Source organism: Arthrospiribacter ruber, from assembly GCF_019343195.1.
Taxonomy (GTDB): domain Bacteria; phylum Bacteroidota; class Bacteroidia; order Cytophagales; family Cyclobacteriaceae; genus Arthrospiribacter; species Arthrospiribacter ruber.
The window spans coordinates 288356-346026 of sequence record NZ_RPHB01000001.1 but is presented as its reverse complement, the minus strand read 5'-3'; the positions used below and the strand labels follow the sequence as shown (position 1 = coordinate 346026).

Sequence of the window (57671 nt, the reverse complement as noted above, 5' to 3'; positions counted from 1 at the left end):
CAAGCCTAGACCTGCAATTACTAAGGGCAAAAGAATAGGTGCAATTCCACCAAAATTATCCGCAGAGACGATTTCTCTACCCAATACCATGGAAGCCAAAATGGTAGCCACATAGGATCCGAAAAGATCGGCACCCATTCCGGCTACATCTCCTACATTATCACCTACATTATCTGCTATGGTTGCAGGATTCCTTACATCATCCTCAGGTATTCCTGCCTCTACTTTACCGACCAAGTCAGCGCCAACATCCGCAGCTTTGGTATAAATACCACCACCAACACGGGCAAAAAGGGCTATGGATTCAGCTCCAAGGGAAAAACCTGCCAAAACCTCCAAGGCTGTCTCCATGGCGGCTCCATTTACATCGCCCCCGGTAGAAATCACGAACATGTTATAAAAAACAATAAACAAAGACCCCATACCCAAGACTGCCAAGCCTGCTACTCCAAGCCCCATCACGGAACCTCCTGTAAAGGATACTTTAAGCGCTTGTTTCAAACTTGTTTTGGCAGCCTGTGTGGTCCGGACATTGGCCTTGGTAGCAATATTCATCCCCATATATCCTGCGAATGCAGAAAGCACCGCCCCGATGATAAAGGAAATTGCAATCACAGGACTGGAAGTCTCTACTAAAGTTCCTGACCAACCGAGTATGATGGCTGCGATGACAACAAAATAACCGAGTATTTTCCACTCCGCCTTTAAAAATGCCATAGCTCCTTTGGCAATGTGTTCCGCCAACTCAGCCATGGTGCTGTCACCTGCATCTTGCTTGGTTACCCAAGCAGATTTGATTGCCATTACGATCAATCCGATAATCCCCAATAAGGGCACCAAATAAATAAACATTTGTTCCATAAAGCTTTTTTTGAGTTTACTGTCAATTTTTCATTCTGACAAATATATTACTATTCACTATCCATGCAATCAAAACAGATAAAAGTCATTCATTTTTGATATCAGAAGATTATTTGGTTTTTAAATGGCTAAAAAATGGGCTGAAATATCCTTTTATAAAAAAAACCGAGACTGTAGGGCTTGCTGAAAAAGTCTCAGGTATGCCATCTTCTTCATTGGGCTCACTCGAAGTATAAGCATACATCTTCATTCGCCCGCTTTGAATCTGGTATGCCTGAGACTAGCCTTAAAATTTCGAATTTTGAAATTTTAAGGAGCACGGAAATCAAGTTATATCATTGAATAAGCGTGCACCTGCTTAAAAAGAAAATACTTGACAAACGGGGTATTCATCAAAATTTAAAGCATTTATTTTCCAGTTGGCGTTTTTCAGCACGCCCGACTGTAAAGATGCCTCTGTTTTTCTGGATTGACCCGATTTAGAGAATATTCAAGAACCAAAGACGGTCTCGCCATCCCTATTTTCAGCCTTCAAAAGCTGTCCAGTGTTTTTGTCCACATACAAAAACCCGCCATTTCTATAAGGACCATGTCCAGGACTTGGAGAAAGAACAAAGTTTAGGAGCAAATGTCCATCTCCGTAATCTTTGTGCATAATCTGGATTTTATAGGCTTCTCTCTCCCCCACTTTTACCATCTCAGTCGCTTCCAATTGAAATTCAGCTTTTACCGGATAGACATTCTGCTTGCGGATCATCTGATTCCCCCCTTCAAATCCGGAACTCGCCGAAGTGGACTGCGTAAGTTTATAATCCTGAAAATCCAATTGAAATTGTTTGCCGATTTCATACTGAATGCTTCCCACAATCTGTAAAAAAGCTGCCATATCTGGGAGTTCACCAAATTGACTGGTCTTTAGGTTTTGCTTGCCCTGTTCTTCATTCTCAACGGTTAACTCCAATTCTCCGGAATTTCTTTTTAGCATCATGTCCGCAAAGCGCATTTGCACAAAATAAGGTCTGGAAATCACTTTATACCCGTCTTTTAATTCCGCCTGGATATAAACGGGTTCCATTCTATGCCTAGAATCCTTTTGGCAATTCGCTTCTGCCACCTCCATCAAACGATCTTGGATTTCATTGGCATCCAATACTGAAACATCACCGGCATCTAAACCATATTCGGATGCCACTTCGGCATAATAGCGCATAAATTCCAGTTCCTCTTCTTCACTTTGGGGTTCGTTTGAACCGAATTTTTCCTGCACTTTTTTCATTGTTTTTTCGAAAATCGTATTGCAGTCCAGCCCCTTATTCTCTTCTTCCTCTTCCATAGGTTTGATACTGGACAAAAGTGAACTACCCTCTGATTTTTCAGAAAATATGAATGTACCGGACTGGTGTACCAAGTTGATTTCAGGAATACTTTTTTGTTTGTAAAACTTCAGCGCATTAGGATATTCCTCATCTAAGGAGGCTTCTTCATACTGATAGTGGAAACCATCTTTTTCAGCTATCCGCGCATCAATACGGTATGCCCCTACAAAATCGTATTTATTGAAAGTTTCACCTGCATGATCATAAGGCCCCTTTACATTGACTTTGCTAATTGGCTCAAAATCATTGATCAAGATCTCACCTATTGCAAAATCAAAAAAAGTACTGGCCTGAACCTTCTTGATGTCTTCAAAATCAAAAACATACAAATCAAAGTCTACCTCTCCGTCTTCCATGCTGTGAAATACCACAAACCTGTTACCCATGGATCCTAGCCGATAGACTCCTGCTTTACCATCAAAAGGCCTTATTGAAAAATTACCTATAGATTCATCCTCAAATTCCGCATGAAGCCCCTGATCAGTATTGCTTTCTTGATCAAATTCTTCCAAGTATTTGACAGACCCCTTAAGTTCTCCTTTTGAAGTCAGAAAGTTTACAAACGAAACTTCATTTTGAGCAGGCTCTTTGATTTCTCTAAAGCTTACCTTTTTAAGTTGCCCGCTTACATGGCTTAAGCCATCTCTTTTGGGTTTAATATTCAAATCAATCTCCCAAAAATCATCTATGCCCTTTTTAATAGATATTTTCCTCTCGTAACCCACACCTGAATGCCCAAAATCCCGCTCAATCTCCATACAGTCTATACTTTGGGTTCCAAAGTTTACATTTCTCAAAAAAAACTCGCCCTCAATCGTGCCGGCATCAGCATCCACAAAATTGGAAACCTCCAATGAAATGTAATTCTCCTGATCTATTCCCTCTTCAATAAATGTAGGGATGGTCAAAGCCACGAGGTCTCCCCTTTTTTCCAGAATTGCTTTTTCAAAATAAAAGACCCTCGACTGACCACTATTTTGAACTTCTAATTTATTTGGCCACTCCGGATTACCATAGACGAGCTTTTGGGGACAATCCTTGGCATTGCCTTGAAAAATGATCAAAAATGCAAAAATCAGGTGTAAACAGTGTTTCATTTGTAATTTATTTAATTTTTTGAAAATCAAAGGTTTTTGAACCATTCTTCATATTTATCTCCCAGTACTGGTAAAGGCTTCATTTCTCCATTAATAGCCGCCAATAGCCCGATTATCCACATGTAGATCATCAGGAAGAATCCTACTATTGCCAGCAACCAACCCACAAAAGGTACCCAGCTGACAAAACTCAGTGCCAATCCAGTCACAAATAGCCCCAACATCTGCCTGATATGGAATTGGGCAAAGGGATACTTTTTATCCATGTTCAAAATAAAGGCCGCAATCAGGCCAATGACAGTAAGGTAAGCAATAACTCCTATCTGCTTACCTTCCACTTCGGGGTTTGAGGTCATCATATTTTATTGAGGTTAAATTTTATGTATAGCTTGTTTCAAAATTCTTTCTTCTAAGGGTATCCCAACTACATTTCACCTAACAACCTAAAAATAATATTTCAGATTAATAGGATCAACTGAGAATTAACCACCAAATAATGAGCATTGTAACCTTTCTACTTAGTATAGATTTCAGATGGTTTCTGTTTCAAAATCTAACTTAATGATTTGTAAAATTCAAAACTCTTCGCAGGTCATCCCTTCAGAATAATCCGACTTATAGCCTTACCCATTTACATTATACATCCAATGTTGTCAATTTTCCATTTTGAATTCCATCAGTAAATCTGGAAATTGAAAGCTCTTTCGACCTGATTCAAAAACCTACTCAATTTAAAATGAAGCTGATTTTATCGCCTATTAAGGCTATTTGGACTATTTTCACTTTATGTATTTTCTTTTCTGATTGTTTTGCAGATATCCGGCTTCCAAAATTGGTGAGTACAGGCATGGTGCTCCAAAGAGACCATCCCATTAAGATTTGGGGATGGGCAAGTCCCGAAGAAAGCATACAGGTGGAGTTCAAAAACAAATCCTATAATACCCAGGCGGACAAAAACGGAGATTGGTTTTTGACCTTAGAACCTCAGTCAAAAGGTGGGCCTTATCAGATGTACCTTAAAGGAGACAATGAAATCACTCTTGAAGATATCCTAATAGGTGACATTTGGCTGGCATCTGGACAGTCCAATATGGAGATCAACATGCAGAGGGTTAGCCCACTTTATCCCGAAGACATAGCAACGGCTGATTTCCCACAGATACGGTATTTCGAGGTTCCAAAGCATTACAATTTTAAAGAAGCTCAGAAAGATTTGCCCTCTGGAACCTGGAGGACTATTAATACTGACAATATTCTTCAAATCCCTGCGGTTTCCTTTTTCTTTGCCCGTAACCTGCATCAAACCTTAGATGTCCCCATTGGTATCGTCAATGCAAGTCTGGGAGGCTCTCCTGCAGAAGCATGGATTTCAGGAGAGGCCATCAAAAAATTCCCTGATCATTACCAAGAATGGATTAGGTTTCAAGATGATAAGCTTATCACTCAGATCGAAAAAAAAGACGCAGAAAATTCACAGGAATGGTATGCGCTGCTTAACAGATCGGACAAAGCCTTGCATTCCGATCTAAAATGGACATCTCCTGACCTGGATGATGCTGATTGGAAAGAAATGGAAGTTCCCCGATTTTGGAAAGGAACAGATTTGGAAAATCTAAGTGGCTCGGTATGGTTTAGAAAAAGCATAGAACTGGACGAAAAGTGGCTGGGAAAAACCATTAAACTTGACCTTGGAAGAATCATTGATGCTGATTCTGTATTCATCAATGGCACCTTGGTTGGAAGTACAAGCTATCAGTATCCTCCACGCCGATACGAAATTCCAGTAGGCTTATTGAAGACAGGTAAAAACACCATCGCCATAAGGGTGATCAGCAATACCGGTGAAGGTGGGTTTGTGCCGGATAAGCCTTATTCCATCAATATGGGCGAACATAGCATCCCACTTTCTGGCAAATGGAAGTATAAGATTGGAGCAGAAATACCGCCTCTTCCAGCGCAAACTTTTGTCCGTTGGAAGCCAGTTGGGCTTTTCAATGCCATGATCTCTCCCTTGCTACCATTCAAATTCAAGGGTGTGATCTGGTATCAGGGTGAATCCAACACAGCCCGTCCAGAGGAGTATCCGGACTTTTTCAAAGGCCTTATCCAAGATTGGAGAAAATACTTTTCAGAAGAAAATCTCCCCTTTATCTACGCCCAACTCCCTAATTACATGGAACCAGATGAAGAACCTAAGGAAAGCCAATGGGCAGAACTCCGGGAAGCTCAGGCATTTGCCCTAAGTCTTCCTAATACCGGGATGGCGGTCACCATTGATTTGGGTGAGTGGAATGACATACATCCGCTTAACAAAAAGGACGTAGCAGACCGCCTTGCACTACAGGCCAGAAAAGTCGCATACCAAGAAGGGGGAATAAAGGCTGATGGCCCAGTTTTGAGGTCTTTCGAATTAGAAAAAAACCGCGTCATCCTTCACTTTGATCACGTGGAGCAAGGATGGCAACTTTCTCATGGTGAAAATCCCAATAATTTTGCCATTGCCGGAGAAGATGGACAGTATAAATGGGCGAATGCAGAGTTAAAAAAAAACAAAATTATTGTCTTCCACGAGGATATTCCCCAGCCTAAATTTCTACGTTTCGCTTGGGCAGATAACCCTGCTGACTTTAATCTTTTCAATGCCGCTGGATTACCGACAGCACCATTTAGGATTAAGATACCTTAGCCCACAGCCATTCATATGAAATTTATTGCAACCTAATTTAATAACAGCAGTTTGAAAGTAATATGAACTTTTGAACCGCTTGGATTAATTTGAGACTTTGACTTTATAAAATATGAGCACCTTAAAACCTGAATTTCTTTTTGAAAAAATATCCTCAGACATGGACTTTTTGAAAAAATGTTTCCAAAAAGTACTTTCTGACCTTGGAGAGCAGCAATTGGCAGATATACTGGACAATGCTTTGGACAATGAAAGTATCCTGAAAATGGGTACTGATCTGGAAGAGAAACACATTCAGGTACTCAGTATTTACTTGCAGTTAATGAATCTGGTAGAAGAAAATGCCGCCGTACAGTTCCGGAGAAAATTAGAAGAAGAATATGGCATGGAAGCCATCAGAGGGTCTTGGAGCGAAACCTTCTCAAGACAAAAGAAATTGGGATTGACCGAAAGTCAAATACTTCATGTTATTCGTGAAATCAAACTGTCTCCGGTACTGACAGCACACCCTACCGAAGCAAAACGAATATCAATCATAGAATTGCACCGCGATCTTTACCTACAACTGGTAAAGCTGGAAAACAGCTCTTTTACTCCTAAAGAAAGATTGCAGATAGAAAATGAAATTATAGGACTTTTAGAACGATGGTGGAGGTCCGGTGAAGTGTATCTCGAAAAGCCAACTGTCAAAACAGAACGCTTCAATGTGATGCATTACTTTACCAAAGTCTTCCCACAAATATTGGAAAGAAGTGACCGCCAACTCTATCAAAGCTGGATAAACGCAGGCTTTGACCCTAATTCAATGAAGGATCCGGAAGCTTATCCTGCCCTTGAATTTGGATCCTGGGTAGGTGGAGATAGAGATGGACATCCTTATGTAAGCGCTGAGCTTACGGGAGAAACACTATTCGCACATAGGTCCGCTGCCTTGGAAATGATCAAAAGCAAGATAATTGAACTAGGTTCAAAGCTTAGTTTTTCTGAAATAAGAAATCCTGTGCCTGATTCTTTAAGAAATAAAATCCAGGTAATGGCAGAGGAATTGGGCCAAAATGGTGTAAAGGCTCTGGAAAGAAATCCTCTGGAACCTTGGCGCCAATACATCAACCTAATCATGCTGAAGCTAGAATCTGCCCAGGAAACGGAAGCCGACCTGATAGCATACCAAGCGAAAGAACTACAAGGGGACTTAGCATTCTTAAGAAGCAGCTTGGAGGAAATCGGCGCATCCAAAATCTCCAAACAGCTCCTGTTTCCTGTTGAAAGGCTACTACAATGTTTTGGGTTCCATCTCGTCAAATTGGATATCAGGCAAAACTCAGAATTCCATGACAAGGCTATGGAGCAGATATTATTGAAAGCTTTTCCGGACAAGAGGCCTTACCGCCAATGGACTGAGGAAGAGAAGCTGGATTTTATAAACGAAGAATTGAAAAGTAACAGGCCATTCGCAATAGGAGGAGAAAGATTTGGAGAAGAAGCCGATAAAGTGCTGGATTGCTATAGAGCTGTAAAGTCCCACACAGACAGATTTGGACCTGAAGGTGTTGGGGTGTTTATCGTTTCAATGACCAGAAGCCTGAGGGATCTGCTTACAGTATTCCTCTTGATGCGGGAAGCAGGATTGGACAGAAAAGTTTTTCAGGTAGTCCCACTTTTTGAAACAATTGATGACTTGCAAAACTCCGCTGAAATAATGGACGAGTACCTCTCCCACCCTGCTTATCCGACTTCAAGTGTTCAGGAAATCATGTTAGGCTATTCAGACAGCAACAAAGACGGGGGCATTATCGCAAGCAGGTACAACATATATCGCACAGAGCAAAAACTTTCTGAAGTTGCACAAAAACATAGCATAAAATTCAAGTATTTTCATGGAATTGGTGGTACTATCAGCCGCGGTGGTGGCAAATACCATAGATTTTTGGAAAGCATGCCTCCTGGAAGCCTCAGTGGACAGATGAAGCTTACCGTTCAGGGAGAAACTATAGCCCAGCAATTTGCAAACCTTCTCAACGGAACCTATAATATGGAGATGCTGCTTTCTGGCATGCACCTGCAAACTGCTTATTCACTATATCCGGAATATGCCAACGGAGACTATCCATTGGATGCCTTAAAACTGCTCTCGGATTATTCTTTGGAGTTTTATAGAAAGCTTATCGAACATCCGTCTTTCATTGATTTTTATGGACAGGCTACTCCTATCGATGTGTTGGAGTTGAGCAAAATAGGTTCAAGGCCATCCCGACGTACAGGTACGCGTTCATTGTCAGATCTTAGGGCTATCCCTTGGGTATTCAGCTGGAGCCAATCCAGGTTCAACATCACCGGTTGGTATGGAATAGGATATGCATTTCAAAAGATCAGAAATGATCATTCAGACATTTATACCAAACTGAAATCCCATGTAGATTCATGGCCCCTTCTCCGTTATATTATGATTCAAGTGGAAACCAACCTGATGAATGCAGATCCTAACCTTATGGACACTTATTCGGCATTGGTAGAAGACAAAAAGGTCAGAAAAGAACTAATAGATATCATAAAAGAAGAATTTGACAGAAGTCTGAATCAAGTTCAAGACATGTTCAGCAGGCCACGGGAAGTGCGCAGGACCAGTCAGCTGGACAACATGAAAAGAAGAGGAAATGCCTTGCAGGCCCTTCATTTCTTACAGTTATATGAGCTTCAGGAATGGCGGAAAATTAAGGATGCAGATCAGGAGAAATCTGAAAAGATGGTAAAGAGACTTCTTGAAATCACCACAGCTTTGGCCAATGGGCTTAAGAATACGGGATGATGGGAAGGAGGAAACTTGTCCAACTGGTCATCATGGCGAGGATGATAAAAAGTTTAATTGTGGAATTGATGAATTGATTAACTGAGGAATTGATTAACTGAGGAACTGTGTAACTGTTTAACTGAGATTTTAAAATTTTGCATTTACAAAAAGGGAATGACAGTTGGTGTACGTCATCCTGAGAATTTAAAATTTTGCATTTACAGATAATCAAATGACAAAATTACGCGTCATGCTGAGCGGAGCTTGCGGAGTCGAAGCATCTCCTAAACAATGGGAGACTCTTCCTTCGTCAGAGTGACGTTTCGCCCCGATCGATGTCAATGGTAACGCAGTGAGGCATCTGATATTATCCAAAAGCGAAGCTTTATCTGTGTAGATCTGTGCCATCTGTGGTTATTTTTAATTGTTAACGGGGGGTACCAATTTTCGCCGTGCTTTAGCCGGCGGTCTGGTCCATGGGGATCAGTTCCCCTTAGACTTTTGTCGAAAATCTGCAAGGTCAGCAAAATCTCCAGAAGAATTCAGAACTCCTATTTTTTTGGAAATGTAGGATAAGGAACAAATTCATTCTCCTCCCCCACAATTTTATCAAACTCCTGAGCTTTCCATTTCCTCTTTGCTTCGGCAATTAGCGCCTTATCCGATGCAACAAAATTCCAATCTATAAAACGCTCTTCCGGAAAAGGATCGCCTCCAAAAATATAAACCGTACTGTTCTCCTGAATGGTAAACTCACATAAATGGCTTTCCTTCGTTACCAACATCTGCTTTGGACCATATACATTGCCAACACTCTCCACTCCCCCTTCCAGAATATACAGACCTGATTCCCCATACAGGTGATCTCCGATCTTCAATTCCTGTTTAGATTGGCTTTTGATTTCCAACATATACAATTTGCTATACACAGGCACTGCGGATTTTTTTCCAAAAGCCTCACCAGCTACCAACTTAAATTTCACCCCATTTTCTTCCCATGAAGGCAATTTATCTGCTGTAATATGAAAAAAACTGGGATCCATTTGCTCCAAATCTTTAGGAAGTGCCACCCAAATCTGCAAACCATGCATCAAAAGCGCAGAATCACGCAGGTAATCAGGAGTTCTTTCGCTGTGGACTATCCCCTTCCCTGCCGTCATCCAATTGACCGCGCCGGGGGTAATCTCCACTTCATTTCCCAAGGTATCACGGTGCATGATATTTCCCTCAAAAAGAAAGGTCAGGGTAGAAAGCCCGATATGAGGGTGGGGAAGAATATCAAAATTGCTCCTCTCATTCAGTTTTACAGGCCCCATGTGATCAATATAAATAAAAGGCCCCACCATTCGCTTTTGTCGGAAGGGCAGCAATCTGCCTACCAAAAACTTGCCTATATCGGCTGCACGTTCTTCGATAATTAAATTGATATTTGACATAAACTGGTGAAAAATTCTTTTTAAGACTGATTAAATGTGTTTTAAAAAGCTACATTGATGAAGTAGCCTTCTCTAATATACTTTGACTTTGCCCTTCATCCAAGGTTTATTTCCAAATCCAAACCACTTTTTCAACATTCCTCACCAAAAGCACCTATCAAAGTAATTAGGTTGGGGACTATTTTGATAACATCTTATCCAGCTAGCCTTTCACGATTTCTATTTCCTTTTTCAAAAACTTGGAGAGCGTATCAGAAAACCTCTTCGCTTCCCAAAGCTCCAGGTCCATATTGCCGTCACCAAAAATGCGGATGGTAAGTTTTTCACCTTCGGGAAGACAATAGACATTTTCAACCCACTGGTTTTTGGTTTTGTCCAAGGCTACCGCAATCCTCAATATACCTGAAAGCCCTTTTACCATTCTTCTTTTTTTAGGATCAAGCCGGTTAAATGCTTTGTGCTTCTTTTTGGGACCGGACTTTCTATGGTACCTTGCCAAGTTGGCCAATACCAAAATTTCTGCATTGTTGTACCCTCTGAGACCACCTTGCATGATCAGGTATTTGGAATGCTTGTGGTAATCCTGAAAATTCACAAAAGTACCTACATCATAAATCAAGCATGACTGATATAGCAGGTCCCTAGCCAATTCATCCAGGCCATGTAAATCCTTTAGTTGATCGAAAAACTGTAAGGCTAATCGCGCCACCTGCCTCTTTTCTTCAATATCAGTTTTGTACCGCTTGGCAAGTAAAAGACTGCTTCTTTCTCTCAGGCTCTTTCCTTCTACAATTTCCTCAAGCTGCTGACCGTATTTTTCTACGTAGTCAATGATCAGTCCTTCCCTCAAAGAAGCATCTGACAAAGTCAATTCCTTCACTTCTGCAAGCTTTAGGAGTTCTATCAGCAGTATGCCTCCCAAATGAATGGCATCCACCCTGTTTTCGCTAATACCCTTGACCTCGGTTCTATTTTCAGGCGCTGATTCAAGAAGCTTTTCTGTAATTTTCTCCAGGTCCTTTACTTTTACCACCTCAGCATTGATCGAATTGATGATGTTTTTATCATGGAGTAAAAGTGCTGCCTCCCCTAAAGTCCGGATACTGCCTGAGGTACCTATAACTTTGGTAAAACCAACGGCTTTGGCTTCTGACAGGATTTTCATTGCAATACTTTTTACATGTTGCTTCAGGTCCTCCTTTTCTTCTTCACTAAGGGGCCCCTGATGTCCTACCCTGTCCAACAGCCTGAGCACCCCGAGTTTCATTGAACTTTTAAAGAGTACTTTCTCCTTATTGCCTACCACAGCTTCTGTACTGCCTCCACCTATATCGATGACCATGGCATTGGCATCTTTGAGGTCTATGGCTTTGCGGACTGCCAAAAAAATAAGTCTCGACTCTTCCTTTCCGGAAATCATCTGAGGGGATAAGCCAACTTCCTCAATCAACCTATCCAGAAACTCACGTCCATTTTTTGCTTCACGGGTGGCGGATGTAGCAGCAGTAATGATGTCCTCTACCCCGTACTCATCTGCCAATTGCACATATCTTTTGATGGTTTCGATACCACGATGGAATGCCTTCTCACTCAGCATTTTATTGGCAAATACCCCAACCCCTAGTTTAACCATTTCCTTTTCCTGCACCAAGACCTCAAAGGAGTGGGCAGAGATCACTTTGACAATGATCATGTGGATGGAATTGGTACCTATGTCTATGGCTGCTAAATTCATAAAGGTTATTTTTAGGTTTTGGAATCAATATCGTGTAGTTTAGTTTAACTTTTCCAAAGTTCAGATTTTTACCGAGTGCCTGGTTTTACTTTTTATCCAACTTTGAAAAAGTTTAGACTCAGCTAATAGCCTTACCTAAACAACATTGGCACAGGAATGATAGAGTAAGATAAACTGATTTTTTCTTTTTTGCGAAAAAGAATAGACTTTTTAAGCCAACAAGAAAAATTAAAAAACTCGGGTCATTACAGAAAAATTAAGGAAAAAAAACCAGCCCTGAGGGCTGGCATATCTTTATCTTCTTTTCATATTGGGCATCATACTGCCCAGGGCTTTCTGTGCCCCGCCCATTTTATTCATTTGTTTCATGAGCTTTCGCATGTCAGCAAACTGCTTCATCAGGTTGTTGACCTCCTGAATGGTACGCCCACTTCCTGTAGCGATTCTTTTTCTCCTGCTTCCATCTATGACATCAGGATTTTCACGCTCCATAGGAGTCATACTTCGGATGATGGCTTCTATTGGTTTGAAAGAATCATCGTCAATGTCCAGCCCTTTCATAGCTTTACCCATACCAGGGATCATTCCCATCAGGTCTTTGATATTTCCCATTTTTTTGATCTGCTCTAGTTGGGAAAGGAAATCATCAAAATTAAATTGGTTTTTGCGTATTTTGGCATTGATACGCTTGGCTTCATCTTCATCAAAAGTCTGCTGCGCACGCTCTACGAGGGAAATCACATCACCCATACCCAAAATCCTCTGGGCCATACGATCCGGATGGAACACATCAATGTTTTCCATCTTTTCTCCGGTAGAGATAAACTTGATCGGCTTATTGACTACGTGACGGATAGATATGGCAGCACCACCTCTGGTATCACCATCCAACTTCGTCAATACCACTCCATCAAAATTCAGACGCTCATCAAAAGTCTTGGCTGTATTCACCGCATCCTGACCGGTCATGGAATCCACCACAAACAAAGTCTCGGAAGGATTAAGTGCTTTTTTCAGCGCTTCAATTTCCTGCATCATCTGCTCATCTACAGCAAGACGACCTGCGGTATCTACTATGACTATCTTTTTGCCAGTTTTCTTGGCATGTGCCAAAGCATTGTTGGCAATCTCAAGCGCATTTTTATTTTCAGGCTCTGCATATACCTCTACTCCGATTTGCTCACCCAACACTTTAAGCTGATCAATCGCCGCAGGCCTGTATATATCACAGGCTGCCAACAAGACCTGTTTGCCTTGTTTTTTAAGCAGGTTGGCAAACTTACCCGTAAAAGTGGTCTTACCCGATCCCTGAAGACCTGATATCAAAACAACAGCTGGATCACCGGAAAGCTTTACATCCACTTTGGATCCTCCCATCAATTTGGTCAGCTCTTCCTGGGTGATTTTGACCAACAACTGCCCCGGGGAAACCGCAATCAATACGTCTCTTCCCAAGGCTTCTTCTTTGATGGTATCTGTAACTTCCTTCGCTACCTTATAGTTGACGTCAGCATCTATCAAAGCCCTTCGGATTTCTTTGACAGTGGTAGCGACGTTGATTTCTGTTATTTTACCTGTACCCTTAAGGGTCTTAAAAGCTCTATCTAACTTAAAACTAAGATTATCAAACATGCCTATTTTTTATTTACCGCAAAAATAGGGAATTATTTCGTTTATGTTAAATACCTTATTGGAGATATGGAATATTCATGTAACCTAAAAACAAATTGGATTTAAACCTACTTCTTAAAACACTTGTAAATCCCATTCAACTTTACGAATATTAAATTTTATAAGACATCGCTTTTAACATGAAAACCCTTGCGACCCAAGTTGCACTTTTTCTTAAAAACAGACCAGACCGAAGGAATTTCAAAATTCTCTTGAAGTTTCTACTTGTACTCATAGGCTTAATGTTTGTTTTTTCCTTCATTTTCCAATTTCTAATGGAAAATGAAGGGCAACCATACAGTTTTATTACAGGTATGTATTGGACGCTGACCGTGATGTCCACATTGGGTTTTGGTGACATCACGTTTGAAAGTGATGCGGGAAGGATTTTTTCTATGCTGGTGCTGCTTTCAGGAATGCTCTTCTTATTGGTACTTTTTCCATTCACTTTTATCAACTTTTTTTATTCTCCTTGGATGAAAGCACAGGAACAGGCCAGAGTGCCTAGGGAATTACCGGAAGACACCAAAGACCATGTCCTGCTGACCCGGTTTGGCCCTGTCACAGAAGCATTGATCAAAAAATTAAAAAGATACAATTACAAATATTGGGTAATCGTATCCACCTTGGCAGAAGGTCTTGAATTAAGAGAAATGGGAATCAAGGTTCTTCTAGGGGACTTGGGAGATCCTGAAACATACCGAAAAGGAAGAGTAAAAACTGCTGCCTTAGTAGCCAGCACCGAATCCGATGTACTCAATACCAATGTTGCATTCACCGTCCGCGGAATCAACAAAGACGTCCCGATCATAGCCACATGCAGTGCCTCCGCCTCACTGGATATCCTTAGTCTTGCGGGGTGCAACAATGTACTCCAATTAGGAGAAGACATGGGCAAAATCCTATCCAGAAGGGCCAATGGTGGTGATGCCAATGCCCATCTGATCGGTAGGTTCGGAGAACTCATCATCGCTGAAGCAAGTGTCACAGGTTGTAGTTTGGTCAATAAGACCCTGAGAGAAACCCAATTGAGGCAAAATATAGGTGTCAGCGTAGTGGGGGTTTGGGAAAGGGGAAAATTTATGCCTGCCAATCCCGATATCATGATCAACGACAGCACTGTTCTGGTGCTAGCGGGATCACCCCGACAGATAGACAAGTACAATAAGACCTACCAACTCAAATACAATCATTCTGCCCCTATCATAATTCTGGGAGGAGGTAGGGTGGGCAGGGCCACAGGCAGGGCTCTGGCAGCAAGAAACCTGGATTACAGAATCGTGGAAAAAGATCCTGAACGGGTGAAAAATATGGCCAAAACGATAGTTGGAGATGCAGCTGATCTGGAGATTCTCAAAGAAGCTGGAATCATGGACTCTCCTTGTGTCATCATAACTACACATGACGATGATGTCAATGTTTACCTGACCATATACTGCCGGTCTCTGAGGCCAGATATTCAGATCATCACACGAACTACCTTGGAAAGAAACCTCGCTTCCATACACAGAGCTGGAGCAGATTTCGTCATGTCATACGCATCTATGGGAGCCAATGCTATCCTAAACCTCCTGAGAAGAAATGATGTGCTGATGGTCGCTGAGGGCTTGGACCTTATCCGGGTCAAAGTGCCCGAAGAACTCATAGGAGATAGCATTTCAGAATCTGAAATCAGAAAAGATACCGGCTGCACCATCATCGCTGTCAAAAAAGAAGGGGAAATGATGATCAACCCAGAGCCGGATCTTCAATTGGATAAAGATGATGAAATCATTCTCATAGGTACTGTAGAAGCAGAAAATGAATTTTTCAGGCTCTATCCTTCAGAAAAAAAGTAAAAATAAAAACACGCTTGACTCCAGTTCAATTCACAGACATTTCTCCTACTCTGTTAAAATTACATGATTATCCGCTTACTTACAAGTAGAACCTAAATAGTGGAACAAACCTGTGATTTATAGCCAATATCAATGAATATCCAATATCTATTAGTATCGGATTTAAATAGGCCCTTATTTAAATTGGTTAGTTGTATAATTGCGGATATACATGTAATATTATATTAAGCTCCTTATTACTTTACAAGGATTACCAGCTGCAAATACATCTTCAGGGATATCCTTTGTCACCACTGCCCCGGCACCGATCACTGACCTTGATCCAATACTCACTCCAGGGCAGATAATCGCCCCTCCGCCTATCCAAACATCATCTCCTATGGTAATGGCCTTGGCAGATTCCAGCAAGCTACCCCTTGTTCCGGCATCCATTGGATGTGTAGCAGTATAAATCTGTACATTTGGACCACATAAAACCCTGTCCCCCAATTTTACAGGCATGACATCCAACACTACGCAATTAAAATTGAAAAAAACATCATCCCCGGCTTCAATATTATATCCGTAATCACAATAAAATGGCGGCTCTATATAAAAATTCTTTCCAACCTTGCCCATCAGATCATGGAGCAACTCCTTTCTCTTCTCTCCTTCTACAGGTTGGCTTTCATTAAAGGCCTTTAGAATTATTCTGGCCTGCAACCTTTCACTGGCCAATTGCTCATCAGAAGCCATGTACAACTCCCCTGAAAGCATTTTTTCCTTCTCTGTTTTCATCTTTTATCTTTTTGCTCAATATGGTCAAAAATCCCAAAAGATTTTCAACTTTAAGTCAAAACTCATCCGTCTTTGATATACACTTCCACTTTAAGGAACTTTAGCATGGCAAACACTGTCATTTTGTCTGTATTTTCTTAATTTCGCATCTCGAATTCAATAGTCAATGGAAAACATCATCAAAGACATAGATATTATTGCCCCCGAAGAGGCGCAGGCCTGTGATTTTAAAACTACCCAGGAAGAGAACACGGGGAAATCCAAAAAGCTTTACATAGAATCTTATGGATGCCAGATGAACTTCTCCGACTCGGAGATTGTGGCTTCCATCATGAAGGAAAATGGCTTTGACACCACTTCGGACTTCGAGCAGGCAGATGTAATCTTTCTCAATACTTGCTCGATCAGAGAAAAAGCAGAACAGACAGTCAGAAAAAGACTTTCGCAGTTCAATACCATAAAAAAGAACAAACCCGAGATGACCATTGGTGTCCTGGGATGCATGGCTGAAAGGCTAAAGGACAAATTACTGGAAGAGGAAAAAATAGTAGACGTGGTGGTCGGTCCTGATGCCTACAGGGACCTTCCCAACCTTGTCGCTGCCGCCGAAGATGGTAGCAAAGGAGTCAACACATTTCTTTCCCGTGAAGAAACCTATGCAGACATCTCGCCTGTCAGACTCAATTCCAATGGAGTAAGTGCATTTATTTCTATCATGAGAGGCTGTGATAACATGTGCTCTTTTTGCGTGGTACCTTTTACCAGAGGTAGAGAAAGAAGCAGAGATCCTCATTCTATAGTAAATGAGGCCAAAGAACTATTCCAAAAAGGATACAAAGAAGTCACGCTCTTGGGACAAAATGTAGACTCCTACAAATGGTCACCAGAAGAAAACAACAAAGCCCGACTCAATAAAAAAGAAGAGGAAGTATCCGCAGTGGTAAATTTTGCCAACCTTTTGGAAATGGTCGCCAAAGTTTCGCCGCAGCTTAGGATAAGGTTTTCCACTTCACACCCCAAGGACATCACTGATGAGGTCCTTTATACCATGAAAAAGTACGATAACATCTGCAAGTATATCCACCTCCCTGTGCAAAGTGGCAACTCAAGGGTACTGGAAATGATGAACCGTACCTACGACAGAGATTGGTACTTAGATCGGGTCAGGGCAATCAGGGAAATACTGGGCGATGAATGCGGAATTTCCTCGGACATGATCGCAGGATTCTGCACCGAAACAGAAGAAGAGCATCAGGACACCTTGTCTATCATGGACATCGTCAAATATGACTTCTCCTATATGTTCTTTTATTCTGAAAGACCCGGTACTTTGGCTGCCAAAAAATATGCAGACGACATTCCTCTTGAGGTTAAAAAAAGAAGACTGGCCGAAATCATAGAAAAACAATCAGCCCTTTCTTTGGAAAGAAATAAATTGGATGTGGGCAAAATTCAGGAAATCCTTATCGAAGGCACTTCCAAGCGCTCAGAGGAACAGCTTAAAGGAAGAAATTCCGCCAACAAAGTGGTTATCATCCCCAATAATGGCTTAAAAGCCGGGGATTATGCCATGGTAAGAATTACTGACTGCTCTCCAGCCACACTTTTTGGTGAAATAGTATCCTAAACTACATGAACATGTTTTCTGCATCCGAAATACAAAGCATCAAGCAAAGGTTTGGCATCATCGGAAACAGCCCTTTGCTCAACCATGCCATTTCTGTGGCCATGCAGGCCGCACCTACAGAAATGACCGTGCTGATTACCGGTGAAAGCGGAAGTGGAAAAGAATCATTTTCCAAGATCATCCATTCCCTAAGTACCAGAAAGCACGGTAAGTTTATAGCGATCAACTGCGGAGCAATTCCGGAAGGGACAATAGATTCGGAATTGTTTGGGCACGAAAAAGGATCCTTCACAGGTGCACACGAAGCGAGAAAAGGATACTTTGAGGTTACTGATGGAGGATCTATATTCCTGGATGAAATCGGGGAAATGCCCCTAGGTACCCAAGCCAGGCTGTTGCGGGTATTGGAAAACGGAGAATTCATAAAAGTCGGTTCATCCAAAGTCCAAAAGACCAATGTAAGGGTTATCGCCGCCACCAATGTGAACCTGATCCGTGCCGTAGAAAAAGGCAAATTTAGGGAAGATCTATATTACAGGTTAAACACAGTGCCGATTTTTGTTCCTCCACTACGTGAAAGAGGAGAAGATATGGTCTTACTTTTCAGGAAATTCACCTCGGATTTTTCTGAAAAATATGGGGTAAAACCTATCTCATTGGACGAAGACGCCAGAAAACTGCTGATGCGTTTTCCTTTCCCCGGAAATATCCGTCAACTGAAAAACATAGCAGAGCAGATCTCCCTTCTGGAACAAGAGCGGGACATCGATGCCGCTACCCTTACCCGCTATCTTCCTACAGACCAAAACAGGCTTCCGGCTATTTCTGCGGGAAGTGGAAATACAGCTGATCAGGCAGATTTTTCTGAAAGAGAAATCCTGTACAAAGTCCTTTTTGATATGAAAAAGGATATGAACGAACTCAAAAAACTGGTTTTGGAGTCCTACCAATCCGGTGGTCTTAACTCCACTATCATCAACAAGCATCAGGATCTATTTGAGGACATAGAAAGCCCGGTTTCCTTTGAAGATAAAAATCATCAGGAAACGCATTCCTCCAACTTACCCTTGGTTTTGGATTCTAAAGGCAACAGTGAGACATCAGAAGACTATGATGACGATAATATCGAAGACATCATTCACGAAGAAGATGACAATTCTCTTTCCTTGGAAAAAAAAGAAAAAGAAATGATCATCAGAGCACTTCGCAAGCATAACAACAAAAGAAAATATGCTGCCAGTGATCTCGGAATCTCTGAAAGGACGTTATATAGAAAAATCAAACAGTATGACATTGATTAAACAAATCCTGAGGACCTGCTTCTGCCTTTTGGCAGGCCTGAGTCTATATGCCTGTTCAGTCAGCTACAGCTTCACAGGAACCAATATCAACTATGATATTATCAAAACATTTTCTGTAGAAAACTTCTTCAATGATTCGGGTGGAGGTCCGGCCAACATGGAGCAGCTTTTTACAGAATCCCTCAAAGATTTTTACCAAAGAAACACCCAGCTCGAACTGGTACGGTCCAACGGTGACCTTCAGTTCTCCGGGGCAATCAACAGGTACACCATAGCGCCCCAGGCAACTGTCTCCACTCAGGATCCCAACCTACCCGACAGAGCAGGTCAGATGAGGTTGACTATTGGTGTGGAAGTCGAGTATGTGAATACGGTGGAAGAGGAATACAGTCTCAAAAGAACATTTTCCTTCTTCCAGGATTATGACCCCAGAACTACTTCCATTCTTCAGGTGGAAGGTCAGCTGATTGAAGAAATATTTGAGAGTATCATTCAGGATATCTTTACCGCTACTGTGGCCAACTGGTAAAATTTTGTAAATTGAAGCCCCATTAACCTTTCGAAAGTGAATCCACTGCAGCTCTTAGAGTCCATACAGAGAATTGAACAGCCTTCTAAGGAAGACCTGGTCAAAATCATTAAGCTTCATAAGGCTTTCCCTTACTTTCAGATCCCAAAAGTATTGCTTGCCAGATATGAACATGAAAAATCCTCCGGTGACTCCGACATGCTCCATCATGCCGCCATAGTGAGTCCTGACAGGATTTGGTTGAAAAACCTTGTTGAAAACAAAGAATCCATAAATGAAATCATACGCCAGTTCAACCCGGGCCTACAAAAAGCAATAGAGGAAAAAGGTCCTCAGAACCCTGACAATCTGATAGACGATCTGGATGAAAACCTTATCCCAAGTCCAAGCAAAAAAACCAAACCCGGGGAACGAACCCTGCTCCTCAAAAAGCTGGGAGAGGACCTTGGGCAGGCCAAAAGCATTGAAAACACAAGCATCAGTGATAAAAAGGAAAAACCTGGTCAGGAACCGGCAGAACCGAAAACTGAAATAGAAAAGGACTCTCTTGTCACAGTAGACAAAAAAGAAGAGCCTCTGTCTGCTGAGGCCTCTGAAGTCAAAAAGCCCCTTGTAAAAAAGAAAAGAAAAGGCAAAGGAGATGAGCTCATCGAATCCATCAAAAGAAGGGATAAAGTAGAAATTCAGGATGAGAAAAAGAAAGAGCAGATTGATATCATCAAAGCTTTCAGCAAAAGAGAAATCAAACTCGCCACCCTTAAGGAAATGGAAAGCCAATCCAAACAGGATGACCTGAGTGAAAAAAGCACCAAACTCAATCCGGCCCTTATCACAGAATCCTACGCCAACTTACTGGTAAAGCAGGGCAAAAAACAAAAAGCCAAGGAAATTTATAAGAAATTGATGGTGAAGTTTCCAGATAAAAGCACTTATTTTGCAGACCTTATCAAAGAATTAGAAGAAAATAAATCATAATATGTTTACCTTACTTATCAGCGTAATAATCATCCTAGCAGTCCTTTTGGTATTGGTCATTCTTGCCCAGGATTCAAAAGGTGGTGTAGGTGCCGCTTTTGGCGGAAGTGCTTCCCAAATAATGGGGGTCACTAAAACAGGAAATATCCTTGAAAAATCTACTTGGGTTTTATCCATTGCCATTTTGGTCCTTTCCCTTAGCTCTGCTGCTTTCTACAGCACAAGCACAGGAGATGATTTCAGATCTCCCAATGTGGAAAATGCCAGAAGACAGGTAGTATCTCCTTCATTTGGTGAAGGCGAAGGTCTACTTCCTTCCAACACAGAAGAACAACAAAATGTGGAAACTCCAATTGATGTCACTGAAGAAGACGGATCAGAAGATTAATCCACATTTATCGTATTAAACAAAAAAGACCTGGCTAAGCCAGGTCTTTTTTGTTTGCCTGAAAATTTAGAAGATCTGTTAGACGTAAGTCCGGACATCTTTCATGCCGACCAGGTAGGATAGTCTTTATTGCGCCCCCAACCGAGGCTACCGACTATCACCCACTCATCCTTCATCCTTCATCCTTCCTCCTTCCTCCTTCATCCTTCATCCTTCCTTTCACTTCATTATTCGATATTCAGTGTTCGATATTCGATATCCAAAAACGTCTAATACCAAAAAACCGCCCAACACACCATATTCTGCCCGACTCCGCCCGGATGACTCGGTCGGACGGGAATCGTCAATCGTAATTCCTCTCCGGCCCCTGTTAGTGTCTTCACTAACAGCTCTCTCTTACCCGCCAAAAGTCGGTTAATGCTTAACCTTTAACCCTTAATCACTTCACTCTTCACTATCCACTACTCACTTTTTTCCTCCCACAGATAAAGCTTCGCTTTTGGAGGATAACAGATGTTTCACTTCGTCAACATGACAAGGCAAAGCCTTCTTCTCTCTTGCCCGTCAATAATCATTATACCCTATCACTTAACCTAGACACCAAGCCTTCAACTTACTCCGCTCTTCGGAATTTGCAATTTCGAAACCAGATAAACAGGATTTGCAATCCAAATCAACAAAAGGAGAGAAGCAACACAAGCCCCAGGCCTGTAGGGCCTGACTGTGCCAGCCTAGGGTGTAGCCCTAGGATTTGGGTTCGGTGTTGGGTTTCGTAAGGTCTGAAGGACCGCCCTAAAAAAGATCGGCCCTTCAGGCCTAGCGGTTGGTGGGTCTGCGTTTAAATCCCAGACTTCCGTGAACTCCAGTCTGGGCTATCACAGAACAGCCTTTCAGGCTTAATATGCCTTCATATAATTCTGACCTGCTTCATTATTCGATATTCAGTGTTCGATATTCGATATTCAAAAACGTCTAATACCCAAAAACCGCCCAACACACCATATTCTGCCCGACTCCGCCCGGATGACTCGGTCGGACGGGAATCGTAAATCGTAATTCCTCTCCGGCCCCTGTTAGTGTCTCCACTAACAGGCCTCATCCTTCCTCCATCATCCTTCATCCTTTTCATTTTACCCTTAACAACCTCTCCTCATCAGTTAATCAATTACACGATTAAACTTCTACTCACTATTCACTGATCACTATTAACTCTTTCCTCCCGCAGATCAAGCATCCTTCGAAAAGAAGGGTTGGATTCGTTCAATATCCATAAATTTCCACCAATTTCAATTTATATCCCTTCATCTATCCCAATTTGCCCAACTCTCAGAACCTCCGCTAAAGCTTCGGTTTCAACTTTATTTCTATCATATTTCTATTGTATTTCAACTGTATATCTACCAATCTACACATATAAAGCTTTGATTTAAAAAGAAGGGATGGACTAATGCAATATCCACGAATATCCACCAGTATCCTTTAATATCCACTCAATATTTCAACCTTATTTCTTTAATATTTCTACAGTATTTCCACCATATTTCAACTATATCTTTGTAATAAACTCAATCCACCACCTTTAACAACAACCTCTTGGATATGGGAAGGAAGCTTTCTTGAACCGGAATCTGCTGCAGACTGTGTATCCGGTAAGTGGCAGGATTCGGCAGCTCTTTATAGGACTTGATCAGGTCAAGCTTGATCTGCTCAAAGGTCTGGGTTAAACTCCGCCTCACCTTATCCACCAACTGCATCATTATGCCTTTAAAAGTATCTACACTGCTTTGAAACAGGTTGACTTTGTAACGGTACACATAGATGTCATTTGATTTTTCAAAAGACAACAAAGCATATCCCTCTTTTTGGTAAAGTGGTGAAAGCCCGACCGGCTCTATGGACATGTCTTTTTCCAAAAACTCATAAATTTCCTTCCCTTCCTCAATGGCCTTTTTTAATTGAGGCATGGAATACTGCACAATTTCTTCCAGCTGATTCATCAGTTCATCATCCACGATAAGCGGCTTATATTTCAACTTCATTTTATCCAAATCCGGGCCTTGAAGCAATTTTGGAAAAGACGACTTAAGCTGATCCTTGTGTTCTGAGAAATTTTTCAATTTGGAATAATGCCGGATAAGTTCGGCAAGGGGTGGATATAGTTTGACCTCCTGAAACTGTGATTCCACATGTTGTAAGTAAGCAAGAAGGAGGTATTTTTTGTATTCAAAATCAATCCATCCTTCAGTGATCCAGTTGTCTGACAGTGTTTTCATAAGTACTCATTTTGTCAAAAATTTACTAAAAACTGACAAAAGAAAAAATAGTTCTTGAAATTTTGACAGGTTCGGGGCACAGCCGAAATCCCAAATGACATTTGCCCGTCGAAAAATTGCGCCTTTATGTCAGTTTGTACCCCTCTCCTGCCTTTGGCATAAGAAATGATAAAAGGCCATTGTAAGATTTTGTAACTAACCTTTAAAAGTTAATAATTATGTCAAAAGTAAACATCCAACCTCTTGCAGACAGGGTTCTGGTAGAACCGGCTGCAGCTGAAGAGAAAACCGCTTCTGGTCTTTACATTCCAGACACTGCCAAAGAAAAACCACAAAAAGGAACCGTGGTAGCAGTTGGCAACGGCAAAAAAGATGAACCATTGACTGTAAAAGTAGGTGACACGGTTCTTTACGGCAAGTATGCCGGTACTGAGCTTTCTGTAGAAGGTCATGACTACCTCATCATGAGAGAGGCTGACATTTTCGCAATCCTTTAATCATCTATTCAAACATTCAATAACCTAAAAAAACAAAAAAAATGGCTAAAGAATTATTTTTCGATACCAACGCAAGAGACAGACTGAAAAAAGGTGTAGATGCTCTTGCTGATGCAGTAAAAGTGACCCTAGGTCCTAAAGGTAGAAACGTCATCATTGACAAAAAATTCGGCGCTCCTACCATCACCAAAGATGGTGTATCTGTAGCGAAAGAAATCGAATTGGAAGAAGCAATCGAAAACATGGGTGCTCAGTTGGTGAAGGAAGTAGCTTCCAAAACTGCTGACAATGCAGGTGACGGTACTACTACTGCTACTGTGCTTACCCAAGCGATCTTCAACGCTGGAATCAAAAACGTGGCTGCCGGCGCCAACCCAATGGACCTCAAAAGGGGGATTGACAAAGCGGTACAGGCTGTAGTGGCTGAACTTAGAAAAAACTCCAAAGAGATTTCTACTTCCAAGGAAATCCAGCAGGTGGCTACTGTATCTGCCAACAATGACGAGGAAATCGGTAAAATGATCGCCGATGCCATGGACAAAGTAGGTAAAGACGGTGTCATTACTGTTGAAGAGGCAAAAGGTACAGAAACCGAAGTAAGAACTGTAGAAGGTATGCAGTTTGACAGAGGTTACCTTTCTCCATACTTTGTGACCAACACTGAGAAAATGGAAGCTGAACTGGAGAGACCTTACATCTTGATCTACGACAAGAAGATCTCTTCCATGAAAGAATTGCTTCCAGTATTGGAGCCTGTGGCACAATCAGGAAGACCATTGTTGATCATTGCTGAAGATGTAGATGGTGAAGCATTGGCTACTTTGGTAGTGAACAAAATCAGAGGTGCGCTGAAAGTTGCTGCTGTAAAGGCTCCAGGTTTCGGTGACAGAAGAAAAGCCATGTTGGAAGACATCGCGATCTTGACCGGTGGTACTGTGATTTCTGAAGAAAGAGGTTACAAATTGGAAAATGCCACTGTTGAGTACTTGGGTACTGCCGAAAAAGTCAACATCGACAAAGACAACACTACTGTTGTGAATGGAGCAGGTGACTCTAGCGCCATTCAGTCCAGAATCAATGAAATCAAAGCTCAGATCGAGAAGACTACTTCCGATTATGACAAGGAAAAACTTCAGGAGAGATTGGCTAAGCTTTCCGGTGGAGTAGCTATCCTTTACATCGGCGCGGCCACTGAAGTAGAGATGAAAGAGAAAAAAGACAGAGTGGATGATGCCCTTCACGCTACAAGAGCTGCTGTGCAGGAAGGTGTAGTAGTAGGTGGTGGAGTTGCCTTGGTCAGAACTTCCTCTGCTTTGGATTCCCTAAAAGGTGAAAACGAAGATCAGGATACAGGTATCAATATCATCAGAATTGCAATTGAATCTCCATTGAGAACAATTGTGGAAAATGCAGGTGGTGAAGGTTCTGTGATCATCAACAAAATCAAAGAAAATTCAGGAAACTACGGTTACAATGCGAGAACAGATCAGTACGAAGATCTTTTCGAAGCTGGTGTAATCGATCCTACCAAAGTGACCAGATTGGCTTTGGAAAATGCAGCATCCATTGCAGCACTTCTATTGACTACCGAGTGTGTGGTAGCTGACGTAAAAGAAGATGCTCCGTCCATGCCTCCAATGGGTGGCGGCGGAATGGGCGGTATGATGTAATTCCATCCGTTCAGCATACAGAAAGGGAAGCACGGTTGTGCTTCCCTTTTTTATTAGGGCTTGCTGAAAAAGTCTCAGGTATGCCAGATTCTAAGCGGGCGAATGAAGATGTATGCTTATACTTCGAGTGAGCCCAATGAAGAAGATGGTATGCCTGAGGCTAGCCTTAAAATTTCGATTTTTAAAATATTAAGGAGCACAGAAATCAAGCTATAACATTGAATAAGCGTGCACCTGCTTAAAAAGAAAATACCTGACAAACGGGGTATTCATCAAAATTTAAAGCATTTATTCTTCAGTTGGCGTTTTTCAGCACGCCCTATTTAAGCAATTCAAATACAAAGCATTATATAAATCTGAATCCAATTTAAAATTCAAAATAAAACAAAAGGAATGGATATTATCAGGATCATTTTTATATTTGACTGCTTGTAATTTTAAGAGTACGGAAAAGTCCCAATCCAGTCCTTCATGCAATTGTACAAATCAATTATTTTGGTAGATGATGATCCTATCAACAACCTTATCAATAAGAGATTGATTACCAAATTATCCATCTCTGAAAAAGTCGAAGAATTTTTAGAAGCTGAAAAAGCGCTTCAAAAACTTAAAACAATGGATCCAGGTGAAACTACCCTTATCCTTTTGGACATCAATATGCCGGTGATGAACGGCTGGGATTTCCTCAATGTATACCTGAAAGAATTCCCGGATAGAAATGACCGGATTTTTGTCCTTTCCTCCTCCATAGACTTGCAGGACAGACAAAAAGCCATGCAATATAAGGTTGTCAAAGGCTTTGTAGAAAAGCCTCTGACCCCTGAAAAGATGAAAAACCTCGTATAATGGAAGCCAATGATCATATAGAACCTCAACTAAGTCTGGAACTATATGCCTATAATGAAAATACGCTTGAAAAGCATCACATTACCTCCTTTCTACAACTCCATCCTTTTATCGCTTCTCCATACAAGTTCTGGCTGAATGTAATCGGCATTAAAAATGAACCTTTACTCAGCGGTATTGCTGAAATATTTGAAATTCATTCCCTTGCCATAGAAGATATCAGAAACAATCAACAAAGACCAAAACTGGAGGAATTTGACAACTTGGTCCTGCTGATTTCTAAAATGCTGTATACCAAGGGAAATATTTCCGAAATCCAGACAGAACAGGTCAGTATGGTAATCGGAAAAAATTTCCTGATTACTTTTCAGGAAAATGAATTCGATCTCTTTGATGGCATCCGAACACGTCTTGAAAACCCGCTTGGAAAAATGAGGAAACTGGGACCGGATTATCTAGCTTACACACTTTTCGATGCTATCATAGACGAGTACTATGTTTTACTGGAGAAGTTGTACGACAAGACAGAACAATTGGAAGACCTTGTAATGGCCAACCACCATAAATCCCTGCTTTCCCAAATCTATCGGCATAGAAAATCCATGCAAGAAATTAAGAAAGTAGTATGGCCTACGCGGGAAATCCTTTCTTCTTGGAAGAAGTCCGAAAGCACTTTTTTAAAGAAGAAAACCCAGCCATTTGTCAACAACATTTATGAGCACAGTGTAGAAATCATTGAAAACCTGGAAATGCAAAGAGAATCCATCACCACACTAGTGGAGATTTATATGACCAATATAAGTCTTAGACAAAATGAAGTGATGAAGACCCTTACCATCATTGCCACTATTTTTATACCCCTTACTTTTATAGCAGGTGTCTATGGCATGAATTTCGAATATATGCCTGAGCTTGAATGGAAATATGCCTACCTGGGCATCTGGATTTTCTTTGTGTTGACCACTGCCGGAATGGTGTATTATTTCAAGAAAAAGAAATGGTTTTGATTAAGGCTGGGCCATCAGTTCTGCAATAAGCTTGGCATTCAGCTGTGATATAATTTCCTTTTTATTCTCCCTTTTTTTACCTGATGCAACTTTCCATGCTTCCATAAGTTCTGGATGGCCATGAAGCAATTCCTTCATGTACAGATCGTCTAACATCCTGACCAGCCCACTCCTGGAATCCAACAAGTAAGTATTGGTTCTCATAGAAGCCAAAGCTCCAATCATTCCAAAAGCCACACCGGCCATGGGATCGGTGATTTGATCTTCAAAAAGTAAAAGGGGACCAACCAGTTGCGACTTTACAAAATAATTACCGTAGGAATAATGGGAAGCATTGAGATAAAATGACTCCCCGTCGGAAAAACCATACAGCCCCTTAATTCCCTTTTTAGTATTGCTGTCTTTCACTTGATAGCGGGGAAAGTTCCCCTTCATATTTTGTCCTTTGATTTGGAAATCACCCGAAACATGAGAAATATTAGTCCAATCAGCAAAGGTTTGGTAGGTGCTTTTTCTCATGTAGGGCTGAAAATCCAAAATGGCAAAGTTTGAAATATCCAGCAAAATCGCCACTGGCTCATTATTCGATTCCGAAAATTGGTTGATGCAATCTTTCAGCGCATAAAAAAGATTTTCCCCATGCTTTCCGGTTACATCTATGCCGGTAACCTCCCTTTTTGATTCAAATTTTCCAAGGGAGTATATTGTTCCTTTATCTTCTAATAAAAATTCTACTCCAACTTCTGCATACCCAATCTCTTTGGCTGCTAAAGTCCTTTCTGAAACCTGGAAATGATCAATTTTCAGAATCAGGTCAGACACCTCTGTGTAAGTGCTGACATTTTGCTGAAGAAAATTCAACAAATAAACATCCATTGCACCGGGCAAAACAGCATAGGTGGGCATATTGCTCATTCCCTTTTTCACAGTTCCAATACTGCCTTTCACCGGTCGGTTGTCGACAACCTCTACAAGGTTAAAACGCTGACCTTTTATTGAAATCCCATGATTGGGAATTTCCACAACGTGTGGATGTTTATTTTGTGCCAATAGCCCCGTAGAAAAGGCCAGAAGTAGTCCTAAGATGATAGTGTTTTTCATGAAGTTTTAAATTATTGGGCGAAATATCTGTAAAAAGTAATTCATTAAAACTATTTCTTAAATATTTATTTTTTAAGGAATTTTTAACCATAAAAACCATTTATTTTAAAATTAAAAACTAGAATAAAATTAAATAACAAATTTTATTTTATAAACATGAAAATCATCAACAAGAATTTCTCTCCACTCAATTATTCCTTACTTAAAATGGTTTTTCAGTAACATATCTCTTATTTTTATGCCAAATATTCAATTAACAAACCCATATTTTGAAAAATTGTGTAATCAAAATAGGCTCCAATGTCCTTATTCATGAAAATGGACAACCCAACCTCCAAAGAATGGAAAGCCTCAGCCGACAGGTGGCTTCCTTGTTCAGGGATGGTTCAAAAATCATTTTGATTTCTTCAGGTGCAGTAGCATTTGGCAAAGGGGAACAGGCCTTGCCTGAAAAGCTCGACCCTGTATTAAAAAAACAGATTTGGGCAGCTACCGGACAAGTGGAACTGATCAAAACATACAAAGATTTTTTTGGGAAACTAGGAATTCCTGTAGCTCAGATTTTGGTTACCAAAGAGGACTTTCGAGACAGGAAGCATTTCCTCAATATGAAAAACTGCATTCAGGGATTGCTACGTCAAGGCATTCTACCTATCATCAATGAAAATGATACCGTCGCCATCTCCGAACTCATGTTTACCGACAATGACGAGCTGGCCTCCCTGACCGCAGCCATGATCAATGCCGATAGCCTAATCTTATTGACCAATGTAGATGGTGTATATGATGGACCACCTTCCCATCCCGATGCTAAACTGATTCCAGTGATACATTCCGCCAATTTTGAGAATGAAATCCAAATCAGTCCAGTTAAATCTTCTTTTGGGAGAGGAGGCATGCTTACCAAACTCAACATGGCCAAAAAATCCGCTGACTTGGGCATCAGGGTGTTGATTGCCAATGGAACCAAAGAGAACATCCTCGCTGAACTAGCATCAGGAACCGCAAAACACACGGTCTTCGAGCCTCTGGCCAAGAAACAGAGTCCCAAAAAGTGGCTGGCTCATGGAGAGCAGTATTTCAAAGGAGAAATTACCGTAAATGCGGGTGCCAAAGAAGCATTGTTTTCCGAAAAAATCACTTCTATTTTACCCGTCGGAATTACAAGTACCACCGGTAGTTTTTCCAAAGGGGACATTATCAGCGTTTTGGATCAGGAAGGGCAAAGACTTGGCCTTGGCAGGGCAGAGTACAGCGACCTGCACCTCAAAGAAAGACTGGGAATGAAAAACCAAAAACCATTTATTCACTACGACTACCTTTACTTATTTTAGCATGTCTGATTTCCTTACTGTGTTCCAACAAGTCAAAAAAAGCTCCACATCACTGGCATTGCTCGATGAGGAAATTACCTCAAAAATCCTCAATGATCTGATACAGCTTATTGAAGCTAAAACCCAGACCATTCTTGAAGCCAATCAAAAAGACCTGGATAAAATGGACAAATCAGACCCCAGGTATGACAGGCTTTTACTTTCTGAAAAAAGGCTTCAGGCAATTATTTCAGAAATCTTACAGGTGCAGGAGCTACCCTCCCCCCTTCATAAAGTTTTAGAGGAAAGGACTTTAGAAAATGGACTGTATTTGACCAAACAGACTGTACCATTAGGAGTGCTGGGAATAATCTATGAAGCGAGACCAAATGTTACTTTTGATGTGTTCTGCCTTGCATTGAAGTCCGGAAATGGGCTCGTGCTAAAAGGTGGGTCAGATGCACATCACTCCAATCTCGCCATCATGGAATTGATCCACAAGGCATTGGAAAAAAACGGGTTATACAAAGAATCCTTTCAGCTTTTACCTCCGGACAGAAATGCTACCAAAGCCCTATTGGAAGCTGTGGGCTGGGTGGATATCATCATTCCCCGCGGTAGTCAGGGTTTGATTGACTTTGTAAGGGAAAATGCCAAAGTGCCGGTCATTGAAACCGGTGCCGGTATTGTTCACACCTATGTAGACGCTTCTGCTGATTTGGAAAAGGCAAAAAATATCGTATTCAATGCCAAAACAAGAAGACCCAGTGTTTGCAATTCTTTGGACTGTTTGATCATTCATCAGGACAGGTTAAAAGACCTCCCAGCCATTATCGAAAAACTTATTGGGGCACAAGTAGAAATCTTTGCCGACGAAAAATCTTACGGGTTTATCCAAGATCTAGAAAATATTCAACCTGCTACCGAAGCACATTTTGGCACTGAGTTCCTTTCTTTGAAAATGGCCATCAAAACTGTCAAAGGATTGGATGAGGCCCTTGAGCACATTTCCCGTTTTTCTTCCAAACACTCGGAGGCCATCATCGCAGAAGACCCGGAAATTCTGGAATCATTCCTGAACCGCGTAGATGCGGCAGCGGTCTATGCGAATGCCTCAACCGCTTTTACGGATGGCAATCAGTTTGGACTTGGTGCAGAGATTGGCATTTCTACCCAAAAACTCCATGCAAGAGGCCCTATGGCCCTTTCTGAACTATGTTCTTACAAATGGGTAATCAAAGGAAACGGGCAGATAAGGGATTAAAAAGTAAGCCCAAAGGACATATATGGCCAGGGAATGACATAGATCCCGCTAATACCACCCAAAGTCACGTATGGAGATAATCCTACTCGAAAATTAAACCCTCCATCGATGGGCTGTCTTCTGTATCCTATGTTCAGCAAAGGGGCCTGCATTAAGCCAAATCTTGAACTGGGCTCAAAATCTTCCAAACTGACTTCCATGTTGGGGTTGTGTTGGAATGTCTCTACATAAGCAAGGGACAATCCAGCTCCAACTTCCAAGTATTTGCCATTATTACCAACAAGCCAGTTGGCCAATAGAGGAATGCTCAAAAACCTATCGCTGCTCCACTGAAAATAACCTAACCCGGCCCTGACTCCGAAACCTTGAGGATTGTCGCTAAATCTTCGGTCATAATTAAGTGACATCAACCCTCCAGAACCTAAACCCTCAGCAAAAAGCGTATTTTTCCTAAAAGTTTCCTGAGCTTTGATTTCATAGCTGATTCCCATGAGAACCAATACGCTGCACAAAAAGACTGCATTTTTCATAGAGTAGGTTTATTTGCTACTAAATATACCAACTATATTATTATTATTTGCACTTATCTACTTTATTATTCATCAATAAAAAGTGACAACCATATTTAAGCAAGTTCACCCTTTAACTCTTAACTAATCACTCCTCACTCTACACTACACACTCTTCACTAAACACTCCTCACTTTTTTCTCCCGCAGATTACGGTGATTTCCGCAGATGTTCGGCTAAAGCCAAAGGAGGACTGTTCCCCATGGGCCAGACCGCCGGCTAAAGCGCGGCGGAAATTGGTACCCACCATTATCAATAAAAATAACCACAGATAATACAGATCTACACAGATAAAGCTTCGCTTTTGGATAATATCAGATGTTTCACTTTGTTCAACATGACAAGGAGAAGCCTTCCTCTCTTTTACCCATCAATAATCACTTGATTTAGAAGACCAAGCCTTCAACTTCGGTCAACCAATATTTCTATGTATCCCGAATCGTTTCACTCTCGGGATCTCCGTTGCACTTCGATTTCGCGAAGCATATTTCTACCATATCTCTATCCATTCTCCCGCAGATCACGCTAATATCGCAGATAAAGCTTCGCTTTTGCAGGATGTGACATGATCAAAAAATAATATCCATAAATATCTATTAGTATCCATGAATATCTCCTAGTATCCCATTTACTTTATTTAGAAAACCAAGCCTTCAATTTAGTCTAATCCATATTTCAATATATGTCGCGTAGCATATTTCAACCTTATCTCAATTATATATCACCCAACATCAGTTAATCAATTAACCAATTCCACAATTAAACCTTTTCTCCGCAAATAAAACTCAGCCTTTGAATAAAAATAAAGATCGGCCCTTCAAGCCTCGTGAATATGCGGGAATTCTTCATCCCAGACTTCCATAAATTCCAGTCTGGGCTATCACAGGACAGCCTTTCAGGCTTAAATATGCCCCAAATAATTCTGACTTACTTCATAATTCGATATTCAATGTTCGATATTCGATATTCAAAAACGTCTAAGACCAAAAATCCGCCCAACACACCATATTCTGCCCGACAATCGTAAATCGTCAATCGTAATTCCTTTCCCATCCCTGTTTTTGGCGAAAACCTAAATCCACCATTGACCATCCCTCGGCCAAAAACAAAAACGCCATCACACATCAAACCCCGGGTTTCACCCAGGGCTATTCATAGTTCGATCACTGCGTGATCATACGCACCATTCATGGTTTAATCTTTAGTTTTAGCTGAACAGGAGTTGATAGAATTCGATCTCGCGCTTAAGCTTTAACCCTTAACAAGCTCCCTGTTATCAGCTAATCAATTCAACAATTACACAATTAAACCTTTACCCATGCAGATAAAGCTGGATGTTTCACGTTGTTCAACATGACAAGGCAAAGCCTTCTTCTCTCTTGCCCGTCAATAATCATTATACCTAATCACTTAAATTAGAAATCCATGCCTTCAACTTAGTCAAACCCATATTTCAATATATGTCGCGTAGCATATTTCTACCATATATCACTCTTCACTAATTACTATTCAAATTTTTCCTCCCGCAGATCACGCTGATATCGCAGATTTTTGGATAATATCTAGGAATAATATCTATGAATATCTACCAGTATCCATCAATATCCCAATCCCTTAACTTAGAAAACCAAGCCTTCAACTTAGTCAAACCTATATTTCAATAAATTTCGCGAAGCATATTTCTACTATATATCACCCAACATCAATTAATCAGTTCAACAATTCAACGGTTAATCAATTCAACAGCTCAACCAATTATACAACCTTTGGTAGACTTAAGCACTTGTTAACAATTCCCTAAAGTTTAATTTACATCAAATAGCGTATTTCAACTTACCTTTTCAGGGTGAATTCACAGTTTAGGTTTTTTCCAAAAGGTGAGCAGAAAAAAAAAGCTTTGATCAGCGGGATCATCTTTTACAATGAAAATAAGATATTCATAAAAACGATAACAAAATGAAAAGACGGGACTTCTTTAAAAATGGATTATTGACTACCATGGGCTTGGGAATCATGGGTTCCAGACCAGTACTCGCCAAACCTTCAATGTACAAGGGAGAACAGGCCAAAAACATCATTTTCTTGGTTTCTGATGGCATGAGTTCCGGCACCCTCAATATGGCAGACATCCTGATGCGCCATAAAATGGGCAAAACTTCCAACTGGATCTCCCTGTATGAATCCAATACCGTAAAAAGATCCCTCATGGATACAGCTTCAGCCAACTCCTTTGTTACAGACTCCGCTGCCGCCGGTTCGGCCTGGGGAGGAGGACATCGGGTCAACAACGGCGCTTTGAACATCAGTCCAAGTGGTCAGGAACATGAACCCATACTTCAGAAGTTCAAGGCTCAGGGAAAAGCCGTTGGATGCGTCACTTCTGTTCAGATTACCCATGCCACACCCGCTTCATTTTGTGTCAACCAGACCAGCAGAAGTGCCATGCCTGCCATCGCTGAAGACTACCTAAAATTGAAATTCGATGTCATGATGGGTGGTGGAAGAGAATTTTTCGATCCCAATAGAAGAACGGACAAAAGAGACTTGTTCACTGAATTCTCCAAAAATGGCTTTCATGTGGCCAACAACAAAGAAGAAATGTCCAAAGCCGATGGAAGCAAACCCTTACTGGGTGTATTTACCGAAGACGGACTTCCTTATGCAATTGACAGAGAGAATGATGCAAACCTCAAAAAAACAGTGCCTTCTCTCGCTGAAATGACTGGAAAATGCATTGAAGTACTCAGTAAAAATCCAAATGGTTTTGTCATGCAGGTCGAAGGTGGGAAAGTGGATTGGGCAGCACACGGCAACGATGCCACTGCACTGCTTTACGATCAGGTAGACTTCGATGAAGCTGTGGGAGTGGCCATGGATTTTGCATTAAAAGACAAAAATACCCTGGTCATCATTACCACGGATCATGGAAATTCAAACCCCGGGCTTTTCAATCCCGGACCCAAAAACATCAAGTTTGAGAGCCTTTACGAGGCGAAAGCCTCCAATCAACACATTCTAAATGCCATTACCCCAGAAAACAGCACTTCACAGGTGATAGACATGATCAACCACCAACTGAACGTAGCATTGGAAAAAGAAGAGGCTGAAAACCTGCTGAAAAGTTTTCAGGTTGGTGCAGACGGACTTTATAACCCCGGAAATCTGCCCTTTGCTTACTTTGCTGAAATTCTATCCCGTCACAATGGAGTCAGCTTTGCCCACACCAACCACTCGGGTGATTATGTGGAACTGGCCACTTATGGACCAGGAAGTGAAAAACTCCCGGGTTTTGTCAAAAATTATGAACTGCATAATTTTATGCTGGAAGCAGCAGGAGTGGAAAGGAAGTGGTAGTTTGAAGGGGCTTTATTAGCCCTGACTGTAAGTAAAAAAAAATTGACTTCCATAGGGTCGGAGGGTGTAAGGCTATTGTAAAGTTTGAAACCATGGGCTGTTTCCTTGGATATTGAGAAGGTTGACCCTTTTAGGGTCGGCTTCTTATCAAATTTGGAGATAGCAATGGAGCGAATATTACCATTGATTCATGGCTGAAATTGGATCCACTTCAAACAAAATATCTATACAAAGCATTTTTCTTTCAAAATCCTTAAATTAATACTTTTAGGAAGTTTTGGGAGGAAAAGCTATGCATGGGTCAATACAACAAAAAATAATCCGGACTACCTGTCTTACTGTTACCTTGATTGCCATACAAACCTCCTTGATGGTCCTCCCTTCTTGCTATACCAGCCCTGAGTTTGAAGAAGGCAATTGTGCCATAGTGAGAAGAGCAGATGTTATTGCGCTTGACCAAGTCTTTTTCAGCCCATTTTCCAACGGATCCTTCGCCAGCGAAAACGATACGGTATCTATCGAAGACTTCAGGCACAATTTAGAAATAAAATATGAAGCGCTGACTTCAAGTTCTGGTATTCTCCCCTACCAATCCTTGTTTGCAGATTGTCAACCCAGGTATTTCGTAGAAAACATCTCTAATATTCAGATCCTACTAAGGAGTTCATTTCAAGGACTTCCTCCAGGAACTGATATTTCCTATCTTTTCCAATTGTCTGACGGAACTCAACTTAGCAGATTTCGGGAATTTAGTATAATGGTTCAGTTTTACAGCTTTACTTTTCATGGCCAACTTGAGGAAGTCCAAAGGATGGAAACCTCCACCATTATATACCTTAAAAACGGCAGTCAATTTAAAATAGATGCCATTTCCCCTTATGTCAAAAACTAAACCTACTTCTCCAAAGCCTTAGGATCATACTTCAATTTCCCCAACCCATAGAGATACAACACCTTAGAATACCTTAGCATCAAGGGCATCAAAAGGATATTGCCAGCCAATACTGTTAGTACATAACTGGAAACGGGTGCTTTTTCAAAAAAGAAATTGAGTACTATAAAAACAGTGACCATCAAAGCCACCGAAAAAGCGTAACTGATGTACATGGCACCGTAGAAAAAGTCCGGCTCAGGGGTGATGGTGGCGCCACAATCAGGACATTTACCATTGATCTCGGTCAATTTTAAAAAACTGAATACGGATACATTAAACAGGTTTCCCTTTCTGCACCTTGGACATTTGGCCTGGACCATTGCCGAACTAAGACTTACTTCTTGCATGTGAATAGATTGAAATTCAAAATTAGCGGAAAAAACGACTTTGTCTGTGACTAATCATACAATTAAAATACCATTAGAAAAGTTCTGGAACTGGGTGCTTTGCACCATTTTTGCTATTTTTGTAATGTGTTAGGAAGATTGAGGAAAAATATTGTGAGTAAGCTGATGGTTTATCTGTTGCTGATAAACTTTATCAACCTGTCTGCCAACTTTTATCATGCTTCTGTCATTGACTCTCCCTTATTGGAACACCACGACCCCATTGATTCATTGGCCGAATTGGTGTTGGAGTATGTATTCGACATGGATGAGGAGACTATTCCCGATACGGAAGTACCTCACGAGAAAAAGAAATTTTCAGATATCAAACTTCATCTGGAATACGCTTCTGTATCTTCACTTCCTTCTTTTGTGATTTCTCTGAATGCTGTCAATCCCCACTATTTGGCAGTTTTTGAATCCATTTCTAAAGAAAACGATTCACCCCCTCCCCGTCAGGTCTGATTTTTAATGATCTTTTTACACATTAAAGTAGATCGACAGGCCTTTTAAAGCTGTCTGATTTTCTCTTTAAAATTAAACCAACAGACCAATGAAAATAAATTTCCTTTTGGGCATGGTTTTCTTTCTTGTTCCATTTTATCTAAGTGCTCAGGAAAATACCATAGACCAAGAAGTAGAAGAACTAAACGACTCCATCTCCAACAAAGGACTGATAGAGGAGCTTAAATATATCAAACAGCCCGGACTGGCTAACGCCGCATCCAAAATCTATTCCGCTGACCGCAGGTACTCTATTGCGGGATTTACTGAAATCAATTCCGTCTCTTATTTGGGAGAAAGAAACCGTGGAGATGACATCGAACTTTACTACACCAATCTTTACAGATTCGGTTTCTATTTCGGGTATAAAATTACCGACCGTTTTATCTTCAATTCCGAGATTCAGGGAGAATTGCTGCATGATGGATTTAGGGAAGTAGGAACCGAGCTGAATTTTGAGTGGATGTTTGATTATCTTTTCCACCCATCCTTTAATGTCCGGGTTGGTAACTACCCCATCCCGGTAGGCTATACCAATATCAATGAAGAGCCTATTGCTTTTTACTCGGTCAACAGACCGGAGACAGAGCGTATCATACTTCCGACCCAGTGGCTGGAGACCGGGGTGATGTTTTATGGTAATTTCCTTCAAAACCAATTAGAGTACAACATTGGATTGACCAAGGGCCTGGATGCGTCAAATATGGTAGAGGGAACTTGGATAAGAAGGGGAAGGTACCATGGACTGGAAATTCCGAGAGCTTGGGCCGCCAATGGTAAGCTGGAATATGTAGGTAATGAAGATATCAAATTGGGAGTTGCAGGTTACTATGGGGATGGCAGCCGTGGGGAAGAAACCCCTTCAGGTCAATCCTTTTCTCCAAGTATTTCTCTGTATTCTGTTTTTGCCGGGTACGATTGGGGTAATTTCTCCGTTTTCGGCTTGGCCATGAGAGGAAGTACTTCCCAAACTGACCGGATATTTGAATTTGACAACCAGGTAATAGGCGAAGAGACTTTCGGTTATTACGGAGAATTCAGATGGGATCTTTGGTCTGTTTTGGAAAGCAATAAAGATTGGAAACTACCCGTATGGGTCAGGTATGAAAGGCTGGATACCCATGCATCAGTGGCAAGTAGCTTTGAAAACAGGGCCTTTGATAGGCAAAACCTGGAGATCATCAGTTTAGGTGCCAACCTGCGTCCAAGGAAGAATCTGGTGTTCAAAGCCAATTATCAGTTCAGGAAAAATCTTGCGGAAAGTATAATTCCTGAAGCTGACAGGGTAGAACTTGGAATAGGATTGATTTTCTAAAACCTTTGGAAAGTCCAAGCAGTAAAAAGCATCTGGATAACAAAAAAATATTGATGCAGTTCAATGTTTTCAGTTACCGAAATTTTATCAATTTTGCGCGTTCATTTAAAACCAACAATGAAAAAACTACTGACTACATTGACTGCACTTATGGTATTTGTGTCCCTTCAGGCACAGGAAAGTGACAGCTTAAGAATGGAAAGGCTGTCTTTGGACAGCATTTTTATTGCAGAAATTGAAGAACCTAAAGGGGAAAAGCTCAAACCCAAGATTCTTCATGCCGAGCCCTTGTATATTGACCTGATCCGGGACCTCGGAGCGCGTAAAGGGGAAAAGGAATGGAACGTAGGTTTGGGCATGTTTGACAAAAGAGACTTTAACAAATACGAGGCACTAGTAGAATACGAGTGGGCTCCAGTGGATAGGCTGGGTTTCGAAATTGAAGTTCCGGTTACCATATTTACAGCCCGTGGAGACGTAGCCTCCGATATCACAAGACCTGCCAACAGGATTGAGTCCTTGAAACTTGCCACCCAATGGTCATTTCTGGTATCTGAAAAAGCAAAGACAACCTTGGCTTTGGGATACATTCACGAATTTGAGTTTGTTGACCTCAATAGACTGGGGTCCACTGAATTATTTAAGGGGAATATATACAACCCTTTCTTTGTGGCAGCCAAGAGATGGGGATTGAATTACCATACCTTGATTTATACCGGACCGAGGATAGAAAAAGAGTTCAATCTGAGGAGAGAGTTTACCTACGAAATCCACAGCAATTTCCATTATATGATTACCGGTACCCGGAATTTCATCGGCGTGGAAGTAAACAAGGAACTTCATGACGGCAAACTGGAGGCTGTTCTGCGTCCTCAGATGCGGGTAGGCTTGGCGGAGAATCTCATGGTGGGCATTGTGACCGGAATACCACTACGCAAACCAGGAGAGAGCCTCAGTTCATTTGTCAGGATCATCTACGAACCCGGATTCAGGACTTTCCATTAAAAACAGGTGTTCTTTTGTTATTTCTAATGATTTTGTGTTTGCCTGACTTAGGTAGGGCTTGCTGAAAAAGTCTCAGGTATGCCAGATTCAAAGCGGGCGAATGAAGATGTATGCTTATACTTCGAGTGAGCCCAATGAAGAAGATGGTATGCCTGAGACTAGCCTTAAAATTTCGAATTTTGAAATTTTAAGGAGCACGGAAATCAAGCTATATCATTGAATAAGCGTGCACCTGCTTAAAAAGAAAATACTTGACAAACGGGGTATACATCAAAATTTAAAGCATTTATTCTCCAGTTGGCGTTTTTCAGCACGCCCTAGGTAGGAATGGTGTAACTGATGAATTGTGTAACTGATGAACTGAGATATTGAAGCTTAGATAAACAGGATTTGCAATCCTTGATTTGAAGAAGCTAGAAAAAAGACAATAGACATAAGACGCTAGACATAAGATGAGATCCCTACTTCATTATTCTTGCCCGAAGCAGGCGGGCATTGTTCGAAATTCGATATTATCCACGAAGAAAAGTTACAACCAGATTAAGGCAAGCCTCCCCTTTTAACGTTTAACCCTTAACTTTTAACTCTTAACTACTCACTATTCAATCATCCTTCCTCCCTCATCCTTCCTTCCTCACTCTTCACTATTCACTATCCACTGCTCACTCTTCACTTTTTTTCTCCCGCAGATTGCGGTGATTTTCGCAGATTTCGACTGAAGTCGAAGGGGACTGATCCCCATGAGCCAGACCGCCGGCTAAAGCACGGCGGAAATTGGCACCCCCCATTATCAATTAAAAATAACCACAGATCTTACAGATCTACACAGATAAAGCTTCGCTTTTGGATGAAACCGGATGTTTCACTTTGTTCAACATGACAAGGCAAAACCTTCCTCTCTCTTGCCCATCAAATTCGGTTAACGCTTAACCTTTAACCCTTAATCACTTTTCACTAACCCGCTCTTCGGAATTTGCAATTTCGAAGTTCAGATGAAATGGATTTGCAATCCTTGATTTGAAGAAGCTAGAAAAAAGACAATAGACACAAGACGCTAGACATAAGACTAAAGGGGATAGCTTAACTATTAACTATTAACTAATTCCGCTTCCCTGTTTTTGGCGAAAACCTTAATTCACCATTGATCTTCCCGCGGCCAAAAACAATTTCACCTTACCGCTTTCGATCCTCGGGTTGAAACCCGAGGCTATAATATCTGCGCCCTTACAGGGCTTGAGGGTTGTGGTGATAATTACAGCCCTTGTTAGTGTCTCCACTAACAGCTCTCTCTTGCCCGTCAAATTCGCTTAACGCTTAACCTTTAACCCTTAATCACTTTTCACTAATCACTAACAACTTCATCATTCGGTATTCATTTTTCGAAATTCGATATTCCAAAATACCCAGTTCCCTAATACATTTTAACATCACTTAGCTCTGCCCCTCGTAAATTGTATCCGCCCGGATGACCAGTCGGACAGGCCTCATCCTTCATCCCTCATCCTTCATCCTTTTCATTTAACCCTTAACAACCTCCCCCTCATCAGTTAATCAATTCAACAATTACTCAATTCATCCTATCCAAAACCTCAAACCTGGAAGCATTACTGATAAATTCGGGAACAAGGGTCTTAAGATGGGCTACAAACTCATTCTCTGAGTTCTTTTCTATAAGCTCATAAAACAATTCAATTTGACCCTCCAACTTATAATAGTCTTTGGAGCAAACCTGAGCTATCTGGATCTTAGGATGATGGGTGATTTTTACAGTTTCAGAATCATTCAATAATTCCTCATAAAGCTTCTCCCCTTCCCTTAACCCAGAATAAACAATTTTAATATCTTCGTCTACCTTTTTTCCACTCAACTGAATCATTTTCTTAGCCAGGTCAAGGATTTTTACGGGCTGCCCCATATCAAAGACATATATTTCGCCTCCTTTACCCATTATACCTGCTTCCAAAACCAATTGACAGGCTTCAGGAATGGTCATAAAATAACGCGTAATCTCAGGATGGGTCACCGTGATGGGACCACCTTTCATGATCTGCTTTTTAAACAATGGAATTACAGATCCATTGGAACCCAATACATTCCCAAATCTCGTCGTGATAAACCTTGTATGGAATTTCCTATGATGATTTTCCAGAAAATTATTCAAAGACTGCACATACATCTCTGCAGCCCTTTTAGTAGCCCCCATGACATTGGTCGGATTGACAGCCTTATCTGTAGATACAAAAACGAACTTTTCAACATTCGTCAAAACAGATAGGTCCGCCAAAATCTTGGTTCCTAAAATATTTGTTTTGATCGATTCCTCAGGATAATTCTCCATCATTGGAACATGCTTGTATGCTGCCGCATGAAACACAACCTGAGGCTTTAGCTCTTTGAAGAGCATCTTCATTTTTTTCTTGTTACGGATATCCGCTAAAATCACTTTCCTCGGAGTAAGCAGGTTCATTTCCTTCAATTCCTGCTCTACATCATAAAGAGGTGACTCTGCTTGATCTACCATCACCAACAACTTTGGCCTGTAATGCACCAATTGTCTACAAAGCTCACTTCCTATGGAACCTGCTGCCCCGGTGACCAAAACAATCTTCCCTTTAATATCTTCTTCAATTTTCGGATTATCCAATGAAATCTGCTCACGGGACAACAAGTCCTCAATCTTCACTTCCCGTATGGCCCCGGCATTCAGTCCTCCATTGATCCATTGATTGATAGGAGGTATGATACTGACATGCACATTGAGTCTGAGGCATTCATCAATAATTTCCCGTTTTCTTTGAACCGAAATATCCCTTACCGCAATGATCAATTCCGTAACTCCGTGATTGCGGACAAAATTTTCCAGTTCTTTAAGCCCTCTATAAATTTTCTTCCCATCAATGATTTTCCCCTCCTTTTTTGGATCATCATCAAAAAAAGCAATGGTATCAAAATGGGATTTACTATCCCTTTTGATTACATCTTGAGCAATAATTCCAGCTTCTCCAGCTCCGAAGATTACTCCGACTTTGAGGTCCTTTGTAGCAACTGAGTTTTTTACGTATACAAACAACTCCTTAACCAAAAGCCTGTAAAATATCAACAAAAACAGGGAGGTCAAGGAAGCTACAATCAGAACAGAGGTCGGGATTACAAACCTATTGCTCACAAAACTTTCACTGAATAAATTGATAAATAAAAACAATAGAAAATTGAAAAAGATAGTTTTAAAAATTATTGAACCATCTCTAAATCCTGTATGGCGGACTATACCCTCATAACTTTTGGTATTGAGCATCACCAAGACTCCGCCCAACATAAAAACCAAACTCCCTGTGAATGCTGAATTCTCCTCTACTTGGTCCAGCTCAAAATTGAATCTTACTAAATATCCAAAAAAGGCCGCTTGGTACATGATTACAGAATCCAATGCTGCAATAATCCACCGCGGCAAAATTTTCAATTTCTTTAAAAAATCTATAGTAAAAGTTTTTCTATATCACACAAGTTTTAACCTAAACACCCTAATAAAAAACAAAATTAGTAAGTATTCGCTTAATTGCTATTTTTTGCTAATTTTATTTAAGGTTTCGGGGAAGAAAATGGATTTTTAAAGGGAAAAAGACTTTGAAAAGCAAAATTTAGCTTTTCCTATCCATCTTTAACTCAAGTTGCCAAGCCATGCCCGATCCATTTCAAACCATCAGAAATATCCTTATGAACCACCGATCCAGCCCCAATCACCACCCTACTTCCGATCTTTATTCCTGGCAAAAGCACTGACCCTGCTCCAACCAATGTTCCCTTGCCAATGTAAACTCCTCCACACAATATGGCGCCCGGAGCTATATGAACGAAATCTCCAAGAATACAATCATGATCAATAGAAGCAGCAGTATTAACAATCACATGGTTCCCTAATTCACTACCAACCTTTAAAATGCTTCTTTCCATCATCACGCAACCTTCCCCAATCTGAGCATATGCCGATACTATTGCTGAATCATGAATTATGTTCACAAAATCCATTTTATTCCCGATTCTTTTGACAATTCTTTCACGGCTTGAATTATCTCCAATGGCCACTATTCCAGCTTTTTTCTTCGTCCAAAGTTCTATATCCAATTTTTTAACAGGAACATCAAACAAAAATTGACAAGGAGGGCTATCATCATAAAATGCTTCAACAGGTTCCCTGCCCTTTACAATTTCAAATATCACCTTACCGTGCCCTGAAGCTCCAACTATAACCATTCTTGCAATTCATCAAATCCTAATACTCCTTTTGACTTTATATTGCTTTAAAATAACCTTAACAATCATTTCCTGCTCATCCAAAGACAGATTTTCGGAGGAAGGAAGGCACAAACCCTTATAAAATAAGCTAGAACAAACATTTCCTCCATAATAAGGAAAATCAAGAAAAACAGGCTGCATGTGCAATGGTTTCCACAAAAACCTACTTTCTATTTTCATTTCCAGTAATCTCTTCCGGATATCATCATTACTAAACCCTGTGACTTCCTCATCAATTAATATATTGGTCAACCACCTGTTACAAAATACCCCATCAGGCTCTTCCAAAAAGCTTATCCCATTACAATTACCTAACATCTCCTGATATCTTTGGAATATGCTCCTTCTTTTACTGATCTTTTGGTCAAGCTTATCAATTTGTGCCAAACCTATTCCAGCAGCCATATTATTCATTCTGTAATTGTAGCCTACCTCATTGTGCTCATAATAATGAAAATCTTCCCTTGCCTGCATGGAAAGAAATTTGGCTTTGGCCAACACCTCAGTATCAGAAGATACGATTGCTCCCCCTCCACCTGTAGTAATAATCTTATTCCCATTGAAAGAGAAAACTCCAATGTTCCCAAAAACGCCACAAGGCCTGCCGTGATAGGTAGACCCTACTGCTTCAGCAGCATCTTCAATAACAGTAATTCCATACCTATTTGCGATTTTTAAAATATCCTCGTACTTGGAGGGCATACCAAAAAGATCCACCACAACAACTGCTTTTGGCTTCTTACCTTTAGATAAGCGGCTTAAAATCGTATCTTCAAGAATTTCCGGGCATATATTCCAGGTTTCAGCCTCTGAGTCTACAAAAATAGGAACAGCTCCTAAATACAAAATAGGATTGGCAGAAGCACAGAATGTAAATGACTGGCAAATAACCTCGTCTCCTTTGGATACACCTGCTAAAATCAGTGACAAATGCAGGGCAGAAGTGCCGGAATTAACAACTGATACCTGATGGGTTTTGAGCCTGGATGCAAGTTTCCTCTCAAATTTTGGAATAAAGGACCCATTTGTAGCAATAAAACCTGTATTCAATGCTTTTTGAATATACTCATGTTCCCTGCCATCAAATACAGGCGCAGACAATAGAATGGGTGCTTTCATTAATTATTGGGCTTAAGCACTTTAAATAACATAAACTTTTAAGTAGCAAACAAGCCCAAAAGCGAAAACTTCATACTATAACCTAATTCTCTACCTCAAAACTGACCCTCCTTGCCAATTGTCTGGCCTCTGCTGAGGATTTGTCTACAGAAGTGTCTTCACCGTAACCCTGATGGCTTATTCTAGCTTCTGCAATACCAGTCGCTATCAACAAATCTACCACTGATTTTGCACGCTTTTCTGAAAGTTTCATATTATAGTCTTCCGGGCCAAGTTCATCTGCATAACCTTTTACCTTGATATTAACACCCGGATTTCTTTTTAGAAAATTCGAAACAAAACTTACAGCTGAAGTGGAATAAGCCAAAGGCCTGGAAGAGTCAAAGGCAAAATAAACGTTGAGGTAGCCCTCATTGATCGCCTTCTTAAAATAGTCAATCTCCTCCACTTCATCTATGGGGCAGCCATCATTAGAAGCTGGCCCCGGCACAAATGGGCACTTGTCCAAGTGATCCGGAATTCCGTCACCATCGGAATCCAATGTCCTTCCTAGTGGATCTACTCTTGCTCCAGCAGGAGTATTGGGTTCCTGGTCTATATAATCCGGCACTCCATCCCCGTCGGAATCTTTTAGCATATTTCTGATTTCTCCCATCTGGGCGGCCAATTCTTCCTTTGTAGCATACTTTTCACCCGGCAAATACCAGTCTGCATGGGTATCTGCTTTCCCTAGGTAATAGGCCAAGCCTAAAGTACCAGTCCACCAAGTACCCGTCGTGTGGGCCAACCTTATATCATCAGGTTCTGCTAAAGGAGGAATAATAAAACTTCTTCCATCAAAAGTATATCGCTGCCTGCCGTTGAAGTGAACGCTGATATCCCCTAACAAAGCAAACCTTTCATTCAGTTTAACCTGTCCTGTAAATCCTCCGCTTATATGGTAAAGGTAGTCTCTGTTGAAATCCAAAGTAGGCCTATCATCATTGGTAAACCAGCCGATTCCAGGACCTGCATGAAATAGTAATCCAAGTCTTTGGGTAAATGATTCAAATTCAAACAATCTCCCTAAATTGAGTATCCCCTGTGCATTGAACCTGGCATAATCCGTGACGAATTCAGGGGAATTCCCTCTTGCTTCCCTAAACCTCCCAAAACCGGCATCTCCCATAAGCCCAAATTTTTCATTGAACATGTACCTTGCACCGAAACCCACATGCCCCAAGTTCAGTGTCGGACTTAAAAAACCAGGAGTTAAAGGCGCCATAGGTTTATTGAACCCTCCGTTTACTTCCAAAGACCATCTGTTATAATCCTCTTGTGCCTGTACCCCAAAACTGACGCTTACCAAACACAATACTGCTAATAGGAAATTTTTCATCATTGAAATTTTAGTTTTCAAGCCCCTAAATTGCTTTGGATATGGAAGTGACTTTGTATGGAATCGGGAGAATCAACATGATTTTAGCTTACCCAAAGATGTTTAAACCTGTGTGGATAACAACCAATTTGATTCTGTGTCACATGATTACTAGCCGCTATGCAATGTTGGGGTGATTTTGCAAACAAATCTAAGAACAAATTTGTGACATGCAAAAAACAGGTACCGAATTACAATTCACAGCCCATTCAGGTCCTTGCGGAAGACAGAAAGAGCAACATTAAATTGGATTTTAGATCTTAGACCTTAGATTTTAGATTTTAGATTTTAGATTTGGGACTTCGCCAACCCTTGAGTTTTTTCCTTCACTCTTCGGGATTTGTAATTCCGCTCTTCGGGATTTGTAATTCCGAAGTTCAGATAAAATGGATTTGTAATCCGAAGTTTGAAGACGTAAAATAGGATATAAGACATAAGACGCTAGACATAAGATGAGATCCCTACTTCATTATTCATTGTTCGATATTCAAAATTCGATATTATCCATGAAGAAAAGTGGCAACCAGATTAAGGCAAGCCTCCCCATTTAACGTTTAACTTTTAACTGTTCACTACCCACTATTCACTATCCACTGCTCACTACTCACTATCCACTGCTCACTATTCACTATCCACTCCTCACTCTTCACTTTTTTTCTCCCGCAGATCACGCTGATGACGCAGATTTTCGACTAAAGTCGAAGGGGATTGATCCCCATGGACCAGACCGCCGGCTAAAGCACGGCGGAAATTGGCACCCCCCATTATCAATTAAAAATAACCACAGATCTTACAGATCTACACAGATAAAGCTTCGCTTTTAAGAAGAAATGATGTATTTGTTTAGTATCCATAAGTATTCACCAATATCCAGTTCCGGCCCCTGTTAGTGTCTCCACTAACAGCTCTCTCTTGCCCATCAAATTCGCTAAACGCTTAACCTTTAACCCTTAATCATTTTTCACTAATCACTAACAACTTCATCATTCGGTATTCATTTTTCGAAATTCGTTATTCCAAAATACCCAGTTCCCTAATACATTTTAACATCTCTTAGCTCTGCCCCTCGTAAATCGTAATTCGTAACTCGTAAACCTATTCACTCCTCACTATTCACTACTCACTCTTCACTCCTCACTCTCCACTCCATCTCCTCCCCCCCTTGATGAACAGTCGGACAGGTCTCATCCCTCATCCTTCATCCTTCCTCCTTTTCATTTAACCCTCAACAACCTCCCCCTCATCAATTCATCAATTAAACAATTACACAATTAAACCTTTTCCCGCAGAAGGGATGTGGATTAGTAATCTTAAAACTGAGGCCAATTTTTGCCACGGAGGCACGTAGAGGCAAGGAGTGGGTTTGATGAATTGGATCAGTTGATACCGCACCAATTTGTTCATGATGGGGAATTGGTTGTTATGTGTTTTTCAATCTAGAATCTTAAATCAACAATCTAAAATCCTCTTGTGCCAGAGGCACAACCCATTGGTAGAAAAAAATAACGGTTGAGGGTCTATTCCGTCCTCTAGGGACGGCCCTTCCGGCCCCTGTTAGTGTCTCCACAAACAGCTCTCTCTTGCCTATCAAAATCGCTTAACGCTTAACCTTTAACCCTTAATCATTTTTCACTAATCACTAACAACTTCATCATTCGATATTCATTGTTCGAAATTCGATATTCCAAAATACCCAGTTCCCTAATACATTTTAACATCTCTTAGCTCTGCCCCTCGTAAATCGTAATTCGTAACTCGTAAATCTATTCACTACTCACTCTCCACTCCTCACTCTTCACTCTCCACTCCTCACTCCTCACTCTCCACTCTTCACTCTTCACTCTTCACTCCTCACTATTCACTCTCCCCTCCCTCCTCTCACCTTATTTATCCAACAGCTTTTTTAACAGCTCCACCTTCTCCTTCTCGGACTCCAGCAAGCGCTCGTACAACTTTTTGTTTTCTTCGAATACTTCAATCAACTTATCTAAAGGGTTAAAATTAGGCTGATAATTTACTGAGCTGGCTATTAATGTGGATTGGTCATTACTTTCATTATTATATGTATTTGATATAATATTGAAAGCTGCCTCCTCTGTAAAACTCTTGATGGCCTCAGCAGGAACTTTGAGCACTTCTGCTACTTGGCGGAGTAATTCCTCCTCGATCTGTTCTTTTTGCTCCAGAATACTGACCTTTTTTTGAGTCCAGTCCTCTCCCAGTTCAATGGCCAATACCTCTTGCTTGATACCCATCATTTCTCTAAAACGCTTGATATTTCTTCCGTGATGAATGCTTTCTTTCATGGTGCTGATTTATGTATGACTAAGTTAATGATTTCTCTTGGATGTGTCCATTAAAAAAAACCGAATTACTCAGTTAAACAAAGATATTTTATTGCTTATACCCTAGAAAATCGGAATAATATATTCACATTTTTAACTACAATATGCTGTTTTAGAATATTTTATCCCATGCTGTTTCCCAAAATTGGGTGTCTGAATAAATGAAAGTAAAATGGATCAACAGCAAATTCAAAATATCGATGAAAAGAGGTTCTTCAGGCTACCATTTGAAAAAAATACTTTTCGACTTTCTTTAAATACATTGAATGCACATTCAAATTTCAGAAAGCCTGCTAACTTCTATCAAATTGAAATAAAAATATTGAGCTTTAAAAATGAATTACTCACGGTTTCAGTGAAGGTGCCGGATGAACCAAAAAAACTAGTCTATCTAAAAGTTACAAGGGAAGAGCTTCTTGTGAGTTGTAATTTTGATACAGACCAAACCTACTTAAGCAGGTATGCATATTATGCCATATTAGGCAAAATGGTTTATTCTGAGACAGCCAACTTTAAAGAGTACTATTGGCCTGATTTCTTTGATCCCAATACCGGAAGGAGTAAGTATTTGAAAATTTTCAATGATCGAAGAGGGTTTGACATCAACTTAAAACCTAAATACCCATCATTCTACAAACCAGGAGATACCTTGCTAGAATTACAGCATGATCAGGAAGTTCCAAAAGCTGGCAAACCTCTCAATAGCTTACCGGAAGAACTGCCAATCACTGACAAGGTCATGGGATTTGCCTTAGCGGATACAAACCTGAGTTCTATTCATTCCAATCACTATCCATTTTTAGTGCCTTTCCTTGGAATTCTTACCAAAGACAGAAAAAAAATCAAGTACTATTCTCCTTTTCATTTGAGTGAAGATGATAGCAGTGAACTGATTCTAAGTCAAAATCAAAAACTGCTCACAAACATCTGTTTTAAAATGCGGGAATTGGCACCTGTCAGTAACGTAGGCTGGAAGGATAAATTTGTTCCAAATAAAGAGGAGTTAGAAAACGGAAAAAAACTTTTCATATTATGGCACCATGCCTATGAGCTCATCCAATCTCAAAAGCATTTATACTTTGCCTATACTATGGGGTTGAAAAATTTAAAGAGGAAACCCAATAGATCGTGGATGAATCCATGTGAGTTCAAAAAAGAAAGACCTCAGTTGGTTATCAAAAGAATAGACAAAGGAGATTATTTCCAGATAGAGTTGGCCTTTAAGATCAATGGAAAACTAAAAACCTTATATTATCCAGACCTGGCTTTTTTTGTAAGGCCAAAATCAAATTGGCTGCACAAGTACCTCTTAGGCAGTTTCAATGACTACTTATTGACATCCTTCTTTAGAAAAACATGCAACAAATTGGCTGTATTAAAGCCACACTATGCAGGTGACTTCGAGAGTTTTATGAATAAACTGGAAGAAAAGTATGAAATTATTGATTTTTGAGAGGGTTTGTAATAAAACAGTATGAGTATCCAAATCACTTAGCCATTTATTGTATTCAACCAGTTCATTCTGCTATATTCTAATCAAGATTTTAATATAAAGCTACTTTTTCTCCCGATTTTCGGGACAGGCTTTGATGAAAAAGTAGCCAAAAAATCAAGAATTTCGAATCCTATCCACGCTCAAGGCCTGCGCTGGCCTCCCGTACGTACGGGAAAATTCAGCCTACCCTCCAAAGTTTCAATTTACAGTTAGAAGTACAGATGAGGGTTTGGTTCTTAAAGTTCAACGTGCAAAGATCCGGATAAACATATAAAACAGAATAGGTGCTTTAATTTTTAAGCAGGAAATTACAAAAATTAAATTGTCATTATTAAACTCAACTTTTTGGCATTCTTTAATTCTATTTCAACTACTTAATTTTTCTCTTCTTTTGATTCAATGTAATTATCGGTATAAATAGTCCTACTATAGCTCCCGATATTATAGTTGATACTTTCAGCAAGTTCCAATAGGTGGCTAGGATTGATGTCATATAGATCACCAAGTTTTGCGGCCTGTAGGATATCTAATTTCCTTATACCATTTTCGATCTCCAAATATTCTGATTCAGTAAGGTCTATTTTTGCGGCCACTAAGTCAATATCATACTTGAACTCTTCACGTAATTTTTTTAAAAGTGTATTTCTCATTGTATATGTTTCCCTACTTTATTAATATTTTTTATTATCGAGAAAAGCTCCTCCTTATCTTTTTTTAAAGATTCTAATTCCTTAATTAAATTACTAATTTGAATATCTTTTTCCTTTATTATTCTTTCATAAAATTCAGAATTATTCTTCGTGATTTCATTGTATTTATTTGGAGATATGATAGATCTGCTGTATTCTCCTGTATTGTAATTAATTATCGGTAAGTCTTCTGACAAAAAATAATCTGCCTTTACATTGTAAAACTCTGCCAATTGTTGGATTCTTTCTAAAGTCAATTTAGTTTTCCCTGATTCTAAGTTTGAATAAGTTTTTTGACTAATATTTAAAACATTGGACACATATTCTTGAGAGAAGTCTCTTGACTCTCTTAAAATTCGAATAATTTTCTGTGCTTTTACCATACTAGTAATATTTGGACTAAACTTCACCTTAATTTACTCAGATAGCAGAAAAATTGACCCCTTTAAATCAATTTTTTCAAAAACTTGTAACAAATTTCTTACAATTAAAGATACTACGTTTTCTTCAAAGTCACAGCAGATCAATAAGATTAGTAGAGCTTTTAAAGATTGAAGGTATGGGTATTTTTAAAATTTAACTGTATGACCTTGGACAATCAGACCGTTGGAAGGAACATATCCCAATTCCGGAATTTAAGGCAGAAAAAAGCCCTTGAAGTAGCCGATCATTTGGGTATCAAAGAAGCTGCTTATACCAAATACGAGCGAGGTGAAACCAAGATCACCATTGATTTTATCCAAAATGTCGCGGAGTTCTTAGAAGTTGATCCGGTTCATATCCTTTTTTCCAACCCCGAAAAGCTTCTTGAGGGCCTGAATCAATGCTCAACAAGCATCAATTTAAAATCAGACCCTGCTCATTCGAATGATTGTAATCAAACTGTGCTTCAACTATTAGAATGCATTTTGAGTTTGAACCAATCTATCAAAGATATTTTAACGGCTGGCAAATAAATCTCCTTTAATTCCTTTCAAAACCCCAACAGCTCTTTTTCCAACCAGCTCATTCATCTTCCCATTTACTTCCTGCAAAAAAACAATTCCCATAACAATAAACAGGACTTCTTCTTCCTGAAGCTCGCTGCCAAAGTCCAGTTCCAGCATTCCAATGAGCTCAAGAGAAGCTTCTATATCATAAGCCTTCCCTTCATACCTTTTATTTGCGGTTATTGCGCTGACTTCATTCATCCTGCAGCATACAAAATCCACCCGGTAATGGGTTGCCCCTGCTGGAATGCAATTTTTTACCAAGCTTTTAGTCCCGGTAAAGTTTATTTGAGCAATTTGGCCTTGATGCCTTACAGCCGGAAAGCTTCCTAACAGCCTCTTCACAGAAGTTGCTTCAAAATCAAAGCCTACTATCAAATCCAGATTACCAAAGCGAAGTCTCCTGGACCCATATTCACTAATAGGATCCGTTTGAAGCACTTTCTGCAAACTCGCCGTCATTCTTCCGTGCAGGCCGTCATGCCTACCCGGATTGAGCAAGCCAACACAGGAACGGGAAAGCTTTGCGGCGAATTTTGAAGCATGTCCAAATTCAGAACTTACCCTTCTGGAGTTTTCAAATTCTTTTCCATGTTTTAACTTTTTCCTGCTGGGGCTTCCTTTTGACCTGCTATAATACTTACCATTTCTCTTGTAGAAGATTACATTTCCCATTGTTCCTTCAAGGTTAAAAGGTCCGGTTTGCTTTGCCATCTTTCTATTGGTTTTATTGGCTTTAAAATAATGATAATCTATAATTTACACAATACAAATCAGTATTAACTCCGTATCACACACGTAATAAAGCAGTATTAAATATGTATCTAAGTAGATGCTTATACAGTGCTATTAGGGATGTGAGAATCTAGAGATATAAGACGCTAGACATAAGACCCGCTCTTCGGGATTTGTAATTCCGAAGTTCAGATAAAATGGATTTGTAATCCGAAGTTTGAAGAACAAAGACCTTAGACATAAAACACTAGACATAAGATGAGATCCCTACTTCATCCCGCTCTTCGGGATTTGTAATTCCGAAGTTCAGATAAATAGGATTTGTAATCCGGAGTTTGAAGAAGAAAGACCTTAGACATAAGACACTAGACATAAGATGAGATCCCTACTTCATTATTCCTGCCCGAAGCAGGCGGGCATTGTTCGATATTCAAAATTCAATATTATCCATTTAGGAAATGTGGCAACCAGATTAAGGCAAGCCTCCCCTTTTAACGTTTAACCCTTAACTTTTAACTCTTAACTACTCACTATTCAATCATCCTTCCTCCCTCATCCTTCCTTCCTCACTCTTCACTATTCACTATCCACTCCTCACTCTTCACTTTTTTCTCCCGCAGATCGCGGTGATTTTCGCAGATTTTCGACTAAAGTCGAAGGGGATTGATCCCCTTGGGCCAGACCGCCGGCTAAAGCACGGCGGAAATTGGCACCCCCCATTATCAAAAAAAATAACCACAGATCTTACAGATCTACACAGATAAAGCTTCGCTTTTGGATGAAACCGGATGTTTCACTTTGTTCAACATGACAAGGCAAAGCCTTCCTCTCTCTTGCCCATCAAATTCGGTTAACGCTTAACCTTTAACCCTTAATCATTTTTCACTAATCACTAACAACTTCATCATTCGATATTCATTTTTCGAAATTCGATATTCCAAAATACCCGTTCCCTAATACATTTTAACATCTCTTAGCTCTGCCCCTCGTAAATTGTATCCGCCCGGATGACCAGTCGGACAGGCCTCATCCCTGATCCTTCCTACTTTTCATTTAACCCTCAACAACCTCCCCCTCATCAATTCATCAATTAAACAATTAAACCTTTTCCTCCGCAGATCAAGCTTCGCTTTTGGAAGACGATATGATTTAGAAATAATATCCAAAAATATCTACCAATATCCATTAATATCACCTAGTACCCCAATCGCTCAAATTACTGGCGCCTTTAGGAAATAGTATTGTCTATTAACCATTTCCAAGCTAAAATTACTTCAATTTGATCTGGAATCTCTTCGCCTTTCAACTGATTGTCAGCCGTAATTAGAACACCTTTTTCAAGACCATAAGCTTTCATAGCTTCCAATAAACCATCTACTTCACGTTTTACATTAATGTCACTCAATTCATAAGCAACTTGAATTGCTGATGTAATTTCCAGTCCCTCTTGCACGATAAAGTCGCATTCCTTTTTACCACTGTGGTAAAACACCTCACGCTTCATTCTAAGCAGTTGGAGGAAGATGATCGTTTCCAATATTCTTCCTTTATTTTCTGAAAACCTAGATCCAAGCCGGTTACACACAGCGGGATCAATAGCATAAACCTTTCTGGAATTCATAATCTGCTTTTTGACAGAGTAATCGAATTTTTTTAAGTAAAAAAACAAGTATGAATGCTCTAAATAATCCAAGTAACTTTTAACTGAACTGGTACTCTTCACACCGGCAATATTTTGCAGTGTGGAATACGAAAATAATTTCCCAGAATTAGAAGCTAAGTAAAGTGCAATTTGCTTCAGCTCATTTACTTGAGAAATTCTATAACGGGCAATTATATCCCTGTACAAAATATCTTGAAAGTATTGATTAAGCAGTTCTAGATCCTCTTCCTGGACCACCAATGGAAAGCCTCCTAATTTCATATACTCTTGAAACTCCCCTTGGATCATACTTTTTGCTTTGGAAGATACTTTTTTGACATCTATAGATTTCCCCCTACACTTAAGATACTCTGCAAAAGAAAAAGGAAATAACGTAATGGTCTTGTTTCTTCCTGTAAGGCTTGTCGCAATTTCTGAACTTAATAGGTTGGCATTTGAACCTGTCACGTAAACTTTAAGACCTTTTTCATGGATCCGGTTCACGAATTTTTCCCAATTGGGTACATTTTGAATTTCATCAAAGAAAAAGACAGGTTCGGTTTTATAAAGCTCTAGATGCGCCAAATAAATCTGATCAAGTATTGAAGTTTGGGGTATAATACGTTCATCATCAAAGTTGAAATAGCAATAGTCCTGTTCAGCCAGTTCAAGTTTTTCTTTAATCAGATATAGCAGGGAAGATTTGCCACAGCGTCGCACTCCCGCTATCACTACGACCTGAACAGTCTTTAAAAAAGTGGTCAAATCTATATCCCTTTCAATCAATGGACGTTTTCGATTGAAATTATCCTTTTGATCTATCAATATTTGTTTGAGATTGTCTGACTGCATTTTTAATTGTTCTTTTATAACAAACAAATTTAATCAAATTTATTCTTTAAGAAAGAACAATTTTATCAAGAGCTAAATTCGACTGAAGTCGAAGGAGGACTGATCCCCATGAGCCAGACCGCCGGCTAAAGCGCGACGGAAATTGGCACCCCCGAATAACAATTAAAAATAACCACAGATGGCACAGATCTACACAGATAAAGCTTCGCTTTTGGAGGAAATCAGATGCCTCACTGCGTTACCATTGACATCGATCGGGGCGACACGTCACTCTGACGAAGGAAGAGTCTCCCATTGTTTAGGAGATGCTTCGACTCCGCAAGCTCCGCTCAGCATGACGAACCGCTACCGTCATTCTGAACGCAGTGAAGAATCTCCTACCATGTGGGAGATGCTTCGACTCCGCAAGCTCCGCTCAGCATGACGCGTAATTTTGTCATTATCCTTTCTGAACATTCCCTAAATGTTAAAATCTCAGGATGACGTACACCAACTGTCATTCCCTTTCTGTAAATGTCAATTTTAATAACTCGGCATGACAAGGTGAAGCATTCCTCTCTTTTACCCATCAATAATCACTTGATTTAGAAGACCCAGCCTTCTACGGCCCCTGTTAGTGTCTCCACTAACAGCTCTCTCTTGCCTAACAAATTCGCTTAACCTTTAACAATTAACTTTTAACAACCTACCCCTCATCAATTAAACAATCCCCTCCGTATTCGCCTCTTCTCACCCACGGCTCACAATCCTCTATCTCTTATCCACTTATCCCTCGGCCGTGCAATGGCCTTTGATTTACGATGACCATGGGTTGCGGCGCTTAATGGTTTGTGGTAATAAAAAGGTGGTTTAGCGCCTTACCCATGGCTACCAACAGGTAGCCCCCATGGGGCTATAATTTTCCTTACCCCTTGTGCCAGAGGCACAACCCATTGGTAGAAAAAATAAAGGTTGAGGGTCTATTCCGTCCTGTAGGGACGGCCCAGCTTCGCTCTGATAGAAAGGATTGAATTGGTCCAATATCCATAAGTATCCATCAATAACTAGTCCGCTCTAGCGGATACATTTAATATCCATTAAAAAACAACCATAGATAAAACAGATCTACGGCCCCTGTTAGTGTCTCCACTAACAGCTCTCTCTTGCCTAACAAATTCGCTTAACCTTTAACAATTAACTTTTAACAACCTTCCTCTCATCAGTTCAACAAATACACAATTAAACCCATCTCCCCGCAGATCAAGCTTCGCTTTTGGATGAAAGTAGATGCCTCACTGCGTTCGGCATGACAAGGCAAAGCCTTCTTCTCTCGTGCCCATCAAAAATCATTATACCCAATCCCATACCTTAGAAATCCAATCCTTCAACTTAGTCTAATTCCCATATTATTATATATTTCGCGAAGCATATTTCTACTATATTTCCATTTTAACCTACAATCGCTCAAGATCCCATATTGGAATCAATAACTTGGCTGACGTGCCGGATCCAATTTCTAATAATATCTATGAATATCTACCAGTATCCATCAATATCCCATCAACTTGACTTAGGGACCAATCCTTCAACTTAGTCTAACCCATATTTCAATCTTATCTCCACCATATTTCAATTAAACATCACCCCAAATCAGTTAATCAATTAAACAGTTAATCAATTCCACAATACATCAGTTAATCAATTCCACATTTTCACAATTCATCAGTTAATCAATTCAACAGTTCATCTATTCAACCTTCAAGCAAAAAAAAACCGCCTTCCGGCGGTCTTAATCAATTGTCTGTCATTTTTATTTTCCTCAGCACTTTTGCCTGTACCTGGGGTTTTTTCCTTTCTCTCTTCACCAAGACAGGTGGGCTCTCCGCATTGATTTTCTTTACCCTTTTTAGGGTAACTGCATCCAAGCGTAGTCCAATTAACACCGCAGAGAACAATACCAATGGAAGCATTACCATGTCATTTAAATCTCTACCCAGAAAAACTGCTCCTATAAAAATCACTTTGATGATCACCAGCAACAAAGTAACCTGATCGTGTCTTAATCCCATCCTCAAAAGAAAATGATGCACGTGGCTTTTATCCGGTGACATAGGTGATTTTCCTTTCACAGCACGCTTTAAGAACACCCTCAATGTATCATATATAGGCACGATCAACAAGGCTACTCCCGTGGCAATAGGTGCCGCAAATTTCACCCCATTTATTCCGCTCATGGTGCCGTCAATATCGATAAACAATACCGTAAGTATGGACAGGGAAAAACCAAGGCTCAAAGAACCTGTATCTCCCATAAAGATCTTGGCAGGATGCCAGTTGAAAATCAAAAAGGACATCACACCACCTAAAATGGCAAAGGAGAAGTAAGCATAAGCATCATATCCCACATCAAAAAACCACCAACCCAAAAATGCAAAAGACACCATACTGATGGATCCGGCAAGTCCATCCAAGCCATCTATAAGGTTGAAGGCATTGGTCAAACCGATGATCGTAATTAAGGTAAGCACATAAGAAGTGAATAAAGGGAGTTCATATACTCCCATCAGTCCGTACAGGCCTGTGATCCTTACATCGGCCATGATGATCACCATCAATGCTGCCACCACCTGGGCGCCCAGCTTTTGAGGGGCAGAAAGGTTGACCATGTCATCCCTCAATCCCACAAAAAACATCAGCCCAAATGCCGCCAACAGGAACCTGACTTCGACCAAGTCTTCATAAGGCAACCAGATCAGACAGGAAATAAAGGTGGATACTACAAAACCGATTCCTCCCATGGATGGTGTAAATCCGGTATGGATTTTCCTCCCTCCAGGAGTATCGGTCAATTTCATTTTTATCAATAATTTGATAAGAATCGGGTAGATCAGAAACCCAATCAGGAAAGCCGTTAGAATAATTTGAAAAACCAGCATAAAAAACTACTTATGACACAAATTTAAAGGGAAACATTTTCTAAAACCAATTTTCGA

The 57671-nt window shown here is 40.5% G+C and carries 42 protein-coding genes (1 of these 42 cut by a window edge); 21 read left to right on the top strand and 21 right to left on the bottom strand.

Annotated features, from left to right (window positions below; translation table 11 throughout):
- From EGN73_RS01335 to EGN73_RS01325, 3 genes are all read right to left on the bottom strand, one after another.
- A protein-coding gene (locus tag EGN73_RS01335; RefSeq protein WP_219286347.1) for a sodium-translocating pyrophosphatase crosses the window boundary here: on the bottom strand, positions 1-861 show its 5' end (the start). 1368 nt of this gene lie to the left of the window's left edge; 861 of the gene's 2229 nt are visible here — the first part of the coding sequence; the start codon lies at positions 859-861; its stop codon lies beyond the left edge, outside the window.
- 490 nt (positions 862-1351) lie between these two features.
- Entirely contained in the window at positions 1352-3334 is a 1983-nt protein-coding gene (locus EGN73_RS01330; protein WP_219286345.1) for a hypothetical protein, read from the bottom strand.
- Positions 3335-3360: 26 nt separating this feature from the next.
- A complete protein-coding gene (locus EGN73_RS01325) occupies positions 3361-3693 on the bottom strand; it encodes a DUF4870 domain-containing protein (RefSeq protein ID WP_219286343.1) in 333 nt (110 codons plus the stop codon).
- Between the two features lie 377 nt (positions 3694-4070).
- Here EGN73_RS01325 and EGN73_RS01320 point away from each other — a divergent pair, with 377 nt between their 5' ends.
- Both EGN73_RS01320 and EGN73_RS01315 read left to right on the top strand, forming a co-directional pair.
- Complete coding sequence (locus EGN73_RS01320; protein ID WP_219286341.1) at positions 4071-6020, top strand: sialate O-acetylesterase; 1950 nt, start codon at positions 4071-4073, stop codon at positions 6018-6020.
- A 112-nt stretch (positions 6021-6132) separates the two neighbouring features.
- A complete protein-coding gene (locus tag EGN73_RS01315) occupies positions 6133-8826 on the top strand; it encodes a phosphoenolpyruvate carboxylase (RefSeq protein ID WP_219286339.1) in 2694 nt (897 codons plus the stop codon).
- Between the two features lie 533 nt (positions 8827-9359).
- Here the strand turns inward: EGN73_RS01315 and EGN73_RS01310 are convergent.
- The 3 genes from EGN73_RS01310 to ffh all read right to left on the bottom strand — a co-directional run bounded on the left by EGN73_RS01310 (position 9360) and on the right by ffh (position 13611).
- Positions 9360-10244, bottom strand: a complete 885-nt coding sequence (locus EGN73_RS01310; RefSeq protein ID WP_219286337.1) for a pirin family protein — start codon at positions 10242-10244, stop codon at positions 9360-9362.
- A 202-nt stretch (positions 10245-10446) separates the two neighbouring features.
- On the bottom strand, positions 10447-11979 hold the full coding sequence (locus EGN73_RS01305) for a Ppx/GppA phosphatase family protein (RefSeq protein WP_219286335.1): 1533 nt from the start codon (positions 11977-11979) through the stop codon (positions 10447-10449).
- Positions 11980-12273: 294 nt separating this feature from the next.
- Entirely contained in the window at positions 12274-13611 is a 1338-nt protein-coding gene (gene ffh / locus EGN73_RS01300; protein WP_219286333.1) for a signal recognition particle protein, read from the bottom strand.
- 179 nt (positions 13612-13790) lie between these two features.
- On the opposite strand from ffh, the gene EGN73_RS01295 reads away from it, so the two are divergent.
- Positions 13791-15488 (top strand): potassium channel family protein, encoded by a 1698-nt coding sequence (locus tag EGN73_RS01295; RefSeq protein ID WP_219286331.1) that lies wholly within the window; start codon positions 13791-13793, stop codon positions 15486-15488.
- Between the two features lie 219 nt (positions 15489-15707).
- Here EGN73_RS01295 and EGN73_RS01290 read toward each other — a convergent pair whose 3' ends face one another.
- A complete protein-coding gene (locus EGN73_RS01290; RefSeq protein ID WP_219286329.1) occupies positions 15708-16265 on the bottom strand; it encodes a sugar O-acetyltransferase in 558 nt (185 codons plus the stop codon).
- A gap of 166 nt (positions 16266-16431) precedes the next feature.
- Between EGN73_RS01290 and miaB the strand changes: the two genes are divergently transcribed.
- Genes miaB through secG form a run of 5 tightly spaced genes read left to right on the top strand, consistent with a single transcriptional unit; the run spans position 16432 to position 21085 of the window.
- A complete protein-coding gene (gene miaB / locus EGN73_RS01285) occupies positions 16432-17892 on the top strand; it encodes a tRNA (N6-isopentenyl adenosine(37)-C2)-methylthiotransferase MiaB (RefSeq protein WP_219286327.1) in 1461 nt (486 codons plus the stop codon).
- Positions 17893-17903: 11 nt separating this feature from the next.
- Positions 17904-19193: a sigma-54 interaction domain-containing protein gene (locus tag EGN73_RS01280; RefSeq protein WP_219286325.1), complete on the top strand. Its 1290-nt coding sequence runs from the start codon at positions 17904-17906 to the stop codon at positions 19191-19193.
- Entirely contained in the window at positions 19180-19722 is a 543-nt protein-coding gene (gene lptE / locus EGN73_RS01275) for an LPS assembly lipoprotein LptE (protein WP_219286322.1), read from the top strand. Before EGN73_RS01280 ends, lptE begins: the two co-directional genes overlap by 14 nt.
- A 36-nt stretch (positions 19723-19758) precedes the next feature.
- On the top strand, positions 19759-20697 hold the full coding sequence (locus EGN73_RS01270; protein ID WP_219286320.1) for a hypothetical protein: 939 nt from the start codon (positions 19759-19761) through the stop codon (positions 20695-20697).
- Position 20698: 1 nt separating this feature from the next.
- A complete protein-coding gene (secG, locus tag EGN73_RS01265; protein WP_219286318.1) occupies positions 20699-21085 on the top strand; it encodes a preprotein translocase subunit SecG in 387 nt (128 codons plus the stop codon).
- 1565 nt (positions 21086-22650) lie between these two features.
- Here the strand turns inward: secG and EGN73_RS01260 are convergent.
- Positions 22651-23358 (bottom strand): hypothetical protein, encoded by a 708-nt coding sequence (locus EGN73_RS01260; protein WP_219286315.1) that lies wholly within the window; start codon positions 23356-23358, stop codon positions 22651-22653.
- A gap of 218 nt (positions 23359-23576) precedes the next feature.
- Between EGN73_RS01260 and EGN73_RS01255 the strand changes: the two genes are divergently transcribed.
- From EGN73_RS01255 to corA, 4 genes are all read left to right on the top strand, one after another.
- A complete protein-coding gene (locus EGN73_RS01255) occupies positions 23577-23855 on the top strand; it encodes a co-chaperone GroES (RefSeq protein ID WP_219286312.1) in 279 nt (92 codons plus the stop codon).
- Positions 23856-23896: 41 nt separating this feature from the next.
- Positions 23897-25525 (top strand): chaperonin GroEL, encoded by a 1629-nt coding sequence (groL, locus tag EGN73_RS01250; RefSeq protein WP_219286309.1) that lies wholly within the window; start codon positions 23897-23899, stop codon positions 25523-25525.
- 471 nt (positions 25526-25996) lie between these two features.
- Complete coding sequence (locus EGN73_RS01245) at positions 25997-26371, top strand: response regulator (protein ID WP_219286307.1); 375 nt, start codon at positions 25997-25999, stop codon at positions 26369-26371.
- Complete coding sequence (gene corA / locus EGN73_RS01240; protein ID WP_219286305.1) at positions 26371-27378, top strand: magnesium/cobalt transporter CorA; 1008 nt, start codon at positions 26371-26373, stop codon at positions 27376-27378. The genes EGN73_RS01245 and corA overlap by 1 nt, the downstream gene beginning before the upstream one ends.
- Here corA and EGN73_RS01235 read toward each other — a convergent pair whose 3' ends face one another.
- A complete protein-coding gene (locus EGN73_RS01235) occupies positions 27379-28479 on the bottom strand; it encodes a hypothetical protein (protein ID WP_219286302.1) in 1101 nt (366 codons plus the stop codon).
- Between the two features lie 269 nt (positions 28480-28748).
- Between EGN73_RS01235 and proB the strand changes: the two genes are divergently transcribed.
- Both proB and EGN73_RS01225 read left to right on the top strand, forming a co-directional pair.
- A complete protein-coding gene (gene proB, locus EGN73_RS01230) occupies positions 28749-29813 on the top strand; it encodes a glutamate 5-kinase (protein WP_246611411.1) in 1065 nt (354 codons plus the stop codon).
- 1 nt (position 29814) lies between these two features.
- Positions 29815-31056 (top strand): glutamate-5-semialdehyde dehydrogenase, encoded by a 1242-nt coding sequence (locus EGN73_RS01225; RefSeq protein WP_219286300.1) that lies wholly within the window; start codon positions 29815-29817, stop codon positions 31054-31056.
- Here the strand turns inward: EGN73_RS01225 and EGN73_RS01220 are convergent.
- Positions 31053-31586 carry a hypothetical protein gene (locus EGN73_RS01220; protein ID WP_219286299.1) on the bottom strand — a complete coding sequence of 178 codons (534 nt, stop codon included), beginning with the start codon at positions 31584-31586 and terminating at the stop codon, positions 31053-31055. The two genes, EGN73_RS01225 and EGN73_RS01220, sit on opposite strands and share 4 nt — an antisense overlap.
- Positions 31587-33581: 1995 nt before the next feature.
- On the opposite strand from EGN73_RS01220, the gene EGN73_RS01215 reads away from it, so the two are divergent.
- On the top strand, positions 33582-34979 hold the full coding sequence (locus EGN73_RS01215; protein ID WP_219286298.1) for an alkaline phosphatase: 1398 nt from the start codon (positions 33582-33584) through the stop codon (positions 34977-34979).
- A gap of 292 nt (positions 34980-35271) precedes the next feature.
- Positions 35272-35871: a hypothetical protein gene (locus EGN73_RS01210; RefSeq protein WP_219286297.1), complete on the top strand. Its 600-nt coding sequence runs from the start codon at positions 35272-35274 to the stop codon at positions 35869-35871.
- A 2-nt stretch (positions 35872-35873) separates the two neighbouring features.
- On the opposite strand, the gene EGN73_RS01205 is transcribed toward EGN73_RS01210, so the two are convergent.
- Positions 35874-36260 (bottom strand): DUF983 domain-containing protein, encoded by a 387-nt coding sequence (locus EGN73_RS01205; RefSeq protein WP_219286296.1) that lies wholly within the window; start codon positions 36258-36260, stop codon positions 35874-35876.
- Positions 36261-36413: 153 nt separating this feature from the next.
- Between EGN73_RS01205 and EGN73_RS01200 the strand changes: the two genes are divergently transcribed.
- From EGN73_RS01200 to EGN73_RS01190, 3 genes are all read left to right on the top strand, one after another.
- On the top strand, positions 36414-36764 hold the full coding sequence (locus EGN73_RS01200; protein WP_343207066.1) for a hypothetical protein: 351 nt from the start codon (positions 36414-36416) through the stop codon (positions 36762-36764).
- Between the two features lie 88 nt (positions 36765-36852).
- Positions 36853-38118 (top strand): hypothetical protein, encoded by a 1266-nt coding sequence (locus EGN73_RS01195; protein WP_219286295.1) that lies wholly within the window; start codon positions 36853-36855, stop codon positions 38116-38118.
- Positions 38119-38235: 117 nt separating this feature from the next.
- Positions 38236-39123: an HAEPLYID family protein gene (locus EGN73_RS01190; protein ID WP_219286294.1), complete on the top strand. Its 888-nt coding sequence runs from the start codon at positions 38236-38238 to the stop codon at positions 39121-39123.
- Between the two features lie 1567 nt (positions 39124-40690).
- On the opposite strand, the gene EGN73_RS01185 is transcribed toward EGN73_RS01190, so the two are convergent.
- The 5 genes from EGN73_RS01185 to EGN73_RS01165 all read right to left on the bottom strand — a co-directional run bounded on the left by EGN73_RS01185 (position 40691) and on the right by EGN73_RS01165 (position 48258).
- Positions 40691-42601, bottom strand: coding sequence for a polysaccharide biosynthesis protein (locus tag EGN73_RS01185; protein WP_219286970.1), 1911 nt, complete (start codon positions 42599-42601; stop codon positions 40691-40693).
- Positions 42602-42786: 185 nt separating this feature from the next.
- On the bottom strand, positions 42787-43374 hold the full coding sequence (locus EGN73_RS01180; RefSeq protein WP_219286292.1) for an acetyltransferase: 588 nt from the start codon (positions 43372-43374) through the stop codon (positions 42787-42789).
- A 12-nt stretch (positions 43375-43386) separates the two neighbouring features.
- On the bottom strand, positions 43387-44535 hold the full coding sequence (locus EGN73_RS01175) for a DegT/DnrJ/EryC1/StrS family aminotransferase (protein WP_219286290.1): 1149 nt from the start codon (positions 44533-44535) through the stop codon (positions 43387-43389).
- A gap of 82 nt (positions 44536-44617) precedes the next feature.
- Entirely contained in the window at positions 44618-45913 is a 1296-nt protein-coding gene (locus tag EGN73_RS01170) for an OmpA family protein (protein WP_219286288.1), read from the bottom strand.
- Positions 45914-47835: 1922 nt separating this feature from the next.
- A complete protein-coding gene (locus EGN73_RS01165; RefSeq protein WP_219286286.1) occupies positions 47836-48258 on the bottom strand; it encodes a helix-turn-helix domain-containing protein in 423 nt (140 codons plus the stop codon).
- 211 nt (positions 48259-48469) lie between these two features.
- Here EGN73_RS01165 and EGN73_RS01160 point away from each other — a divergent pair, with 211 nt between their 5' ends.
- Positions 48470-49750 (top strand): hypothetical protein, encoded by a 1281-nt coding sequence (locus EGN73_RS01160; protein ID WP_219286284.1) that lies wholly within the window; start codon positions 48470-48472, stop codon positions 49748-49750.
- 416 nt (positions 49751-50166) lie between these two features.
- Here the strand turns inward: EGN73_RS01160 and EGN73_RS01155 are convergent, their stop codons facing one another.
- Together EGN73_RS01155 and EGN73_RS01150 are read right to left on the bottom strand one after the other, a co-directional pair.
- The gene (locus EGN73_RS01155) at positions 50167-50442 is read right to left on the bottom strand and encodes a helix-turn-helix domain-containing protein (RefSeq protein ID WP_219286282.1); all 276 of its coding nucleotides are present in this window, start codon (positions 50440-50442) and stop codon (positions 50167-50169) included.
- Positions 50439-50864, bottom strand: coding sequence for a helix-turn-helix domain-containing protein (locus tag EGN73_RS01150; RefSeq protein WP_246611410.1), 426 nt, complete (start codon positions 50862-50864; stop codon positions 50439-50441). The genes EGN73_RS01155 and EGN73_RS01150 overlap by 4 nt, the downstream gene beginning before the upstream one ends.
- Positions 50865-51065: 201 nt before the next feature.
- Here EGN73_RS01150 and EGN73_RS01145 point away from each other — a divergent pair, with 201 nt between their 5' ends.
- Positions 51066-51437 carry a helix-turn-helix domain-containing protein gene (locus EGN73_RS01145; RefSeq protein ID WP_219286278.1) on the top strand — a complete coding sequence of 124 codons (372 nt, stop codon included), beginning with the start codon at positions 51066-51068 and terminating at the stop codon, positions 51435-51437.
- Here EGN73_RS01145 and EGN73_RS01140 read toward each other — a convergent pair.
- The 3 genes from EGN73_RS01140 to EGN73_RS01130 all read right to left on the bottom strand — a co-directional run bounded on the left by EGN73_RS01140 (position 51420) and on the right by EGN73_RS01130 (position 57533).
- Positions 51420-52184, bottom strand: a complete 765-nt coding sequence (locus EGN73_RS01140) for a hypothetical protein (protein WP_219286276.1) — start codon at positions 52182-52184, stop codon at positions 51420-51422. The genes EGN73_RS01145 and EGN73_RS01140 overlap by 18 nt on opposite strands.
- Before the next feature lie 1249 nt (positions 52185-53433).
- Entirely contained in the window at positions 53434-54699 is a 1266-nt protein-coding gene (locus tag EGN73_RS01135; protein ID WP_219286274.1) for an ATP-binding protein, read from the bottom strand.
- A 1772-nt stretch (positions 54700-56471) separates the two neighbouring features.
- The gene (locus EGN73_RS01130) at positions 56472-57533 is read right to left on the bottom strand and encodes an MraY family glycosyltransferase (protein ID WP_343207065.1); all 1062 of its coding nucleotides are present in this window, start codon (positions 57531-57533) and stop codon (positions 56472-56474) included.
- Positions 57534-57671: the final 138 nt, after the last annotated feature.

Excerpts from the sequence above, each read along its gene's own strand:
- EGN73_RS01330 (WP_219286345.1), bottom strand. The coding sequence starts at position 3,334 with ATGAAACACTGTTTACACCTGATTTTTGCATTTTTGATCATTTTTCAA.
- EGN73_RS01325 (WP_219286343.1), bottom strand. The coding sequence starts at position 3,693 with ATGATGACCTCAAACCCCGAAGTGGAAGGTAAGCAGATAGGAGTTATT.
- EGN73_RS01320 (WP_219286341.1), top strand. The coding sequence starts at position 4,071 with ATGAAGCTGATTTTATCGCCTATTAAGGCTATTTGGACTATTTTCACT.
- EGN73_RS01315 (WP_219286339.1), top strand. The coding sequence starts at position 6,133 with ATGAGCACCTTAAAACCTGAATTTCTTTTTGAAAAAATATCCTCAGAC.
- EGN73_RS01310 (WP_219286337.1), bottom strand. The coding sequence starts at position 10,244 with ATGTCAAATATCAATTTAATTATCGAAGAACGTGCAGCCGATATAGGC.
- EGN73_RS01305 (WP_219286335.1), bottom strand. The coding sequence starts at position 11,979 with ATGAATTTAGCAGCCATAGACATAGGTACCAATTCCATCCACATGATC.
- ffh (WP_219286333.1), bottom strand. The coding sequence starts at position 13,611 with ATGTTTGATAATCTTAGTTTTAAGTTAGATAGAGCTTTTAAGACCCTT.
- EGN73_RS01295 (WP_219286331.1), top strand. The coding sequence starts at position 13,791 with ATGAAAACCCTTGCGACCCAAGTTGCACTTTTTCTTAAAAACAGACCA.
- EGN73_RS01290 (WP_219286329.1), bottom strand. The coding sequence starts at position 16,265 with ATGAAAACAGAGAAGGAAAAAATGCTTTCAGGGGAGTTGTACATGGCT.
- miaB (WP_219286327.1), top strand. The coding sequence starts at position 16,432 with ATGGAAAACATCATCAAAGACATAGATATTATTGCCCCCGAAGAGGCG.
- EGN73_RS01280 (WP_219286325.1), top strand. The coding sequence starts at position 17,904 with ATGTTTTCTGCATCCGAAATACAAAGCATCAAGCAAAGGTTTGGCATC.
- lptE (WP_219286322.1), top strand. The coding sequence starts at position 19,180 with ATGACATTGATTAAACAAATCCTGAGGACCTGCTTCTGCCTTTTGGCA.
- secG (WP_219286318.1), top strand. The coding sequence starts at position 20,699 with ATGTTTACCTTACTTATCAGCGTAATAATCATCCTAGCAGTCCTTTTG.
- EGN73_RS01260 (WP_219286315.1), bottom strand. The coding sequence starts at position 23,358 with ATGAAAACACTGTCAGACAACTGGATCACTGAAGGATGGATTGATTTT.
- EGN73_RS01255 (WP_219286312.1), top strand. The coding sequence starts at position 23,577 with ATGTCAAAAGTAAACATCCAACCTCTTGCAGACAGGGTTCTGGTAGAA.
- groL (WP_219286309.1), top strand. The coding sequence starts at position 23,897 with ATGGCTAAAGAATTATTTTTCGATACCAACGCAAGAGACAGACTGAAA.
- EGN73_RS01245 (WP_219286307.1), top strand. The coding sequence starts at position 25,997 with ATGCAATTGTACAAATCAATTATTTTGGTAGATGATGATCCTATCAAC.
- corA (WP_219286305.1), top strand. The coding sequence starts at position 26,371 with ATGGAAGCCAATGATCATATAGAACCTCAACTAAGTCTGGAACTATAT.
- EGN73_RS01235 (WP_219286302.1), bottom strand. The coding sequence starts at position 28,479 with ATGAAAAACACTATCATCTTAGGACTACTTCTGGCCTTTTCTACGGGG.
- EGN73_RS01225 (WP_219286300.1), top strand. The coding sequence starts at position 29,815 with ATGTCTGATTTCCTTACTGTGTTCCAACAAGTCAAAAAAAGCTCCACA.
- EGN73_RS01220 (WP_219286299.1), bottom strand. The coding sequence starts at position 31,586 with ATGAAAAATGCAGTCTTTTTGTGCAGCGTATTGGTTCTCATGGGAATC.
- EGN73_RS01215 (WP_219286298.1), top strand. The coding sequence starts at position 33,582 with ATGAAAAGACGGGACTTCTTTAAAAATGGATTATTGACTACCATGGGC.
- EGN73_RS01210 (WP_219286297.1), top strand. The coding sequence starts at position 35,272 with ATGCATGGGTCAATACAACAAAAAATAATCCGGACTACCTGTCTTACT.
- EGN73_RS01205 (WP_219286296.1), bottom strand. The coding sequence starts at position 36,260 with ATGCAAGAAGTAAGTCTTAGTTCGGCAATGGTCCAGGCCAAATGTCCA.
- EGN73_RS01195 (WP_219286295.1), top strand. The coding sequence starts at position 36,853 with ATGAAAATAAATTTCCTTTTGGGCATGGTTTTCTTTCTTGTTCCATTT.
- EGN73_RS01190 (WP_219286294.1), top strand. The coding sequence starts at position 38,236 with ATGAAAAAACTACTGACTACATTGACTGCACTTATGGTATTTGTGTCC.
- EGN73_RS01180 (WP_219286292.1), bottom strand. The coding sequence starts at position 43,374 with ATGGTTATAGTTGGAGCTTCAGGGCACGGTAAGGTGATATTTGAAATT.
- EGN73_RS01175 (WP_219286290.1), bottom strand. The coding sequence starts at position 44,535 with ATGAAAGCACCCATTCTATTGTCTGCGCCTGTATTTGATGGCAGGGAA.
- EGN73_RS01170 (WP_219286288.1), bottom strand. The coding sequence starts at position 45,913 with ATGAAAAATTTCCTATTAGCAGTATTGTGTTTGGTAAGCGTCAGTTTT.
- EGN73_RS01165 (WP_219286286.1), bottom strand. The coding sequence starts at position 48,258 with ATGAAAGAAAGCATTCATCACGGAAGAAATATCAAGCGTTTTAGAGAA.
- EGN73_RS01160 (WP_219286284.1), top strand. The coding sequence starts at position 48,470 with ATGGATCAACAGCAAATTCAAAATATCGATGAAAAGAGGTTCTTCAGG.
- EGN73_RS01155 (WP_219286282.1), bottom strand. The coding sequence starts at position 50,442 with ATGAGAAATACACTTTTAAAAAAATTACGTGAAGAGTTCAAGTATGAT.
- EGN73_RS01150 (WP_246611410.1), bottom strand. The coding sequence starts at position 50,864 with ATGGTAAAAGCACAGAAAATTATTCGAATTTTAAGAGAGTCAAGAGAC.
- EGN73_RS01145 (WP_219286278.1), top strand. The coding sequence starts at position 51,066 with ATGACCTTGGACAATCAGACCGTTGGAAGGAACATATCCCAATTCCGG.
- EGN73_RS01140 (WP_219286276.1), bottom strand. The coding sequence starts at position 52,184 with ATGGCAAAGCAAACCGGACCTTTTAACCTTGAAGGAACAATGGGAAAT.
- EGN73_RS01135 (WP_219286274.1), bottom strand. The coding sequence starts at position 54,699 with ATGCAGTCAGACAATCTCAAACAAATATTGATAGATCAAAAGGATAAT.
- EGN73_RS01130 (WP_343207065.1), bottom strand. The coding sequence starts at position 57,533 with ATGAAATTGACCGATACTCCTGGAGGGAGGAAAATCCATACCGGATTT.